The following is a 56,175-nucleotide window of genomic DNA, read 5'->3' on the forward strand; positions in this document are numbered from 1 at the left end:
GCGCCGGCGAGGATCGGGTAGGCCAGCGCCCGGTGCAGCTTCACCGGCATGCGAGAGGCGGCGAACAGCAGTGCGCCGCCGATGAGCGCGGCGAGGAACTGCTTGCGGAAGAAGTACGACCCGGGCAGCGAGAGCTGCAGCGCGGTGATCTGGGAGGCCGAGTAGACCATCACCAGGCCCAGCACGGTGATCAGCGCGCTGCCGCCGACGATCAGGTAGTAGGCGGTCAGCGGCCGGTCCCAGGCCTTTTTCGCGCGCGTGAAGAACCGTCGGGCGGCGTTCTCGCGCGACGGGCGGGACAGGGCCGGACGGCGGGACGCCCGCTGTGCGGGCGGTCGGCCGGTACGGCTACCGGACATCGGCGCCTCCACTGAACGTCGACCGTCCCACGCGTCCCTCCCAAGATCCGCCCGGCAGGCGGCCGGGGTCAGGCTCCGAGTTCGCGGACCGCCGCCGCGAACGCGTCACCGCGCTGGTTGTAGTTGGTGAACATGTCCATGGAGGCACAGGCCGGGGCCAGCAGCACCGTGTCGCCGGGCTGAGCCAGCCGCTTCGCCTCCGTCACCGCCTGGAGCATCGCCCCAGTGTCGGTCCGGTCGAGGTCGACCACGGGTACTTCCGGGGCGTGTCGCGCGAGGGCGTCGCGGATCAGCGCACGGTCGGCACCGATCAGGACGGCACCGCGAAGCCGCTTCGCCGACTTGGCGACCAGCTCGTCGAAGGTCGCGCCCTTCGCCAGACCGCCCGCAATCCATACGATCGGTTCATATGCCGCCAACGAGGCTTCCGCGGCGTGGGTGTTGGTCGCCTTGGAGTCGTCGATGTACGCGACCCCGTCGATGTCGGCGACGTGCGCGATGCGGTGCGCGTCGGGGCGGAAGGCCCTGAGGCCGTCGCGGACGGCCGTGGCGGGCACCCCGAAGGCGCGCGCGAGGGCCGCCGCGGCGAGGGCGTTGGCGATGTTGTGCGGGGCCGGCGGATTGACTTCGGCGACCTCGGCCAGCTCCTGCGCGTTCTTGTGCCGGTCCGCCACGAAGGCGCGGTCGACCAGGATGCCCTCGACGACGCCGAGTTGGGAGGGGGCGGGCGTGCCGAGGGTGAACCCGATGGCGCGGCAGCCCTCCTCCACATCGGCCTCGCGCACCAGCTCCTCGGTGAGCTTGTCCGCCACGTTGTAGACGCAGGCGACCTGGTTGCCCTCGTAGATACGGCCCTTGTCGGCGGCGTAGGCCTCCATGGAGCCGTGCCAGTCGAGGTGGTCCGGGGCGAGGTTCAGCACGGCCCCGGAGTGGGCGCGCAGGGAGGGCGCCCAGTGGAGCTGGTAGCTGGACAGCTCGACCGCGAGGACGTCGTACTCCTCCTCGCCGAGGACCGCGTCCAGCAGGGAGACGCCGATGTTGCCGACGGCGGCCGTGCGCAGGCCCGCCGCCTTCAGGATGGAGGCGAGCATCTGGACGGTCGTGGTCTTGCCGTTGGTGCCCGTCACGGCCAGCCAGGGGGCCGCGTCGGGCCCCCTGAGGCGCCAGGCCAGCTCGACGTCGCCCCAGACCGGCACGCCCGCCTTCCCGGCCGCGAGGAACAGCGGCTTGTCGGGCTTCCAGCCGGGCGCGGTGACGATCAGCTCGGTGCCCTCGGGCAGGGTCGCGCCGTCACCGAGGCGCACGGTGATGCCGAGCGCCTCCAGCTCCGCGGCCTGCTCACGCGCGCGTGCGTCGTCGCCGTCGTTGACGACCGTGACGATCGCGCCGCGCGCGTGCAGCACCTTGGCCGCCGGGACGCCGGAGACGCCGAGCCCGGCGACGGTGACGTGCTTGCCCTGGAATTCCGCTGGCACCGAGGAGGTCACTTGTCCGCTGCCCATCCTGCGTAGAAGAGGCCCAGTCCGACGATCACACAGATGCCCTGGATGATCCAGAAGCGGACCACCACCAGGACCTCGGACCAGCCCTTGAGTTCGAAGTGGTGCTGAAGTGGTGCCATCCGGAAGACGCGCTTGCCGGTGAGCCGGAAGGAGCCGACCTGGATGACGACCGACATGGTGATGAGGACGAACAGACCGCCCATGATGGCCACCAGCAGCTCCGTGCGGGAGAGGATGGCCAGGCCGGTCAGGACACCACCGAGGGCGAGCGAGCCGGTGTCGCCCATGAAGATCTTCGCCGGCGAGGTGTTCCACCACAGGAAGCCCAGGCAGGCACCCATCAGCGCGGAGGCGACCACGGCGAGGTCGAGCGGGTCGCGCACCTCGTAGCAGGCACCCGGGTTGGTGAGGGTCTGCGCGTTGGCGCAGGACTCCTGGAACTGCCAGACGCCGATGAACGTGTAGGCGCCGAAGACGAGGACCGAGGCGCCGGTGGCGAGGCCGTCCAGGCCGTCGGTCAGGTTCACGCCGTTCGACATCGCGAGGATCATGAACAGCGCCCAGACGACGAACAGCACCGGGCCGATCGACCAGCCGAAGTCCGTGATGAACGACAGCTTGGTGGAGGCCGGGGTGTTGCCGCGCGCGTCGGAGAACATCAGCGAGAGCACCGCGAAGCCGATGCCGACGATCAGCTGGCCGGCCATCTTCGCCTTGGCCCGCAGACCCAGCGAACGCCGCTTGACGATCTTGATGTAGTCGTCGAGGAAGCCGACCAGGCCCATGCCGAACATCAGGCCGAGGACCAGCAGACCCGAGTAGGTCGGCGCGTAGCCGGTGATGAGCTTGCTCAGGAAGTACGCGGCGATCGTCGCCAGGATGAAGGCGATACCACCCATGGTCGGCGTACCGCGCTTGCTGGCGTGCTCGCGCGGGCCGTCGTCACGGATGTACTGCCCGTAGCCCTTGCGGGCGAGAAGCTTGATCAGCAGCGGGGTACCGATCAGCGTCAGGAAGAGGCCGATGACGCCCGAGAACAGGACCTGCTTCATCATCGGGCATCAACCCCACGCCCGGCACCGGCCTCGACGAGCGCCTGGGCAACGCTCTCGAGCCCCACCGAACGGGACGCCTTCACGAGTACGACGTCCCCCGGGCGCAACTCGCTGCGCAACAGGTCGATCGCCGCCTGTGCGTCGGACACGTGCACCGACTCCTCACCCCACGAACCCTCGTTATATGCGCCCAGTTGCAGCCAGGAGGCCTCAATCCCCCCGACGGCGACGAGCTTGCTGACGTTGAGCCGGACGGCGAGCCGTCCGACGGCGTCGTGCTCGGCGAGCGCCTCGTCCCCCAGCTCGGCCATCTTGCCGAGCACCGCCCACGTGCGACGCCCCTTGCCCATGGCCGCGAGCGCCCTGAGGGCGGCCCGCACGGACTCGGGGTTGGCGTTGTAGGCGTCGTTGACGATGGTCACGCCGTCCGGGCGCTCGGTGACCTCCATCCGCCAGCGGGAGAGGGTGCCCGCCTCGGAGAGCGCGAGGGCGATCTCTTCCGCGGACATGCCCAGCTCATGGGCGACGGCGGCCGCGGCGAGCGCGTTCGACACGTGATGCTCACCGTACAGGCGCATGGTCACATCGCTTGCACCGGAGGGTGTGTGAAGCCTGAAGGCGGGCTGTCCGCTGTCCGTGAGTCGCACGTTCTCGGCGCGTACGTCCGCTTCGGCCGACTCTCCGAAAAGAACCACCTTCGCCTTGGTACGGGAGGCCATGGCCCGCACCAGCGGGTCGTCGGCGTTGAGGATCGCCGCGCCGTCCTCCGGAAGGGCCTCCACGAGTTCGCCCTTGGCCTGCGCGATCTGCTCACGCCCGCCGAACTCGCCGATGTGGGCCGTGCCGACGTTGAGCACCAGGCCGATCCGGGGCGGGGTGAGGCCGGCGAGGTAGCGGATGTGCCCGATGCCGCGGGCGCCCATCTCCAGCACGAGGAACTGCGTCTCCTCGGTGGCGGTCAGCGCGGTCAGCGGCAGCCCGATCTCGTTGTTGAGCGAGCCGGGCGTGAAGACCGTCGGCGCCTTGCGCCGGAGCACCTGGGCGATCAGGTCCTTGGTGCTGGTCTTGCCGGCCGAGCCGGTCAGGGCGACGAGGGTCGCGCCGAGCCGGCGTACGACGTGCCGGGCGAGGGCGCCGAGGGCCGTCTGGACGTCCTCGACGACGATCGCGGGCACGCCGACCGGCCGGGACGCCAGTACGGCGACGGCGCCGGCCTCGACGACCTGCGGTGCGTAGTCGTGTCCGTCCACGCGCTCGCCGACGAAGGCGGCGAACAGGCTGCCGGGAACCACCTCACGGGAGTCCCGGACGACCGGTCCCGTCACGTGGACGGACGGATCCGGTATGTCGTGCGTCTGCCCGCCGACGACTGCTGCGATCTCGGCGAGGGAGAGGGCGATCACAAGTTCATCCCTGGGTCTTCTGGATAGCTTCGCGAAGCACCTGGCGGTCGTCGAAGGGACGGACCACGCCGGCGATGTCCTGGCCCTGCTCGTGGCCCTTGCCCGCGACCAGCACGGTGTCGCCGGGCTGCGCGCGGCCGACGGCGGCGGCGATCGCGGCGGCCCGGTCCTCGAAGAGGAGCACCTCGCCGCGCTCGTGCGCGGGCACGGAGGCCGCGCCCTGGAGCATGGCAGCGAGGATCGCGAGGGGGTCCTCGGAGCGGGGGTTGTCGGAGGTCAGTACGGCCGTGTCGGCGAGCCGGGCCGCGGCGGCGCCCATCGGGGATCGCTTGGTCCGGTCGCGGTCGCCGCCGCAGCCGAGGACGACGTGCAGGCGTCCCTTGGTGACCTTGCGCAGCGCCTTGAGCACCGACTCGACCGCGTCCGTCTTGTGGGCGTAGTCGACGACCGCGAGGTAGGGCTGCCCGGCGTCGACGCGCTCGAGGCGGCCGGGGACGCCGGGCACGGCGGCGATGCCGTCGGCCGCGGCCTGCGGGTCGAGGCCGGCCACGGCGAGGGCGACGATGGCGGCGAGGGTGTTCGCCACGTTGAAGGGGCCGGCGATCGGCGACCTGGCGTGGACGCGCTCACCGTTCGGGCCGATGACGGTGAACGCCGAGTCCATGGGGCCGACCTGGACGTCCTGGGCGCGCCAGTCGGCGTCCGGGTGGCCCTCGGCGGAGAAGGTGACGACCGGCACGGTCGCCTCCCCCGCGAGCCGGCGGCCGTACTCGTCGTCGGCGTTGATCACGCCGAGTCTGCTGCGTTCCGGCGTGAACAGCTGCGCCTTGGCCCGGAAGTAGTCCTCCATGTCGGAGTGGAACTCCATGTGTTCCGGGCTGAGGTTGGTGAAGACGGCGATGTCGAAGACGCAGCCGTCGACCCGGCCGAGGACCAGGGCGTGGCTGGAGACCTCCATGGCGACCGCCTCGACGCCGCGCTCGCGCATGACGGCGAACAGGGCCTGCAGGTCGGTGGCCTCGGGGGTGGTGCGCTCGGACTTGATGCGCTCCTCACCGATGCGCATCTCCACGGTGCCGATGAGGCCGGTGCTGCGGGCGGTCTTCAGGCCGCCCTCGACCAGGTAGGCGGTGGTGGTCTTGCCGGAGGTGCCGGTGATGCCGATCTGGAGCAGGTCGCGGCCGGGCCGGCCGTAGATCGTCGCCGCCAGCTCGCCCATCCGCGCGCGCGGGTCGTCCACGACCAGGACGGGCAGTCCGGTCGCGGCGGCGCGCTCGGCGCCGGTCGGGTCGGTGAGCACGGCGACCGCGCCCAGGCCGGCGGCCTGGGTGACGAAGTCGGCGCCGTGCAGGCGGGCGCCCGGCAGGGCGGCGTACAGGTCGCCGGGGCGGACGGCGCGCGAGTCGTGGGTGATCCCCGTGACCTCGGCGGAGCCGGCCGGAGCGGCGGTACCCAGCTGATCGGCCAGTTCCGCAAGGGGTGTGGCGGAGACCTGGACCGGTCGCGGCGGTCCCGGATATGTCACGGAAGCGCCCTTCTGGGTGGTTTGGGACTGATCAGCGTGTGGCACGGCGGTGAGCGTACCGGGCGCACCCGCTCCGGGGCGAAGTGAGGGGCTGGGGGCGCCTTGGTTCCCGGGGTCCGGGGTGATCGTCGTCACGAGTTCGTCCTGGTGGTCGTTCCGCGGTGCGGGGCGGTGCTGATCAGGGCTTGTAGGTCACGGGCAGGTTGGCGGCCTTCGCCCCGGTCGGCGGGACCTGGAGGGTCTTCAGGGCGAACTCCATCACCTGCTTGTAGATGGGGCCGCAGATCTGGCCGCCGAAGTAACTGCCGGTGGTGGCGTTCTGGATGGCGCAGTAGACGGTGATCCGGGGGTTGTCGGCGGGGGCGAAGCCGGCGAACGACGAGGTGTAGCCGCGGTACCTGCCGGTGGCCGGATCCACACGGTTGGCGGTACCGGTCTTGCCCGCGACCCGGTACCCGGGAATGCGGGCCTTGACGCCGGTGCCCTGCTCGTCGTCCACGACGGACTCCAGCATCTGGGCGAGGGTCTTGGCGGTCTTCTCGCTGACGACCCGCGTCTCCTTGGGCTTCGGGGCCGGGGTGAAGCGCCCGTCGGCGCCCTTGGTGCCGCGCACCAGGGTCGGCTCGACCCGGACGCCGCCGTTGGCGATGGTCGAGTAGACCGAGGCGGCCTGCATGGCGTTGATGGAGAAGCCCTGGCCGAAAGGGATCGTGTACTGCTGCGAGGTGGACCACTTCTGCGGCGGCGCGAGGATGCCGCGGGTCTCACCGGGGAAGTCGAGCCCGGTGTAGTCGCCGATGCCGAACTTGCGCAGATACGAGTGGAGGGCCTTGTTGGCGTCGGGCTGCGTCTTGCCGAGTTCTCCGGTGGCCAGGATGGTGCCGATGTTGCTGGACTTGGCCAGGACGCCGTTGAGCGTCAGGTACCAGGTGGCGTGGTCGATGTCGTCCTGGAAGAGCCGGTCGCCGCGGTGCAGCCGGTTGGGCACGACGACATGGGTGCCGGGCGTGGCCACGTTCTGCTCGAGAACGGCCGCCATCGACATCACCTTCGCCGTGGAGCCGGGCTCGTAGGCGTCCTGGAGGGCCGCGTTGCCCATGGCGTCGCCGTCGGCCTTCGCCAGGTCGTTCGGGTCGAAGCCGGGTGAGTTGGCCATGGCCAGGACCTGGCCGGTCCGGGTGTCCTGCACGATGACGTAACCGCGGTCCGCCTTGGACTTCCTCACCTGCTCGGTGATCGCGTTCTGCGCGGCCCACTGGATGTCGCGATCGATGGTGAGTTCGACGTCGGCGCCGGGCACGGCGGGCGTCTCCGTGGACCCCGCCGTCGGCACCTGACGGCCGCCGGCCTGGGCGTAGCGGACCTTGCCGTCCTTGCCCGTGAGCTGCTTGTTCAGCTGCTGCTCGATGCCGCCGCCGCCCTGTCCGTCGGCGTTGACCCAGCCCAGTATCCCGGCGGCGAGGTCGTGGTTGGGGTACACGCGCTGGCTGCTGGGGTCGGCGAAGACACCGGCGAGGACATTGACGGTGGAGCGGTCCGTCCCGGCCTTCTTGGTGAGCGCGCTCCTGAGATCCCTGATCTGCTTCCAGACCTGTGGGGTCTGCCGGTTGGCGAGCCGGGCGTATCGGGAGTTCCGGTTCTCCGGCCGGAGCTTCCTGGCCAGGACGGCCTGGTCCTGGCCGAGGATCGGCGCGAGCAGTGCGGCGGCCCGCTCGGGGCCGTCGGCGATCTTCAGCTGCTTGGGGGTGAAGAGCGTCGGGTCGGCCGTGATGTCGTAGGCGTCCTCGCTGATCGCGAGGGCCACGCCGTTGCGGTCGGTGATCCCGCCGCGCTCGGCGGCCAGGGTGTGCACCACGTAGCGGTTCTGCTCCGCCCGGGCCGCGTAGGCGCTCGCCTCGACGGCCTGCACCTGGAGCAGCCGTACGACGAAGACGAGCATCACCAGGGTCAGGGCGAGGCCGACCAGGCGCAGCCGGGGGCGGGGGCTGCCGAGCCGCAGGGGCGGCGGGGGCATGGGCCGGGCACCGCTCGGCCGGCGGGCCGGGCGGGCACCGGGGCCGGGCTGCCGCCGGGCGGCACCCCTCGGACGGGGAGGCTTCGCGGGGCCGGGCACGCGGCGGCGCGGCGGTTCCCTGTCGGACACTTCCGTCACCTGCCGGGGGTCGGGGTAGGGGCGGGCTGGAGGGTGGAGGGCGGCGCCGCCGTCCCTGCCGGGGTGGCGGTCGTCCCGGCCGGGGCGGAGGGAGGGGGCGTGGCGCCGCCGGGCCGCGTCGGCGGGACCGAGGGGGCCGCGGAGGGACCGCCGGCCGACGGTCCCTGGGAGGCCGGGGAGGTGAGGGAAGCCGGCTCGGGGCTCGCGGGGGCCGGTACGCCCTTGACGGTGCCGTCGGGGCCGAGGAAGACCGGGTCGCCGCCGGGGACCATGCCCAGCTCGTGGGCGCGGCGCTGGAGGGCGTCGGGGGACGAGTAGGCGTCGATGTCCCGCTGGAGGGCCTGTTCCTGGTCGGTGAGGGCCTTCGTCTGCTTCTGCAGGTCGGCGAGTTCGAACGAGCCCTCGCTGAGCGCCGAGTTCAGCACCAGCAGCCCGATGAGGCCGCCCCCCAGGAGCAGGACGACGAGCAGGACGAACGGAGTACGGGCCGCTTTGGCGCGGCCGGCCGGGAAGAGCCGTGCGAGCCGGGCCGCCCTGCCCCTCAGCGCGGGTCTTCCGCCAGGCTTCCCGCCCGGGCCCCTGCCCGGTTTCCCGACCGGCTTGCTGCCCGGATTAGTGCCCGGTTTGCTGACCGGCTTGCTGCCCGGATTGCTGCCCGGTTCGGCTTTCCTGCTCAGTTCGGGTTTCCTACTCACCACTCCCCCAGTGGGTTGGGGAAACCAACCGACCCGTCCGGCTCACTCGGCGTCCTCCCTGATGCGCTCGGCACCTCGCAGCCGGGCCGGTGCGGCCCGGCGGTTCTCGGCGACCTCTTCCTCGGTGGGAAGTTCGGCACCGCGGGTGAGCAGCTTGAGCCGCGGCTGGTAGCGCTCGGGCACGACCGGCAGCCCGGGCGGCGCGGTGGACGCGGCGCCGGCCGCGAACACGTGCTTGACCAGGCGGTCCTCGAGCGAGTGGTACGACAGCACGGCGATGCGCCCGCCGACGTCGAGGGTCTTCACGGCGGCCGGGATCGCCCGCTCCAGGACGGACAGTTCGCCGTTGACCTCGATGCGCAGCGCCTGGAAGGTGCGCTTGGCCGGGTTGCCGCCGGTCCGCTTGGCCGCCTGCGGCAGGGAGTCCCGGATCAGCTCCACGAGCCGGGCGCTGTTGCTGAACGGCTCCTTCTCGCGCTCGCGGACGATCGCGGAGACGATCCGTTTGGCCTGCTTCTCCTCGCCGTACGCGCGCAGGATGCGCACGAGTTCGCCCGCGGGGTAGGTGTTGAGGACCTCGGCGGCGCTGATGCCGGTCGTCTGGTCCATGCGCATGTCCAGGGGCGCGTCCTGGGCGTAGGCGAAGCCCCGGTCGGCCTCGTCGAGCTGCATGGAGGACACACCGAGGTCGAACAGCACGCCCTGCACGCGCGCGATGCCGAGCTTGTGGAGCACCTCGGGCAGCTCGTCGTACACGGCGTGCACGAGGGTCGCGCGGTCCTGGTGCGGCGCCAGCCGCTCGCCGGACAGGCGCAGCGCCTCCTTGTCCCGGTCGAGGCCGATCAGCCGCGCCTCGGGGAACCGGCTCAGCAGCGCCTCGCTGTGGCCGCCGAGACCGAGAGTGCAGTCGACGACCACCGCTCCCGGGCGCTCCAGGGCGGGCGCCAGCAGGTCCAGGCACCGCTGGAGCATCACCGGGACGTGTCGACTCTGGCTCAAGGGGGCCTCTCAGGATCCGGCGCGGGCCGTACGCACCGCCGGGTCACCGCCCGCTCGCGAACGAAAGGCCTGCCGGCGCCGGAAGCGTCAGCCGGCCGGGAGCGGGAGGAGGCCGAGCCGTACGTACGCGCCGCGCACGTGGGGAGACGGTCCGGACGGGTGCCGGGATCTCCGGGGGTTTTCACCAGCAGGGAGAGCCGCGCCTCCCGCTTCGCGTCACTTTAGTCCACCCTGTCTCGCGGTCAATCAACCGGCCTGCGCGTCGCCCGACGGAGCGAGGCCGGGGGTTCGCCGAGTGTGTGGAGTCGCTCACAACAAGCCACGATGGCGTTCTTTGTCCACATCTCACAGCGGGCCCGGACCGTGGATGACCAGTACGGTCTTGAGTATGACGACTTCTGCAGCAGCTCCCACCGGGTCCGAAGGCGCCATAGCGGACGGCACCGTCACAGACCGTCTCGTCGAGGCCAACGAGCGTTACGCCGCCGCGTTCGGCGACCCGGGGATGGACGCCCGGCCCGTTCTGCGCGTCGCGATCGTGGCCTGCATGGACGCCCGTCTCGACCTGCACAAGGCCCTCGGCCTGCAGCTCGGCGACTGCCACACCATCCGCAACGCGGGCGGAGTCGTCACCGACGACGTGATCCGCTCGCTGACCATCAGCCAGCGGGCCCTCGGCACCCGCAGCGTCGTGCTCATCCACCACACCGGGTGCGGCATGGAGTCCATCACCGAGGACTTCCGGCACGAGCTGGAGCTGGAGGTCGGCCAGCGCCCGGCCTGGGCCGTGGAGGCCTTCCGGGACGTCGACCAGGACGTGCGGCAGTCCATGCAGCGCGTGCGCACCTCGCCGTTCCTGCTGCACACCGAGGACGTGCGCGGTTTCGTCTTCGACGTCAAGACCGGCCGGCTCCGCGAGATCGACCCCGCCTGACCGTCCTCGCCGGCCCGCCGCGAACACCCCCGCGCCGCACGGGCGATGCGCCGTACGCATCGAGGACGGCAGTCGAAATGACCGTAAGGCCGACATCGTGCGGGCAGTTGTCCACAGTCGAGTGACACGAATCGGTAACGGCAGCAAGAATGCGGGGTGTGGCATCACGCGGAACTGTTTCCGCGTGGTGTCCGTGTTTCGGGGTGGGCCGGTTTCGCAACACAGAGCGTCGGCCCGGAAAGAACGGGCCGAGGAGGGCCGGGTGACGACCTATGACGATCGAGCGAGCCTCACTGATCTGACCGCCACGGTGGAGCGGGTGCGCGGGTCGGTGGAGAGCGTGATCGAGGGAAAGCCCGAGGTCGTACGGCTCGCGCTCACCGTGCTGCTCGCCGAGGGCCACCTGTTGATCGAGGACGTCCCCGGGGTGGGCAAGACGATGCTCGCCAAGGCGCTGGCACGGTCCATCGACTGCTCGGTGCGGCGCATCCAGTTCACGCCCGACCTGCTGCCCTCGGACATCACGGGCGTGTCGATCTGGGACCAGCAGCGCCGGGACTTCGAGTTCAAGCCGGGCGCCATCTTCGCGCAGATCGTGATCGGCGACGAGATCAACCGCGCCTCGCCCAAGACCCAGTCCGCGCTGCTGGAGTCCATGGAGGAGCGGCAGGTCACCATCGACGGGCAGACCTACGAACTGCCCAGTCCCTTCATGGTGGTGGCCACGCAGAACCCGGTCGAGATGGAGGGCACCTACCCGCTGCCCGAGGCCCAGCGCGACCGCTTCATGGCCCGCGTCTCCGTCGGCTACCCGAGCGTCGAGGCCGAGCTGCAGATGCTCGACGTCCACGGCGGGGTCAGCCCGCTGGAGGACCTGCAGCCGGTGGCCCACGCGCACGAGATCGTGAAGCTGGTCGAGGCGGTGCGCGGCGTGCACGTCTCCGAGGCCGTCCGGCGGTACGCGGTCGAGCTGGTCGCGGCCACACGCACCCACCCGGACCTCAGACTGGGCGCCTCCCCGCGCGCGACGCTGCATCTGCTGCGCGCGGCCAAGGCGTCCGCGGCCCTCGCCGGCCGGGAGTACGCGCTGCCGGACGACGTCCAGGCGCTCGCCGTCGCCGTCCTCGCCCACCGCCTGCTGCCCACCGCCCAGGCCCAGCTCAACCGCCGTTCGGCCGAACAGGTGGTGCTGGAGATCCTGCAGCACACCCCGGTACCCGCGACGCCCGGGCAGCAGAGCGGCTTCGGCGGACTCGGCCGGGGCGTGCCGGCCTATCCCCAGCAGCCCCCGCGGAGTCTGTGATGAGCGCCGGGGGGACCGGGCAGGCGGAGGCCGACCGCGGGGAGGCGAGCGGCGTCCGTACGGCCCTGGCGGGGCTCACCACGCGCGGCCGCTCCTTCCTGGCGGCCGGTATCGCCGCCGCGATCTGCGCGTACGTGCTGGGCCAGAGCGATCTGCTGCGGGTCGGCCTGCTGCTTGCCGTGCTGCCGCTGATCTGCGCGAGCGTGCTGTACCGCACCCGCTACCGGGTGGCCGCGAACCGCCGGCTCGCCCCCGCGCGCGTGCCGGCAGGCGCCGAGGCCCGGGTGCATCTGCGCATGGACAACGTCTCCCGGCTGCCCACCGGCCTGCTGATGCTCCAGGACCGGGTGCCGTACGTCCTCGGGCCGCGGCCCCGGTTCGTGCTGGACCGGGTGGAGCCGGGCGGCCGCCGCGAGGTCTCCTACCGGGTCCGCTCCGACCTGCGCGGCCGCTATCCGCTGGGCCCGCTGCAACTGCGGCTCACGGACCCGTTCGGGATGTGCGAACTGACCCGGTCCTTCTCCACGTACGACACGCTGACCGTCATCCCGCGCGTGGAACCGCTGGCACCGGTCCGGTTCAGCGGCGAGGCCAAGGGGTACGGCGACGGGCGGCAGCGCTCGCTGGCCCTGGCGGGCGAGGACGACGTGATCCCGCGCGGGTACCGCTACGGCGACGACCTGCGCCGGGTGCACTGGCGGTCCACCGCGCGCTACGGCGAGCTGATGGTGCGCCGCGAGGAACAGCCCCGGCGCTCCCGCTGCACCGTGCTGCTGGACACCCGGGGCGGGGCCTACGAGGGCGCGGGCCCGGACTCGGCCTTCGAGTGGGCCGTCGCGGGCACCGCGTCGGTCCTGGTGCACATGCTCGAACGCGGCTTCTCCGTGCGCCTGCTGACGGACGGTGGCAGCTCGGTGCCCGGCGAGGGCGCCGACGGGTTCGCGGGCGCCGGGCAGGAGACCGCTGACGCGGCCGGCCTGATGATGGACACCCTCGCGGTGATCGACCACTCCGACGGCACGGGCCTGTCCCGGGCGTACGACGTGCTGCGCGGCGGCAACGAGGGACTGCTGGTGGCCTTCCTCGGCGACCTGGACGAGGAGCAGGCCACGACGGTCGCCAAGATGAGCCGGCGCAGCGGCGGTGCCGTCGCCTTCGTCCTGGACCCCGACACCTGGGTGCGGGAGGCGACCGACGTGCCACGGCCGGGCGACCGGCACGCGGAGCGGCTGCGCATGCTGCGCGAGGCGGGCTGGACGGCGCTGAGCGTGCCGCGCGGCGCCTCGCTGGACGAGTTGTGGCGGCAGGCCGACCGGGAACGTTCGGGCCTGACCGCGCTGAGCGGGGAGGCACGGGGATGAGCGGGCGGGCACGACTGGCCCTGTGCGCCGCCGCGGCCACGCTGATGGCCTCCTGCGCACTGCTGCCCCTGGTGGCCGAGCCGACCTGGCTGCTGCAACTGGTCCCGCTGGTGGCCGTGCAGACCGGGGTGGGCGCGGCGGCCCGGCGGGTGCCGCTGGGCCGGCCGCTGACGGTGGCGGCGCAGGCGATGGTCACCCTGATGCTGCTGACGCTGGTATTCGCCCGGGAACACGCGCTCCTCGGGCTGATTCCCGGCCCGGACGCCTTCCGGTACTTCGCCGACCTGCTCCAGCAGGGCTCGGACGACGTCAGTCAGTACGCGATACCGGCGCCGCTCACCGACGGCATCAAGCTGATGCTGATCGGCGGCGCGCTGCTGATCGGCCTGCTGGTGGACACGCTCGCGGTGACCTTCCGCAGCGCGGCCCCGGCCGGGCTGCCGCTGCTCGCGCTGTACTCGGTGGCCGCGGGGCTGTCCGACGGCGGCGCCGACTGGCTGTGGTTCCTGGTGGCGGCGGCCGGCTATCTGATGCTGCTGCTCGCGGAGGGCCGGGACCGGCTCGCCCAGTGGGGCCGGGTCTTCGGCGGCGCGCCCCGCTCGACGGGTGTCGCGGAGCCCGGTGTCGCGGCCCCCGTGCGCACCGGACGCCGGATCGGCGCGGTCGCGCTGGGTGTGGCCCTGGTGGTGCCGCTGGCGCTGCCCGCGATGCAGGGCGGGCTGCTGGACGCCGCCGGCACCGGTGTGGGGGCGGGCAACGGCAACGGGGGAACGATCTCGGCGGTCAACCCGCTGGTGTCCCTGCGCGACAGCCTGAACACGGACAACGACCGCCAGGTGCTGTCCCTGAGGACCAGCACCGCCGACATCACGGACCTGTATCTGCGCATCGTCTCCCTGGACGACTTCGACGGCACCACCTGGAAGCCGGCCCAACGGCACGTCGTCGGGGTGCCGGACGTGTTCCCGACCCCCACCGGCCTGGGTCCGGAGGTCAAGCGCGGCAAGGTCAGGACGACGGTCACGGCGGCGGACTGGTACGCCCAGGACTGGCTGCCGATGCCCTATCCGCCGAGCGCCGTGAAGATCAGCGGCCGCTGGCGGTACGAGCCCGTCGGCATGACGCTCGTCGGCGACCACGGCCAGAACACGCGCGGTGAGACCTACCAGGTGACCAGCCTGGCGGTGCAGCCGACCGCGGAGCAACTGGCCTCCGCGCCGGAGCCTCCGGCGGCCCTGAGGCGCGAGTACACCGAGGTGCCGTCCGCGCTGCCGAAGGTGGTGGCCCGCACCGCGAAGGAGATCACCTCGGGCGCGACGAGCCACTACGAGCAGGCCGTCAGGCTCCAGGACTACTTCGCCGTCAACGGCGGCTTCCAGTACGACACGCAGGTGGAGGTCGGCCGCGGTCCGAACGCCATCGCCAACTTCCTGGAGAAGAAGGAGGGCTTCTGCGTCCACTTCTCCTTCACGATGGCGGCGATGGCCCGCACCCTCGGCATCCCGGCCCGGGTCGCGGTGGGCTTCGCGCCCGGCACCCCGCAGGCCGACGGCTCGGTCGCGGTGAACCAGAAGGACGCGCACGCCTGGCCGGAGCTGTACTTCGAGGGCGTGGGCTGGACCCGCTTCGAGCCGACCCCCACCCGCGGCACCACGCCGTCGTACACCCGGTCGGACACGCCCGGCACCTCGGTGCCGGACCAGGCCCTGCCGTCGAAGAACGCGTCCTCGGCGCCCTCGGCGGCGGCCTCGCCGAGCGAGAGCTGCACGAGCGAGCTGCGCAAGCTGCAGGCCTGTGACAGCCCGTCGGCCGCGGTGGCCCCGCACAGCGGGGACGGTGGTACGGGGTCGTGGTGGTACGTGCTGATCGGGCTGGCCGTACTGGTGGTGGCGGCCGTTCCGCTGTCGCCGCTGCTGTGGCGGACGCGGGTGCGGTCGCTGCGGCTGGGCGCGCACCCGCGGACCGCGGAGGGCGCGGCGGCGCACACCCTGGCCGTGTGGCAGGAACTGACGGACAGTGCCTGGGACCACGGCATCCCGCCGGACGAGTCGCTGACCCCGCGCGGGGCGGCGGCTCGGATCGTCCGGCTCGGACACCTGGATCCGGCGGCCGGGGCCGCGGTGCACCGGGTGGCGGACGCGGTGGAGCAGGTGCTGTACGCGCCGCGGCCGCGGCCGGCGGCGGGTGCGGCGCAGGACGTGCGCCGGGTGATCGAGGCGCTGCACGGCACCGTCGGCAGCGGCACGCGGCTGCGGGCGCGGTTCCTGCCCCGCTCGGCCGTGCGGGTGCTGTGGGCGGCGTCGGCCCGCTGGTCGGCGCTCACCGCCCGGGCCGCGTCGGCCCGGCCGACGCTGCGGCGGCCGTCGGGGCAGCGGGGCTGAGACACAGGCCGGGCCGAGACACGAGTGAGGGGTGACCACCGCCTGGTGGTCACCCCTCACGGGCGTCTGCTGTTGTCGGCGAAAAGGGTGTCTGCCGCTGTCCGCGGAGAACCGCGGCCGGCTCAGTGACCCTGTTCGTCCCGGCGGCGCTGCCAGCGCTGCTCGATCCGGTCCATCATGGAGCGCTTCGGCCGTACTTGGCGGCGAGCGGCGCCCGCGGGCTGCTCACCCGGTTTCGGGGCCTTGCGCCAGCCGGTGACGGCGAGTACGGCACAGCCCAGCATGACGAGGAAACCCACCACGCTGACCCAGATCAGCTGTGCGACCATTCCGGCCATGAGGAGCGCGATACCCACGAGGAAGCCTGCGACCGCCTGGTAGACCCGCCGCCGGGTGTACGTACGCAGCCCGCTTCCCTCGAGCGCCGACGCGAACTTGGGATCTTCGGCGTACAGCGCTCGCTCCATCTGCTCGAGCATGCGCTGCTCGTGCTCCGAGAGCGGCACGGAGTCCTCCTCATCGTGCAGTCGCCGGGGCGACCCGGGGGGTCCCTTCAGGATAGGCAGGGAATCGCCCCCGTGAAACCCGCCCCTCTACGCCAATCGGCCAGCCGGAAACCGTCATGGTCGTCCCGGCTCGCTGAGGCTTCCATTCCCCGGCGGCCGACCCGTCATGCCGGGTGGTGCACCTCGATCATACGGCGCAAACCCCTCGTTCGGGGGGCTTGTGGCGTACTCCATCCGCCGCCCCGCCCCTGATCAGCGGCGGGTCCCGGCCGTACGCTCAGCGCTCGGCGGCACCCGGCGTCTCACCGAGCACATGCAGCTGGGTGGCCACGGAGTGGAACGCGGGCAACTCGGCCGCCGCGGCCTCCAGCTTGAGCAGCGCGTCGAGGGCGCCGGGCTCGGTGTCCACCAGGACGCCGGGCACGAGGTCGGCGAAGACCCGCACGCCGTGCACGGCGCCGACCCGCAGGCCCGCGCCCTCGACCAGCGCCGTGAGCTGCTCGGCGGTGAAGCGGCGCGGCATCGGGTCGCCGGTGCCCCAGCGGCCGTCGGGGTCCTTCAGGGCCTGGCCGGCCTCCTTGAAGTGGCCGGCGAGGGCGCGGGCGAGCACGGCGCCGCCGAGGCCGGCCGCGAGCAGGCTGAGGACGCCTTCGGAGCGCAGCGCGGCGACGGCGTTGCGGACGCCCTCGGCCGGGTCGTCCACGTACTCCAGGACGCCGTGGCACAGCACCGCGTCGTAGCCGCCGCGCTCGACCACGTCGAACAGGCCGTGGGCGTCGCCCTGAACGCCCTTGACCCGGTCGGCGACGCCGGCTTCGGCGGCGCGGCGCTCCAGCGCGAACAGCGCGTTCGGGCTGGGGTCGACCACGGTGACGCGGTGGCCGAGGCGGGCGAGGGGCACGGCGAAGTTGCCGCTGCCGCCTCCGGTGTCGAGGACGTCCAGCGACTCCCGTCCCGTGGCCTTGACCCGGCGGTCGAGGGCGTCCTGGAGGACCTCCCAGACCACGGCGGTACGGAGAGAGGCGCGGGGGCGCATCGGGTCCGACACGGCAGTTGACTCCTCGGCAGGGCTGGACGGCTTCAGGCCACTCCACCCTATTGCCTCCGGTGCCCTGCCAGGTCACCGCGCCGGGTCGGGGCGGTGACCGTCTCGCACGGCGGACGAACGGTGGTCAGCCCGCGTCCGGGAGGTCGCCGCGTGTTCCCGGACCGTCCGGCTCGCCGGCGCCCTGGCGGGGCTGGGGCAGGACCGGCTGGAGGACGAGCATCCGCTCCACGATGCGCAGGAACATCGCCACGTCCCGTATCAGGTCGTCGGCGTCCCGCTGGTTCGCCGCTCCCTGGATGCCGGCCTCGGCACGGGCCCGGCGGGCGGCGCCGGAGGCGAACAGCGCGCTCCACTCGGTCAGCTCGGGGGCGATCTCGGGCAGCACCTCCCAGGCGCTGCGGATCCGGGACCGGCGGCGTGGGGAGGTCTCGGGGCGGCCCCGGGCGGCGAGCACGGCGGCCGCGGTGCGCAGGGCGGCGAGGTGGGCGGTCGCGTAACGCTCGTTCGGCGTTTCCAGGACGGTGGTCTCCTCCAGGCCGGCACGGGCCTGGGCGAGCAGGTCGAGGGCGGCGGGCGGGGCCGTGGCCCGGCGGAGCACGGGGTGCACATCGCTCGCCGGGCCGGTCAGTGAGGGGGCAGGGCCGGTGGCGCGGCGCCGGTGGGCGGCGGCCGCGTTCGAGTGGGCCATGACGAACCTCCTGTCGTCTGGGTGACGGCACAGGTGCCGTATGTGCCCATCGTGAGGTATGGCACTGACAATCCGTTCTGACCTGCGCCTTTGCTTCGATCGGAGGTTCGGGCGTATTTTTGCACTGACCAGTCAGTTCAAATTTGCCAGGCAGGGGGGCTTGTGGACGGCGTGGACGTCACAGCCGAAGGCCTCGGGCTCAAGGGGCCACGGGGGTGGGCCTTCCGAGGCATCACCCTCGACGCGGAGCCCGGCTCGCTGATCGCGATCGAGGGACCGTCCGGCTCCGGCCGTACGTGTCTGCTGCTCGCGCTCACGGGACGGATGAAGCCCACCGAGGGAGTGGCCGCGGTGGGCGGGTTCAAACTTCCCCGGAACATGGCGGCGTTGCGCCGCGTCGGCGCGGTGGCCAACGTGACGGGCGTGACCGATCTGGAGCCGGCCCTGACCGTCGGGGAGCACCTGCGCGAACGGGCCCTGCTGCAGCGCCGGTTCGGCGACACCCTGCGCGAGGTGCTGCGGCCCCGCGTCCAGCGCGCGCACGAGGCACGGCTGCGGATCGACGCGGCCCTGGCCGCCGCCGGACTCGACCTGGAGACGCTGCCCAAGGGCTCCCGGACGGCCGTGCGCGACCTGGAGCGGCTCCAGGAACTGCGCCTGTCCGTGGCCCTGGCCCTCGTGGGCGGGCCCCGGCTGCTCGGTGTCGACGACATCGACATGAAGCTCTCGGACGCCGAACGCGACGAGGTCTGGGCCCTGTTGCGGTCCCTCACGCGCGCGGGGACGACGGTCGTGGCCGTGTGCCGCACCGCTCCCGAGGGCTGCGTGACCGTCTCGACGCGACGGCGGGACGCCGGCCGGGGGGACGCCCGGCAGACCGGCACCGAGCGGCCGGGCACCGAGGCCGACACCGACACCGACACCACGCCGACCGGCCGGAAGGGGGTCGCCGGTGATGCGCTCACCGAGGCTGGCCGCGCTTGAGCTGAGGCGCTTCGGGCGCGGGAAACTGCCACGCGCCGCCCTGGTCGCGCTGCTCGTGCTGCCGCTGCTCTACGGCGCCCTGTACCTGTGGTCGTTCTGGGACCCGTACGGCCGGCTGGACCGCATCCCGGTGGCCCTGGTGAACGACGACAAGGGCGCCACGGCGGCCGGCAAGAAGGTCACCGCCGGCGACGACATCGTCGACGGGCTGCGCGACAGCCGCACCTTCGAGTGGCACGAGGTGAGCGACGAGGAGGCCCGCAAGGGCGTCGAGGACGGCACCTACTACCTGTCACTGACCATGCCGGCCGACTTCAGCAGGCGGATCGCCTCCAGTTCGGGCGACTCCCCCGAGACCGGCGCCCTTCAGGTGCGCTCCAACGACGCGAACAACTACATCGTCGGCCAGATCTCCCGCACCGTCTTCAACGAGGTGCGCTCGGCCGCGTCCACGAAGGCCTCCCGGACCTTCCTCGACAAGATCTTCGTGTCGTTCTCCGGCATCCACGACAAGACCGTCACGGCCGCCAAGGGCGCCGACAAGCTGAACAGCGGCATCGGGAAGGCGGAGAAGGGCTCCAAGGACCTCGCCGACGGGCTGAAGGACGCCAAGGGCGGCAGCGGCAAGCTGGCCAAGGGCCTGAAGAAGCTCGACACGGGCGCCGGTGACCTCGAGGACGGTTCGCGGCAGGTCGCCGACGGCACCCAGGCGCTCGCCGACAAGGTCAACGGTGTCTACGCCGAGGCGGGCCCGTTCGTGAAGAGCAACGAGAAGACCATCGGGGACACCGCCAAGCTGGTCGCCGACTCGGCCAAGGCGGTCAAGGACAACCTCGACGAGCTGGTGAGGCTCGCACCCGGCGCGGCCAAGACCGCCCACGCCTCCTCCGCCGTCCTCGACGCGGTCTACGAGGCGCGCTGCGGGACCGCGGCCATCCCCGACCCGGTCTGCCCGGATCTGAAGCGGGCCAAGAAGGCCGCCGCCGAGGTGGCCACCGTCGCCGACGACCTCAACACGCTGATCGCGGACCAGGACGGCGACCTGAAGACGATGCGGGAGAACCTCGGCACGCTGCGCAAGCAGGCCGAGGCCCTTCAAGCGCGCGCACCGCACCTCGCCGAGGACGTCGACGACGCCGTCAAGAAGATCAACAAGCTGAACACGGGCGCTCACAAGGTCGCCGACGGAGCCGACAAGCTGCACACCGGCCTCGGCACCGCCCGCACCGGCGCGGTCAAGCTGGACAAGGGCATCGGCACCGCCGAGTCGGGCGCCCAGACCCTGAACGGCGGCCTGTACAAGCTGTCGGACGGCTCCGGGAAGCTGGCCGGCGGGCTGCACGACGGCGCGCGGAAGATCCCCGACTACGACAAGCAGGACCGCGACCAGCGCACCGGCGTGATGTCCGACCCGGTCCAGCTGGCCTCCCACGACCTGCACAAGGCGCCGAACTACGGCACCGGGTTCGCCCCGTACTTCATCCCGCTGTCCCTGTGGGTGGGCGCGATGGTGGCCTACATGCTGATCCCGCCGCTGAACCGGCGTGCCCTCGCGGCCGGCTCGTCCGCCTGGCGGATCGCGCTGGCCGGCTGGCTGCCGGTGGTGGCGGTGGGCGTGCTGCAGGTGACCGCCCTGATGGCCGTCCTGCACGGGGCGATCGGGCTGCAGATGCAGCGCGCGGCCGGCACGATCGGCTTCCTGTTCCTGGTCACGGCCTGTTTCACGGCGATCGTGCAGTGGCTGAACGCCCGCTTCGGCGCGGCCGGCCGGATCCTCGTCCTCGCCCTGCTGATGCTCCAGCTGACCTCGGCGGGCGGCACGTACCCCGTGCAGACCAGCCCCGGCTTCTTCAACGCGATCCACCCGTTCCTGCCGATGAGCTACATCGTGGAGGCACTGCGCCGGCTGATCACGGGCGGCGGGCTCGGCCCGGTCTGGCAGGCGTGCGGGGTGCTCACCGCGTTCACCGCCGGAGCCCTGGCGCTGACGGCTCTCGCGGCCCGGCGCCGCCAGGTGTGGACGCTGGACCGCCTGCACCCGGAACTGAGCCTGTGATCCCCGCGGGGCCTCGGCACACGCGCGCACCTGTGACAATCGGGGCCATGGAAAGCAGCAGCGCCAGGTCCGGCGGCAGCACGCGCCGCGAGGCCACCCGGCAGAAGCTCTACGAGGCGGCCGTCACGCTCATCGCCGAGCAGGGGTTCTCCGCGACCACGGTGGACGAGATCGCCGAGCGGGCCGGGGTCGCGAAGGGCACGGTCTACTACAACTTCGCGAGCAAGTCGGTCCTCTTCGAGGAGTTGCTGAGGCACGGCGTCGGCCTGCTCACCGCCTCCCTGCGGGAGGCCGCCGAGACAACGGCCCGTGCGGGCGGCGGCAAGGTGGACGCGCTGGACGCGATGATCCGCGCGGGCCTGGTCTTCATCGACCGCTACCCGGCCTTCACCCAGCTGTACGTCGCCGAGCTGTGGCGCACCAACCGGGCCTGGCAGTCCACCTTGATGGTGGTCCGGCAGGAGGCCGTCGCGGTGGTCGAGGGAGTGCTGCGCGAGGGCGTGGCGGCCGGCGAGTTCAGCGACGAGATCGACGTGCAGCTGACGGCGGCCGCGCTGGTCGGCATGGTCCTGGTGGCGGCGCTGGACTGGAAGTCGTTCCAGCCGGAACGCTCCCTGGACGACGTCCACGCGGCCCTGTCCCGGCTGCTCCAGGGCCGGGTCAGCGGCAAGGCCTGAGCCTTTGGGCCCGGTGCGGGCACTCGTCGCGCGCACTCCGGCGCACGCGGAAGGCGCCGGTCCGCTCCCGGACCGGCGCCTTCCCCTTCCCCCGTGACTCCCCCGTACTTCCGTCCCGTACTCCCCCGTACGGGCCCCCCGTGCGGACCCCCGTGGTGGTCTTCCCCCGGGACCCCCGTGTCTCGCTTCCGCCGACGGATCGGCGGAAGGAGCGGCCGGTGGGCGGGCGCCGTTCCGCCGCCCCGTGTCGGCGGTGCCGGGCCGCGCCCCCTGCCGTGCCTCCACTCTCCCGTCTGCGGGGCCGGCGCCCCATCCGCGCGCGTACTCATCTGGCCGCCTAGGTACGCGTACTCAGCCGTCCGCGCGCGTGCCCACGGTTCCGGCAGGCCGACTGGCTACGATCGCGTCCGTGTCCGTACTCCCTCTGGTCTTCACGAGCGGCTGGGCCAGCGGCGTCAACGCCTACGCGGTGGTGCTGCTGCTCGGCCTCTTCGGCCTGACGGGGGTGAGCGACGACGTCCCGCAGGCCCTGCAGCGCCCGGAAGTGCTGATCGTCGCGGGCGTGCTGTTCCTGTGCGAGGCGGTCGCCGACAAGATCCCGTACGTCGACTCGGCGTGGGACGCGGTGCACACGGTGATCCGGCCGCTCGCGGGCGCCTGGGTGGGGGCGCTGCTCGCCGGGCAGAGCGGCTCGCTCCCGGAGGTGGCGGCAGGCCTGCTGGGCGGTTCGACGGCGCTGGCCAGTCACACCGTCAAGGCCGGGACGCGGATGGCGGTCAACACCTCGCCGGAGCCGTTCAGCAACTTCGTGCTGAGCCTCGCCGAGGACCTCGGGGTCGGCGCCGTCGTGTCGTTCGCGATGTTCCACCCGGGGGCGGCGGCGGTCGTCGCGGGCGTCCTGCTGGTCGGCGGGCTGCTCACCCTGCTGTTCCTCGTCTCCCGGATCCGGCGTTTCCTGCGCCGCTGGGCCCAGCGGCGGGAGGAGCGGCGCCTGGCCTCGCGGGCGCCCTGACCTGCGCCGCGGCCGCCCGCCGACCGGAGTGTCGGTGGCGCTCGATAAAGTCGCGGTCATGGCACGGATTGCGGTGATCGGCGCCGGCATGGGCGCGATGGCGGCCGCTGCCCGGCTGGCCGTCGCGGGCCACCGGGTGGTGGTGTACGAGCGCACGGAGACGTACGGCGGTGCGGTGCGCCGGTTCGAGCGGGACGGGTTCGCCTTCGACACCGGCCCGGGGCTGCTGACGCTGCCCGCCGTGTACCGTGACCTGTTCCTCAAGACCGGCAAGGAGCCGCTGGAGGACCGCGTCGAGCTGGTCCAGGTGGACCCGGCCGCGCGGCACGTCTTCGCGGACGGCACGCGGGTGTCCCTGCCGAACACCTCGCGCGCGGGCGTGGTCGCGGCCCTGGACGAGGCACTGGGCGCGGGAGCAGGCGAGCGCTGGGGCGACTTCCTGGTGCGAGCCCGCGAGGCCTGGGACCGCACGCGCCGGCCGCTGCTGGAGGAGCCGCTGTGGCCGAACTGGCAGGTGCTGGCCGAGCGGGAACCGTATCCGGCGGTCCCGCACAAGCGGCTGCTGCGGACGCGGAAGGCGCGGACACCGGCCGAGATCGGCTCGTGGGAACTGCGCGACGAGCGCCTGGCGGACCTGCTGGACAGCCAGGTGCTGGCGCACGGCGTCGATCCGCGGTCCGCTCCGGCGAGCGCGGCGGTGCTGCCGTACATGGAGCACGCCTTCGGCACCTGGTATGTGCGCGGCGGCATCCGGGAGTTGGCGCGCGCGGTGTACGAGCGGTGTGTGCAGCGGCGGGTGGAGTTCGTCTTCGGCGCCGAGGTGACCCGGATCGTGGAGAAGGACGGCCGGGCCGCCGGGGTGGAGCTGAGCGACGGGACGGCGGCCGACGCGGACCACGTCGTGGCGGACGTCGACCCGGCCCGGCTGCGCTCCCTGACGGAGTGTCAGCTGGACGCCGACGGTGACGTGCGAGCCGACCCGGACGCCTCCCCGCCCGCGCGGTTCACCCTGCTGGCCGCCCTGCGCGGCGCGCCGGAGCCCGCAGCCGTGCACCGCACGGTCGTCCATCCGGCGGCCCCCGAGACGGAGTTGGACTATCTGGTCGCGCCGGGCGGCGACGTGCCCCCGCCACCCACGGTGACCGTGCTGCGCCCCGACGACCCCGCGCTCCGGCCCGACGACGGGCACGAATCCGTGGTGCTGTCCGCCGTGGTGTCGGCCGACGCCCCCTGGGAGGACGAGGGCACGGTCCGGCGGTACACGGATCTGCTCCTCGAAGCCGCCGAGCGCGCCATACCCGGCCTGCGCGAGCGCCTGCTGTGGCACGAGGTGCGCGCACCCGGACAGGTCGAGGGCGAGACGGGTGCCCTCTTCGGGGCCGTGCCCGCGCCCTCGCTCGCCGCCGGCCAGGGGCGTTTCCTGCATCCGGCCAACACCACGCGGCTGCCCGGTCTGTACCGGGTCGGCGGCTGGTCCCACCCGGGCGGCGGCCTCCCGCACGCCGGTATGTCGGGCGCGCTGGTGGCCGGGCTGATCGTGGAGGGCCCGGAGTTCCGCGGCTCGCAGTGACCTGAGGCGGGGCGCGCCGGAAGCGGTCCTCCTCGCGCCGGTCCGGGGCCGGGTGCGTCAGAAGCGGTACTGCTCGTCGTATCCGGCGCCGGGCCCCGGCTGCTGGCCGCCCGCCTGGTACGGGTACGGCTGCTCCTGCGGGAGTTCGCCGCCGTAGGCCTCGTCGGTGCGCTGCTGCGGCACCCACACCCCGCCGGCCGGGGTCTCGCCGTAACCGCCGGTGGCGTACGGGTCCTGGGCGTAGCCCTGCTGGCCGTACTGCTGCTGTCCGTAGCCGGTGTCGTACGAGGCACCGGCGTAGGACTGGGTGCCGATGTACGGGTCGGAGTAGTTGGCGTAGGCCTGCTGGCCGCCGTTGTCGTAGCCGTAGCCCTGCTGGCCGTAGCCCGAGTAGTCGTAGGCGTAGGCCTGGTCGGCGCCCTGGGCCTGGGCGGCGCCCGCGTACGTGCCGGTGTCGCCGTAGACGCCGTAGGAGCCGGTGTCCTCGGGGAGGGGCTCGGGCTCGTAGACGGCGGTGGTCTCGGCGGCGGCCGGTTCGGGAGAGCGGGCCGGGGTGAAGACGTCGTCGCGGTCGTAGTCGTCGCCGTAGCCGGGGCGTTCGCGGCCGTGGTCGGCGTCCTGGGCGTCGGCGGCGTCGAGGCCGGAGTCCTCCAGGGCCGGCTCCAGGCGCTCCGCCTTGCCACGGCGGCGCTTGATGCCGCCGCCGGTCTCGGCGTCGGGACGCTTGACGGCCCAGCCGGAGGCGAAGCCACGGCGGAACGACAGCGTGACGTAGGTCTGACCGATCGCGAAGGCGATCGCGCCCAGGCCGATCACGATGACGGAGGGCATCAGCACACCGAGCACGACGCCGAGGAAGCCGGCGAAGGCGAGCAGCCGCCAGCGCAGGCGCGCCTTGTACTGCAGCAGCACCTCGCCCAGCAACCACAGTGCGACGATGCCGAACGCGATGTAGAGGACCGTCCAGCCCATGTACGCCCCTCTCCCAGTGACCGCTACGCAGTGTGTCCTATCGCGGTGCGGCCGGTCTAGGCCTGCGGGGGGTGGTGCAGGCCCAGGTTCTCGTAGATTTCCAGGGTCGCCGTGGAGTTGTTGAGCGTGATGAAGTGCAGTCCGGGCACTCCCTCGGACAGCAGCCGCGCGCAGAACTCGGTGGCGAACTCGATACCGATGGAGCGTACCGCCGCCGGATCGTCCTTCGCTGTGAGGATCCGCTCTTTCAGGGCGTCCGGGAAGACGGCGTTGCTCAGCTTGGGCAACCGCTCCAGCATCTTCACGCTGGTCACCGGCAGCACCTCGGGAATGACCGGGGTGTCGCAGCCCGCGGCCGCCACCCGGTCACGCAGCCGCAGATACGACTCCGGCTGGAAGAACATCTGTGTGATGGCGTAGTCGGCGCCCGCGCGGCACTTGGCCACGAAGTGGGCGACGTCGGCGTCCCAGTCGAGGGAGCGCGGGTGCATCTCCGGGAACGCGGCCACGCCGACGCAGAAGTCGCCCGACTCCTTGATGAGCCGGACGAGGTCGGCCGCGTAGGTCAGTCCGCGGGGGTGCGGCACCCAGTCGCCCATGGGGTCGCCGGGCGGGTCGCCGCGCACGGCGAGCATGTTGCGGATGCCGGCGTCCGCGTACTGGCCGATGATGTTGCGCAGTTCCGCGATGGAGTGGTCGACCGCGGTGAGGTGGGCGACCGGGGTGAGCGTGGTGTCGGCGACGATCTGCTGGGTCTCCTTGACCGTGCCCGCGCGCGTCGAGCCACCGGCGCCGTAGGTCACGGAGACGAAGTCGGGGGCGACCGCCTCGACCCGCCGCAGCGCGCTCCACAGGTTCCGCTCGCCCTTGGGGGTCTTCGGCGCCGAGAACTCGAACGAGTACGTCGTCTTGCCGGTGGCGAGGATGTCGCGCACGGTGCGTGCGCGATCAGTCCTGGTGGATGCGGTTCCGAGGGCCATACCGGCAGGTTAGCCAGGGGTGGGCGGTCCCCCAACCGAACACCGGAGATTTGCCTGATTTGTCGACTTCCTGTCCAGCAGGTGGACACCAGGCCCCGCCTACGGGACGTCGCGCAGCCGCTCGGCGAACCGTGCCGCCGCCGCGCCCGGGTCCTCCGCCTCGGTGATCGCGCGGACCACGACCGCCCGGCGGGCGCCGGCGTCCAGCACCTCGTCCAGGTTCTCGAGGTCGATGCCGCCGATGGCGAACCAGGGGCGGTCGGTGCCGAGACCGGCCGTGTGCCGGACCAGGCCGAGGCCGGGGGCGTGCCGGCCGGGCTTGGTCGGGGTGGGCCAGCAGGGGCCGGTGCAGAAGTAGTCCACGCCCTCCTGGACGGCGGCCGCGGCGGCCTCCTCCTCGGCGTGCGTGGAGCGGCCGATCAGGACGTCCTCGCCGAGGATCGCGCGGGCCGCCGGGACCGGCAGGTCGCCCTGTCCGAGGTGCAGCACTCCGGCGCGGGCGGCGTGCGCGACGTCCGCGCGGTCGTTGACCGCGAGCAGCTTGCCGTGCCGGGCGCAGGCGTCGGCGAAGACCCGCAGGTGCTCCAGCTCCTCGGCGGCTTCCATGCCCTTGTCGCGCAGCTGCACGATGTCGACACCGCCGGCCAGGACCGCGTCCAGGAACTCGGCGAGGTCGCCCTGGCGCCTGCGGGCGTCCGTGCAGAGGTACAGACGGGCGTCGGCGAGCGCGGCGCGGGCGGTGTCGGACATGCGTGGGTCCCCCCGGGGTCGGTGTACCTGGTGGCGCTACGGATGGCGTGCGGGCGCGGGGCCCGCACGCCACCCCCTGATGCGGTTGGGCTCAGACGGCGAGCGCCTGGGCGCGGCGCTTCACCTCCGTGCCGCGATTCTCGCTCAGGGCCTGCGCGGGGGTGCCGGGCAGGGTCGGGTCGGGGGTGAAGAGCCACTCGATCATCTCTTCGTCCGTGAAGCCGTCGTCCCGCAGGAGCGTCAGGGTCCCGGACAGGCCCTTGACGACCTTGTCCCCGTCGATGAAGGCGGCGGGGACGTGCAGCGCCCGGTTCTCACCTCGGCGTACGGCGATGAGCTGGCCCTCCTTGACCAGCTGCCGCACACGCGTCACCTCGACGCCGAGCTGTTCGGCGATGTCGGGGAGGGTGAGCCAGGCGGGGACGAGAGCATCGATCTTTGCGTCAATCTCGGTCACGGAACCTAGCGTAGGCGCTCCGCCGGATCGGCCGCGATCGGCCGCTGTCCGGGTGCGGCGCCGTGGCGCCCGGTCGCCCCCACGCGGCGCAGCCGCATGGCGAGGACCCCGCGCCTCTTCAGGGCGCCGCGGTCGCGTCCTTCAGGGGGCGGGCCGGGTCCGCCAGGGCCCGCGCGTCCATGGTGCGGCCCGCCTCGATCAGGCGGCGGCCCTGGGCCAGGTCGCGGGGGCGGCCGACGGCGAGCAGGGCCACCAGCCGGTCCTCGCGCAGCCAGCACACCGACCAGGCAGGGCCCGCCGGGTCGCCGCGCCACACCAGGCGGTCGGCCGCGGCGTGGTGGCCGGCGTACTGGACGAAGCGGCCGAACTGCTCCGACCAGAAGTACGGCACCGGGTCGTAGGCCGCCGGGGTCTCGCCGAGGATGTTCGCGGCGACCGTGCGGGGGCCCTGGAGGGCGTTGTCCCAGTGGTGGACGAGCAGCCGTTCGCCGTAGCGGGCGGAGGGGAAGGAGGCGCAGTCGCCGACGGCATACACGTCCTCGGCGCTGGTGCGCAGGTGGGCGTCGGCGAGGACCTCGCCGTGCGGGCCCAGCTCGAGGCCGGAGCCGGTCAGCCAGCCGGTGGCGGGGCGGGCGCCGATGCCGACGACGACGGCGCCCGCGGGCAGCCGCGTGCCGTCGGCGAGCACCACCGCGCCGGGCTCGACGTGCTCCACGCGCGCGTCGGTGCGCAGTTCGGCGCCGCTGTCGGCGTACCAGGTGGTCATGGGCGCGGCAACCTCGGCGGGCAGGGCGCCCGCGAGCGGCCGGTCGGCGGCCTCGACGACGGTGACGGCGCAGCCCGCCTCCCGGGCCGCCGTGGCGAACTCGGCGCCGATCCAGCCGGCGCCGACGACCACGATGTCGTGCTGCCGGGCGAGCACGGGCCGCAGCCGTTCGGCGTCGTCCAGGGTGCGCAGCAGATGCACGCCGGGCACGCCCTCGGTGCCGGGCAGGGTGATCGGTTCGGCTCCGGTGGCGAGGACCAGGACGTCGTAGGGCACCGGGCCCGCCTCGGTGTCCAGCTCGTGGTCGGCGGCGCGCAGGCCCAGCACCTCGCAGCCGAGCCGCAGCTCGACGCCGAGCGACTCGAAGTCCACGTCGAAGGCGGAGTCCTCGGCCTTGCCGAGCAGCACGGCCTTCGACAGCGGCGGCCGGTCGTAAGGCTGGTGCGGCTCGGCGCCGATGACGGTCACGGTGCCCGTGAAACCCTGTTCCCGCAGGGCGACCGCGGTCTGCACCCCGGCCATGCCCGCGCCGACGACGACCACGCGCCGTCCCTGTGACGGGCTCTCTTCCGCTGTGTGCTCGCTCACCCGATCACCATAGACAACTGATCGATCGTCAGTCAGTGGGCGTGCTCGGTGACCTCTTCCACAATGCTCGTGCCGGAACCAGGCCGCGACTCCCACTCCCAGGTCTCCTCCAGCCGCACCCGCCCGTCCGGCAGCTCCACGACCGTGGAGACGCAGTGCCCGGAGGCGGTCGTCCCGTCGGTCTTGAGCTGCACGTACCGGAAGTCCAGCCGGTCGCCCTCGCGGGTCCCGACGAGATGGCCGCGCACGACGTCGCCGCCCGCGTACGCGGCCCAGATCTCGCCGTCCTTCTCGTGGTACGTGAAACGGGTGCGGGTGCCCACCTGACCTGGGGCCTGGTCCGCTGTGGGGGCGAGGACGAGTCCGTCGAGCGAGCGGGCCATGGACCGGGGCTCCCTTACGAGTGACGAGCGCTGCGGGCTAGGGTGGCCACCGTACAAGCACTCGCGGGAGCCCGGACGCACCGGGCTGAGAGGGAGGCTGGCGGCCTCCGACCGTACGAACCTGATCCGGGTCATGCCGGCGAAGGGAGGGGCTGGACGCCCATGTCGTCACGTACGTCCGACGTCCTCGTCATCGGGGGCGGGATCATCGGCCTGGTCACGGCCTGGCGCGCGGCGCAGCGCGGGCTCGCCACCGCCGTGGTGGACCCCGAGCCCGGCGGCGGTGCCGCGCGGGTCGCGGCCGGGATGCTGGCCGCGGTCACCGAACTGCACTACGGCGAGGAGACGCTGCTCGCCCTGAACCTGGAATCGGCCCGGCGCTATCCGGACTTCGCGGCCGAACTGACCGAACTGACCGGCCACGACCTCGGCTACCGCCGCTGCGGCACCCTCGCGGTCGCGCTCGACGCCGACGACCGCGCCCACCTGCGCGAACTGCACGCGCTCCAGCAGCGCTCGGGCCTGGAGTCCGAGTGGCTGCCGGGACGGGAGTGCCGGCGCCTGGAGCCGATGCTCGCGCCCGGCGTGCGCGGCGGGCTGCGGGTCGACGGCGACCACCAGATCGACCCGCGGCGGCTGGCCGCGGCCCTGGTGACCGCGTGCAAGCGCGCCGGGGTGGTGTTCCACCGCGCGTGGGCCGAGCGCCTGGACGTCGTACGGGACCGGGCCGCCGGCGTCACCACGGCGGACGGCACCGGCCTGCGCGCGGACCAGGTCGTGCTCGCCGCCGGAAGCCTGAGCGGGCGGCTCGCGGGCGTGCCGGAGGCGCTGCTGCCGCCGGTACGGCCGGTGAAGGGGCAGGTGCTGCGGCTGACCGTGCCCCGCCGGTTCGCGCCGTTCCTGAGCCGGACCGTGCGGGCCATGGTCCGCGGCAGCCACGTCTATCTGGTGCCCCGCGAGAACGGCGAGCTGGTCGTCGGCGCGACCAGCGAGGAGCTGGGCTGGGACACGACGGTCACGGCGGGCGGCGTGTACGAGCTGCTGCGCGACGCGCACGAGCTGGTGCCGGGGATCACCGAGCTGCCGCTCACCGAGACCCGGGCGGGACTGCGCCCCGGCTCCCCGGACAACGCGCCGCTGCTCGGCCCGTCCGGTCTGGACGGTCTGCTGCTGGCCACCGGGCACTACCGCAACGGGGTACTGCTCACCCCGGTCACCGGGGACGTCCTGGCGCACACGCTGGTCACCGGTGAACTCCCCGAGGAAGCCCGCCCGTTCACGCCGAAGCGCTTCGGTGCCGTACCGCCGGAGCAGCCCGCACGCCTTCTGGAGCAGCCCGCATGACCATGTCCGTCACCATCTCCGTCAACGGGGAGCACCGGGAGATCGCCCCGGGCACCGCTCTCGACTCCCTCGTCCGCACCCTCACCCCGGCACCCTCCGGGGTGGCGGCCGCCGTCAACGAGACCGTCGTCCCGCGCACGCAGTGGGCGGTCACCGCGCTCGCCGACGGCGACCGCGTCGAAGTCCTCACCGCCGTCCAAGGAGGCTGACCCATGGCCGACGATCCCTTCGTCCTCGGCGGTGTGCCGTTCGGCTCCCGGCTGATCATGGGCACGGGCGGTGCGCCGAGCCTGGATGTGCTGGAGCGGGCGCTGACCGCCTCCGGTACGGAGCTGACCACGGTCGCGATGCGACGGGTGGACCCCTCCGTGCACGGCTCGGTGCTGTCCGTGCTGGAGAAGCTGGGCATCCGGGTGCTGCCGAACACGGCGGGCTGTTTCACCGCCGGGGAGGCCGTGCTGACCGCCCGGCTGGCCCGGGAGGCGCTGGGCACGGACCTGATCAAGCTGGAGGTCATCGCCGACGAGCGGACGCTGCTGCCGGACCCGGTGGAGCTGCTGGAGGCGGCGGAGACGCTGGTCGACGACGGGTTCACGGTGCTGCCGTACACGAACGACGATCCCGTCCTCGCGCGGAAGCTGGAGGACGTCGGCTGTGCGGCGGTGATGCCGCTGGGCTCGCCGATCGGGTCCGGGCTCGGCATCCGCAACCCGCACAACTTCCAGCTGATCGTGGAGCACGCGCGGGTGCCGGTGATCCTGGACGCGGGGGCCGGTACGGCGTCCGACGTGGCGCTGGCGATGGAGCTGGGGTGTGCGGGGGTGATGCTGGCCTCCGCGGTGACCCGGGCGCAGGAGCCGGAGACGATGGCCGCGGCCATGAAGCTCGCCGTCGAGGCGGGCCGGCTGGCCCGGCTGGCGGGGCGGATCCCGCGCCGTCACTTCGCCGAGGCGTCCTCCCCCACCGAGGGGCGCGCGCACCTCGACCCCGAGCGCCCCGCCTTCCAGTAGCGCGACAGTCACAGCTCTGCTGCATTTCCGCCCCCGTGACGAGCAAGGGGGGCGGGAGTGTCGGTCGCCCCTCGTAGACTCCCTGGCGTGGATACGACCCTTCAGGACCCCCTCCTCGGGCAGCTGCTCGACGGCCGTTATCGCGTCGACGCGCGGATCGCGGCGGGCGGGATGGCCACGGTCTACCGGGCCCTGGACACCCGCCTGGACCGCGTCCTCGCGCTGAAGGTGATGCACCCGACGCTCGCGGTCGACGGGTCCTTCGTCGAGCGGTTCATCCGGGAGGCGAAGTCCGTCGCCCGGCTCGACCACCCCAATGTGGTGCAGGTCTTCGACCAGGGCACCGACGGGTCGTACGTGTACCTGGCGATGGAGTACGTCGCCGGGTGCACCCTGCGGGACGTGCTGCGCGAGCGGGGCGCGGTGCAGCCGCGGGCCGCGCTGGACGTCCTGGAGCCGGTGCTGGCCGCGCTCGGTGCCGCGCACCGGGCCGGGTTCGTGCACCGCGACATGAAGCCCGAGAACGTCCTGATAGGGGACGACGGCCGGGTCAAGGTCGCCGACTTCGGGCTGGTGCGGTCGGTGGACACCGTGACCAGCACGACGGGTTCCGTGCTCGGCACGGTGTCCTATCTCGCGCCCGAGCAGATAGAACAGGGCACCACCGACCCGCGCGTCGACGTGTACGCGTGCGGTGTCGTCCTCTACGAGATGCTGACGGGCGGGAAACCGCACGCCGGGGACTCCCCCGCCCAGGTGCTCTACAAGCACGTCCACGAGGACGTGCCGCCGCCCTCGGCGCTCGTGCCGGGACTGCCCCAGGAGCTGGACCTGCTGGTCGCGTCGGCCACGGCGCGCAACCCGGACGTCCGCCCGCACGACGCCGTGGCGCTGCTCGGCCAGGTGCGCTCGGCGCGCCGGGCGCTGACCGAGGAGCAGCTGGACGCGTTGCCGCCGCAGGCCCTGACCGCGGAGCACGACAACGCCGACGACCGGACGACCGTGATCCCCCGTTCGCTGACCGTGCCCCGGCCGCTGCCCGTGGGCGAGGCCGAGCCGGCCGAGGGCGCCGTCCAGCACACCAGCAGGCTCCAGGCACCGCCCGTGCCGCCCCTGCCGCCCCGGCGGTCGAGGCGCCTGGTGGTGACGGTCGTCGCCGCCGTGCTGGCGGTGTTCGGCGTGGGCGCCGGGATCTGGTACATCAACTCCGGCCAGTTCACGAAGGTCCCGCCGCTGCTGGCGAAGACGGAGACGCAGGCGAGGGACCGGCTGGAGGCGGCCGGGCTCGACGTCGGGAAGGTCGAGCGGGCGTACAACGACACTGTCAAGCGCGGCACGGTCATCAGCAGCGACCCGGCGCCCGGTGCCCGGATCCGGGACCACGACTCGGTGACGCTGACCGTCTCGCTCGGCCCGGAGACGGTGAACGTGCCGGATCTGTCGGGACAGCCGCTCGCCAAGGCGCAGGCGCGGCTGAAGGCGGACGGTCTCGAGCCGGGCATGGTCACCCGTGACTTCAGCGAGGACGTCGCCAAGGGGTCCGTGATCGCCACGACACCGCAGGCGGGCACCAGGCGGCACGCCGGTTCGGCGATCGCGCTGACCGTCAGCAAGGGCAGCCCGATCGACGTCCCGGACGTCACCGGCGACGACCTGGACAGCGCGAAGCAGGAACTGACGGACGCCGGCCTGAAGGTGCGGATCGCGCCCGAGCGGATCAACTCCGAGTACGACAAGGGCAAGGTCGCCGCGCAGAGCCCACGGGACGGCAAGCAGGCCGCCGAGGGCGACACGGTGACGCTGACGCTGTCCAAGGGCCCGGAGATGATCGAGGTCCCGGACGTCGTGGGCGACAGCGTCGACGACGCGGTGCAGGCGCTGGAGGACTCCGGCTTCGAGGTGGACAAGGACCGCGGGCTGCTCGGGCTGTTCGGTGACACCGTGAAGAAGCAGTCGGTGGAGGGCGGCGAGACGGCACCCAAGGGGTCGACGATCACGATCACCATCCGGTGACGGGGGTCACCGGGGACCGTGGTCCGGGTGCCGTGGCGGGCATGACACCCTGAACGGGTGAGTCCTGAGCAGTCCTCCCTCCCCCGCAACCCCGTAGGCGGTCATGTCCCCGTGGCCGGCGGCCTGCACTCCGTGGGGCTGTCGTACGCCCGCGACCTGAAGGCCGAGACCGTGCAGGTCTTCGTCGCCAACCCGCGCGGGTGGGCCACGCCGGCCGGGAACCCCCGGCAGGACGAGGCGTTCCGCGCGGCGTGCGCCGAGGAGTCGCTTCCGGCGTACGTCCACGCGCCCTATCTGATCAACTTCGGCTCGCACACCGAGGCGACCGTGGAGCGGTCCGTTCTGTCCCTGCGGCACTCGCTGCGGCGCGGGCGGGAGATCGGCGCGCTGGGCGTGGTCGTGCACACCGGCAGCGCGACCGGCGGGCGGGCGCGGGAGGTGGCGCTGAAGCAGGTGCGCGAGCATCTGCTGCCGCTGCTGGACGAGCTGACCCACGACGACGACCCGTTCCTGCTGCTGGAGTCGACCGCCGGGCAGGGCGCCTCGCTGTGCTCGCGCACCTGGGACTTCGGGCCGTACTTCGAGGCGCTGGACGCCCATCCGAAGCTGGGCGTGTGCCTCGACACCTGCCACATCTTCGCCGCCGGCCACGACCTGACCGGGCCGAGCGGCATGCACCAGACCCTGGACCTGCTGGTGGACACGGTCGGCGAGGGCCGGCTGAAGCTGATCCATGCCAACGACTCCAAGGACGTGGTCGGCGCGCACAAGGACCGGCACGAGAACATCGGCGCCGGTCACATCGGCGAGGACCCCTTCCGCGCTCTGATGACCCACCCGGCGACCGCGGGCGTGCCGCTGGTCATCGAGACGCCGGGCGGCAAGGAGGGCCACGCGGCCGATGTGGAGCGGCTGAAGAAACTCCGGGATTCCTGAACTCTTCAGGAATACCCCCAGGGGGTATACGGTTCCTGTCGATGCAGGAACCGTCACTCGGCATGGGGGAAACCATGGACCACTCGGCCCACACCGAACACGAACAGCACCAGCACCAGCACCAGCACCAGCACCAGCACCAGCACCAGCACCACGGTCACGCGCCGGACACCACCTGGTCCATGGCCGCCCAGGCCACCCTGCACTGCCTCACCGGCTGCGCCATCGGCGAGGTGCTCGGCATGATCATCGGCACGGCGCTCGGATGGGGCAACCTGCCGACCATGGTGCTGGCGATCATCCTGGCCTTCGTCTTCGGCTACTCGCTCACCCTGCGCGGGGTGCTGCGGGCCGGCGTCGGCTTCCGTACGGCGTTCCGGGTGGCGCTGGCCGCGGACACGCTCTCCATCGCGGTCATGGAGCTGATCGACAACGGCGTGATCCTCGTATGGCCGTCCGCGATGGACGCCACCCTGAGCGACGCACTGTTCTGGGTCTCGCTGGCGATCTCGCTCCTGATCGCCTTCGTGGTGACCACGCCGGTCAACAAGTGGACGATCGGGCGGGGCAAGGGGCACGCCGTGGTGCACCAGTACCACCACTGACGCATCCGGGACCGGGAGTCAGAGTTCGGGGCCGTCCCCGGGCTCCTCCTGGTAGGAGTAGCGCTGCTCCTTCCAGGGGTCGCCGAGGTTGTGGTAGCCGCGCTCCTCCCAGAAGCCGCGGCGGTCGGCGGTCATGTACTCCACGCCGCGGACCCACTTCGGACCCTTCCAGGCGTACAGGTGGGGCACGATCAGACGGACCGGGAAGCCGTGCTCGGCGGTGAGCAGCTCACCGTCCTTGTGGGTGGCGAAGATCGTACGGTCCGAGACGAAGTCCGCCAGGCGCAGGTTCGAGCTGAAGCCGTACTCCGCCCAGACCATCACATGGGTGACGTCCGGCGCCGGCGGGGCCAGGTCCAGGATCGCGCCGGCCGGGATGCCGCCCCACTCCGCGCCGACCATGCTGAACTTCGTCACGCAGTGCAGATCGGCCACCACGGTGGTGTACGGCAGGGCCGTGAACTCCTCGTGGTTCCAGGTGCGCTTGTCGCCGTCGGCGGTGGCGCCGAAGACCCGGAACTCCCAGCGCTCGGGCCGGAACTTCGGGACGGGCCCGTAGTGGGTGACCGGCCAGCCGCGCTGGAGCCGCTGACCCGGCGGAAGCTCGGACCCTGCCGCTGCTCCAGACTCTCGCTCCACCGGATGACCCATGTATCCATCCTGACAGACCTCGGGCAGTGCCCTTGACCACCCGGCCCTGAACCGGACAAGAGGTATCAACTCGGCACGTACTTACTAAGTACACACTTACTGGACGATCTTCTCCGCCGGTGCAATCATGCCGCCGCACGCCTCCCCCGTCCCTCCGTGTGGAAGGAGCCCGCTGCGATGCAGGGCGACCCCGAGGTCATCGAGTTCCTCAACGAGCAGCTCACCGGCGAGCTGACCGCGATCAACCAGTACTTCCTGCACGCGAAGATGCAGGAGAACTTCGGCTGGACGAAGCTCGCCAAGTACACGCGGCACGAGTCGTTCGACGAGATGAAGCACGCGGAGGTGCTCACCGACCGGATCCTGTTCCTGGACGGGCTGCCCAACTACCAGCGGCTGTTCCACGTGCGGGTGGGGCAGACGGTCCGGGAGATGTTCGAGGCGGACCGGCAGATCGAGGTGGAGGCGATCGACCGCCTGCGCCGGGGCATCAAGGTGATGCGCGAGAAGGGCGACATCACGTCGGCGAACATCTTCGAGGACATCCTCGCCGACGAGGAGCACCACATCGACTATCTCGACACCCAGCTGGAACTGCTGGAGAAGCTCGGCGAAGCGCTCTATCTGGCCCAGCTGATCGAGCAGCCGGAGAGCTAGGCGGCCTCGTCCAGCGGCGTCAGGACGGAACGGCCCTGCTCGGCGAGTTCACGGCGCGGACAGGCGCCACGGCCGAGGATGGCCTGGATGCGGCGTACGCACGATCCGCAGTCGGTGCCGGCCTTGCTGGCGGAGGCTATCTGGCGCGGCGTGCAGGCGCCGTTCTCCGCGTGCTGCTGGACCTGCTGCTCGGTGATGCCGAAGCAACTGCAGACGTACATCCGGCTCACCTCCCGACGGGGTCGCTGTCCTACTGCCGTCCCGTTTATCGGTGAGGCAAACCTAACCTTACCCATCCCATGGCGCCGGCAAAAGTGGGTGGGGCGCGGATCCGGTGTGATCCGCGCCCCAGGGAATCACTGGTCCCGGTACATCTCGGCCACGAGGAACGCCAGGTCCAGCGACTGGCTGCGGTTCAGCCGCGGGTCGCAGGCGGTCTCGTAGCGCTGGTGCAGGTCGTCGACGAAGATCTCGTCGCCGCCGCCCACGCACTCGGTGACGTCGTCGCCGGTCAGCTCCACGTGGATGCCGCCCGGGTGGGTGCCGAGCGCCTTGTGGACCTCGAAGAAGCCCTTGACCTCGTCGAGCACGCCGTCGAAGCGGCGGGTCTTGTGACCGGAGGCCGCCTCGAAGGTGTTGCCGTGCATCGGGTCGGTCACCCAGGCGACCGTCGCGCCGGACGCCGTGACCTTCTCCACCAGCTCGGGGAGCTTGTCGCGGATCTTGCCGGCACCCATGCGGACGATGAAGGTCAACCGGCCCGGCTCCCGCTCGGGGTCGAGGCGGTCGATGTACTGCAGCGCCTCCTCGGCCGTCGTGGTCGGGCCGAGCTTGATGCCGATCGGGTTGCGGATCTTCGAGGCGAACTCGATGTGCGCGCCGTCCAGCTGCCGGGTGCGCTCACCGATCCACACCATGTGCCCGGAGACGTCGTACAGCTTGCCGGTGCGGGAGTCGACGCGGGTCAGGGCCGACTCGTAGTCCATCAGCAGCGCCTCGTGCGAGGAGAAGAACTCGACGGTCTTGAACTCCTCCGGGTCGGTGCCGCAGGCCCGCATGAAGTTCAGCGCGTTGTCGATCTCGCGCGCCAGCTGCTCGTAACGCTGGCCCGACGGGGAGGTTCGCACGAAGTCCTGGTTCCAGGCGTGCACCTGGCGCAGGTCGGCGTAGCCGCCGGTGGTGAAGGCGCGCACCAGGTTCAGCGTGGACGCCGACGCGTGGTACATGCGCTTCAGCCGCTCCGGGTCCGGGATGCGGCTGGCCTCGGTGAAGTCGAAGCCGTTGACGGAGTCGCCCCGGTACACCGGGAGCGTCACGCCGTCGCGGGTCTCGGTGGGCTTGGAGCGCGGCTTGGAGTACTGGCCCGCGATCCGGCCGACCTTCACCACGGGCACGGAGGCCGCGTAGGTCAGGACGGCACCCATCTGCAGGAGCGTCTTGAGCTTGTTGCGGATGTGGTCGGCGGACACCGCGTCGAAGGCCTCGGCGCAGTCGCCGCCCTGGAGGAGGAACGCCTCTCCCTTGGCGACGGACGCCATCCGGGCGCGCAGCTGGTCGCACTCGCCCGCGAAGACGAGCGGCGGATACGACTCGAGGTCCGCGATCACTGCGCGCAGAGCCTCGGTGTCGGGGTACTCGGGCTGCTGCGCCGCGGGCAGGTTTCGCCAGGTGTTGCCAGCGCTGGTGCTGGTTGCGTTCACGGTCACGTCCTCAACACTACGGGGTCGACGCAGGCGTCCATGCCCTGGCCCACAGGATGAGACGGACAGGTCCGCCGCGCGATCTGCCCGCGGCGGACCTGTCCGGGCCGTTCGGCCGCGTCCGGTCAGTGCAGGTTCTGCACCACCGGGTCGGTGAAGCCGACGGCGAAGACGGCACGCAGGGAGAGGTTGTCCGCCCCCCTGTAGTCCTTGCACACGTCGTGGTCGCTGACCGGCGAGTCGGGCACGAACTCCTCGTGGGCCGCCTTCAGGTCGGTGCCCGCGCAGAAGCCCTCGGTCAGCCCCCACACCTCGTCGACCTGGGCGGCGTCGAGCTTCGGCCAGTAGCTGAGGGCCTGGGGCGGGCCCGCCGCCCAGTTGCCGCCGGCCGCGCAGCTCGTCGCGGCCCGGGTGTCGCCCACCCAGGTGTGGGAGTACACGCCGGGTACGGTGCCGCACCCCTTGTGGAAGCCGAAGTTCAGCACCCCCGCGCTGTCGGTCCAGGTCATGCCGCCCTGCAGGCCCCGGTAGCGGGAGGCGGCGTAGGCGTCCTGGATCACGGTCCTGCCGCCGGACATGTTGAGCAGGCCGGGGTAGGTGGAGGAGCCGGCCGGGTTCAGCTGGTAGCGCACCACGCGGCCGCCGTCGGTGTAGCCCTGCCACTCGCCGGCGACCAGCTTGAACGGGCCGCCGCCGGTCTTGTCCAGCGAGAGCCAGGAGAAGCACAGCTGCTGGGGGTCGATGGTGTGGCCCGAGCAGTCGGACGGCGTGCCCGCCTGCTTGTAGTAGTGGACCTCCGGCAGGACGTAGGGATAGCCGCAGGCGCTGGACCGGCCGGCGCCGTCGATGCCGTAGCTGCTCACGCCGGAGCCGTAGGTGTCGACCTTGGCGAGCCTGTTGACGTCGAAGACCCGGATGCCGTTCGCGGTGTCCGTGACGTAGATGTAGTTCCCGTACCAGACGATGCCGCCGCCGTGGCCGGTCACGTACCTGAAGTCGTTGCCCGAGTCGGTCGGCTCGGCGAGCAGGACGTGGCGGTACTTGCCGGTGTCGCGGTCGAGGAAGCTCAGCTTCAGCAGGTTGTTGGTCTTGCAGCCCGCGGAGGTCTCGTGGCTGAGCGTCCGGTAGTGCCAGGAGACCGCCGTGACGTGCCTGCCCTGGATGGCGCCGTCGCCACCGTCGGCGGTGCCCGTGGTGCTCAGGCCCTGCGGCCACCAGTGCGGGCTGGTGTCGTCGGTGTGGGCCTTCGACCAGCACCAGGCCTTCTTGGTGCCCGCCGGGGGCAGCGCCTTGGTCTCGGTGCCGGCGCAGGAGCGCATGGAGCGCAGGTTCAGCCAGCCGTCGGTCGCTCCGGAGGAGTTCTTCGTGTAGTCGGTGGTGACGACGTCGGTGAGGCCGGCGTGGCTGGTGAGGTGATTGTTGTAGAGGTTGTTCGTGGCCGAGACATAGCTCGTGTCGGTCAGTTCGAACTGGTCGGCGCCGAGCGAGAGCTTGGTCATCGTCGGCGAGTCCGCGGCCGAGGCGGGCTGGGCCGTGAGGCCGGTCATCAGCGCCGCTGTGGCAGCCATCCAGGCCAGCAGCCTGGATCCCCGTATGAGTCCCATGCACACCTTCCATGAAGTCGAGTGGGACATGTCAATTGCAGACGAAGATCGTATCCCCCATGGGGTAAGGTGCCGGACATGTTCGCGCATTCGACCCGCTCCTGGTGGTGGACCGCTCATCCGGCGGCCCGCTGACTGCGCGTACACACGACTTCGCGAAGGCCGCCCGAGGGGCGGCCTTCGGTGTTTGCGGACCCGGGCCGCTCCCTCCCAGTGAGAAGGAGACGGACCCGTGCATCTGCGCGCCCTGCTCGACGATCCCCGCCCGTTCGCCCTGCTGCGCCGCCGCACGCCCGGCCACGCCGCCGACGTGGTCGAGCTGCTGATCGGCCCGGTCACGGAACACGAGCACCTCGCCGACCTGCCCGACGAGTGCCTCGCCCTCGTCCCGTTCCGCCAGATCCGTGAGCGCGGCTTCGACGTCCGCGACGACGCCACGCCGCTGGCGGTGCTGGTCCCCGAGGAGTCGCACACGCTGCCCCTCGAGGACGCGCTCGCCGAGCTGCCCGCGCACGAGGTGCGGGTCGAGGGCGGCGGCTTCGACGTCGGCGACGAGGAGTACGGCGAGATCGTCGGCCGGGTGCTGCGCGAGGAGATCGGCCGGGGCGAGGGCGCGAACTTCGTCATCCGGCGGACGTACGAGGGCGGGATCCCCGGGTTCGGCAGGGCGGACGCGCTCGCCCTGTTCCGGCGGCTGCTGGAGGGCGAGCGGGGCGCGTACTGGACCTTCGTCGTGCACACCGGGGACCGGACGCTGGTCGGGGCCAGCCCCGAGGTGCATGTGCGGATGGCCGGCGGCACGGTCGTGATGAACCCGATCAGCGGGACGTACCGCTACCCCGCCGGGGGGCCGACGCCGGAGCACCTGCTGGACTTCCTCGCCGACGGCAAGGAGATCGAGGAGCTGTCGATGGTCGTCGACGAGGAACTGAAGATGATGTGCACCGTCGGCGACATGGGCGGGGTGGTCGTCGGCCCGCGCCTGAAGGAGATGGCGCACCTCGCGCACACCGAGTACGAGCTGCGCGGGAAGTCCTCCCTGGACGTGCGGGAGGTGCTGCGGGAGACGATGTTCGCGGCGACGGTGACCGGGTCCCCGGTGCAGAACGCCTGCCGGGTGATCGAGCGGCACGAGGTCGGCGGGCGCGGCTACTACGCGGGCGCGCTGGCCCTGCTCGGGCGGGACTCCGGCGGCGCCCAGACGCTGGACTCCCCCATCCTGATCCGTACCGCCGACATCTCCCGCGACGGCCGGCTGCGGGTCCCGGTCGGCGCGACGCTGGTGCGTGGCTCGGACCCGGCGGGCGAGGTGGCGGAGACCCACGCGAAGGCGGCGGGGGTGCTGGCCGCGCTCGGCGTCCGTCCGGGAAGGCCCCGCGAGGAGGCCGTACGCCCGCGGCTGGCCGACGACCCGCGGGTGCGGGCCGCGCTGGACGGGCGCCGCTCGTCGCTCGCGCCGTTCTGGCTGCGGATGCAGGAGCAGGCCCAGGAGCTGACCGGCCACGCCCTCGTCGTCGACGGTGAGGACACCTTCACCGCGATGCTGGGGCACGTGCTGCGCTCGGGCGGGCTCGAGGTGACGGTACGGAGGTACGACGAGCCGGGGCTGCGCGAGGCCGTGCTCGCGCACACGGGGCCGGTGGTGCTCGGCCCGGGCCCGGGCGACCCCTCGGATCTCGCCGACCCGAAGATGCGGTTGCTGCGTACGCTCGCCGCCACGGTGATCCGGGAGCACCGGTACGGCGTGCTCGGGGTCTGCCTCGGGCACGAGCTGATCGCGGCCGAGCTGGGCCTGGACATCGTCCGCAAGGAGGTCCCGTACCAGGGGGCGCAGACGACGATCGACCTGTTCGGGCGGCCGGAGACGGTCGGCTTCTACAACAGCTTCGTGGCCCGCTGCGACGGGGAGGCGGCCCGGGAACTGGCCGCGCACGGGGTGGAGGTGAGCCGGGCGGCGAACGGCGAGGTGCACGCCGTACGGGGACCGGGGTTCGCGGGCGTGCAGTTCCACCCGGAGTCGGTCCTCACCCTGAACGGGGCCGCGGTCGTACGGGAGCTGATCGGGCAGCTGCGCGGGGCGAGCAGGGCGAGGTGAGGGGGCGGACCCGGGGATCGAGGCGATCCCCGGGTCCCGGCCCCGTGGTCAGCCGAAGAAGACCCCGACCTCCTCGTACAGCGCCGGGTCCACCGTCTTCAGCCGGGCCGTGGCCTCGGCGATCGGGACGCGGACGATGTCGGTGCCGCGCAGGGCGACCATCGTGCCGAAGTCGCCGTCGCGGACGGCGTCGATGGCGTGCAGGCCGAAGCGGGTGGCGAGCCAGCGGTCGAAGGCGCTGGGGGTGCCGCCTCGCTGGATGTGCCCGAGGACCGTGGTGCGCGCCTCCTTGCCGGTGCGCTTCTCGATCTCCTTGGCCAGCCACTCGCCGACCCCGGAGAGGCGGACGTGCCCGAAGGAGTCCAGCGACTCGTCCTTGAGGACCATGTCGCCGTCCTTCGGCATGGCGCCCTCGGCGACGACGACGATCGGGGCGTACGACGCCTTGAAGCGGGAGGTGATCCAGGCGCACACCTGGTCGAGGTCGAAGCGCTGTTCGGGGATGAGGATGACGTTGGCGCCGCCGGCCAGGCCCGAGTGCAGGGCGATCCAGCCCGCGTGCCGGCCCATCACCTCGCAGACCAGGACCCGCATGTGGGACTCGGCGGTGGTGTGCAGACGGTCGATGGCCTCGGTGGCGATGTTGACGGCCGTGTCGAAGCCGAAGGTGTAGTCGGTGGCGGACAGGTCGTTGTCGATGGTCTTCGGTACGCCCACGCAGGGCACGCCGTACTCGTCGGACAGGCGCGCGGCGACACCCAGGGTGTCCTCGCCGCCGATCGCGATGAGGGCCTCGACCTCCAGCTTGGCCAGGTTCTCCTTGATCCGGCGGATACCACCCTCCACCTTGAGGGGGTTGGTCCGGGAGGAGCCGAGAACGGTGCCGCCGCGGGGCAGGATGCCGCGCACCGCGGGGATGTCGAGGCGGATGGTGTCGTTCTCGAGCGGACCCCGCCAGCCGTCCCGGAAGCCGACGAACTCATAGCCGTACTCCTGCACGCCTTTGCGCACGATGCCCCGGATGACGGCGTTGAGCCCGGGGCAGTCGCCGCCTCCGGTCAGTACTCCGACCCGCATGGAAATATCCCTTCGCCGCGGTTGCCTGACGCTCAGTCACGCTAATGGTGATTCGCGTCACATCGGGAGAGGCGGGAAGGGTGATTCCGGTGCGTTGCCGGAAATGCCTGCTCTATTCGTCGTCGAGTCCGCGCTCGATCGCGTACCGCACCAGCTCCACCCTGTTGTGCAACTGGAGCTTGCCGAGGGTGTTCTGGACATGGTTCTGCACGGTGCGGTGGGAGATGACGAGGCGTTCGGCGATCTGCTTGTAGCTCAGGCCCTTGGCGACCAGCCGCAGCACCTCCGTCTCCCGGTCGGTCAGCCGGGGCGCCCCGGGCTCGTCGGCATCGGGGGCGGGCGCGGGCTCGGAGGCCAGCCGGCGGTACTCGCCGAGCACCAGCCCGGCGAGGCCCGGCGTGAACACCGGGTCGCCGACGGCGGTACGGCGCACGGCGTCCAGCAGTTCCTCGGTGGAGGCCGACTTCAGCAGATAGCCGGTCGCACCCGACTTCACCGCCTCCAGGACGTCGGCGTGCTCGCCGCTGGCCGACAGGACGAGGACGCGCAACGCCGGGTTGTGGGCGACCAGTTCCTTGCAGACCTGGACGCCGGGCTTGGCCGGCAGGTTGAGGTCCAGCACGAGGACGTCGGGGGCGGCGGCCTTGGCACGGCGGACCGCCTGCTCGCCGTCGCCGGCGGTGGCGACCACCTCGAAGCCGGACTCGGACAGGTCGCGGGCGACCGCGTCGCGCCACATGGGGTGGTCGTCGACCACCATGACCCGGATCGGGTCCTGCTGCTGTGTCATCGCTGCTCCGCCCTCTTCCCCCGCGCCCGTTCGGCGCCCTTGGGTACCTTCAGTTCGACTTCCGTGCCCTGCCCGGGGACCGAGATCAGCTCGGCGCTGCCGCCCAGGTCCCGCAGCCGCCCGCGGATCGACTGGGCCACCCCGAGCCGGCCCTCGCCCTCGGCCTGGGCGAGCCGGCCCTCGGGGATGCCGGGGCCGTCGTCCCGGACGGTCACGACGACCTCGCCCGGCTCGTCCTCGACCAGGATCCAGGCTCGCGCGTCCTCGCCGGCATGCTTGCGGACGTTGTCCAGGGCGGCTCCCACCGCCGCGGCCACCTCCCGGGCCGCCGCGGGCGGCAGCGGCACCGGCGCGCCGGGCTCGACGAGGCTCACCCGGGCGCACGCGTAGGGGGCGAGCAGGGAGCGCAGGTCGACCGGGCCGGCCGGGCCGTCCTCGTACGGCTCCTCGACGGCACGTACGACGGCCCCCGCTGCCACGTCCTCCGACACCCGGGACACCGGCACCAGACCGCCGGAGACCAGGGTGCGCAGGGCCACCTCCTGCTCCCCGGCCAGCCGGCCCAGCTCGGCCGCCTCGCCGCCGAGGGTCGCGCCCCGGCGCTTCACCATGGCCAGGACCTGCAGCACGCCGTCGTGGATGTCCCGGGCCAGCCGCTCCCGCTCCCGGGTCGCGGCCTCGATCTCCAGGGCGCGGGCGAGGGTGCGCTCGGAGGCGCGGGCCACCTCCACGACGTAGCCGATGGCGATGGCGGCCACCCAGACGAGGATCACGTTGTGCACGGTGTCCCGGGCGGGACGGCCGCGCTCGACCAGGTTGACGGCGGCCACGGCCGTGGAGGCGACGGCCGCCCAGCGCCAGCCGCCCTTGACGGCGAAGGCCAGCACCGAACCGGCGGTCCATATCGACGGCAGGGTGGGGCCGCCGCCCGCGATCCGCTCGTGGTTGTCGGCGAGCGGGGTGAGCAGGATGCCGGTGAGGGCGATGGTCAGGTCGGCGGCCAGGAAGCGCTTGGTGCAGGCGGCCTCGCTCGCCACCTTCGGCAGGGTGGCGAGGGTCCACACGACCAGGACGGCGTAGTAGGCGACGGCCAGCCAGGGGCGTACGAAGTGGGAGTACGCGGTGGCGCACAGGCCGATGGCGTACAGCATGGTCAGCACGCGGTAGCCGGCCAGCGCACGCCACAGCGGCAGCTCGACCGACATCCGCATGACGCGCTCGCGCCTGGGCATCCCCCCGGCCCCCCGATCCCCCCCGGCCCGTCGTCTAGGACCCGGGCTGCTTCTTCTCGGCCTTCTCCGCTCCCTTGGCCGCCTTCGCCGCCTCCGCGATCTGCCGCTTGGCGGCGGTCGCGTACATGTCGACGTACTCCTGGCCGGAGAGCTTCATGATCTCGTACATGACCTCGTCGGTCAGGGCGCGCAGCACGAAGCGGTCGTGCTCCATGCCCTGATACCGGCTGAAGTCCATGGGCTTGCCGATGCGGATGCCGGGCCGCATCAGCTTCGGCATGACCTTGCCGGGCGGCTGGATCTTCTCCGTGTCGATCATGGCGACCGGGATGACCGGCGCGCCGGTGGCGAGCGCCACGCGCGCGAGGCCGCCGGGCTTGCCCCGGTACAGCCGGCCGTCGGGCGAGCGGGTGCCCTCCGGGTAGATGCCGAACAACTCGCCGCGCTGCAGCACCTCTATGCCGCTCTTGATGGCCGCCTCGCCGGCACCGCGCGCGCCGGAGCGGTCCACGGGGAGCTGGCCGACGCCCTTGAAGAAGGCCGCGGTCAGCCGTCCCTTCACGCCGGGGGTGGTGAAGTACTCGGCCTTCGCGATGAAGGTGACCTTGCGGTCCAGCATCGTCGGGAGGAAGAACGAGTCCGAGAAGGACAGGTGGTTGCTGGCCAGGATGGCGGCGCCTTCGGCCGGAATGTTCTCCAGTCCCTCCACCCAGGGCCTGAAGGCAACCTTCAGCGGCCCGCCGATGGCGACCTTCATCGTGCCGTACAACACCCGTGTGCCTCCTGTTTCCGTCGAACAGACCTTAACCCGGAGGACCGTCAAAGGGCCCGACGACCCTGGTCGGTGTCAGTGCGGTCGCGTACGGTGAAGCACATCCGCGCGTTTCTTCCCGCCTCTGCCGGTCTCCGGACGAGTTCTGCCGGTCACCGGAGGGGGCCCTGCCAGGAACAGGAGAGTCGAAAGGTGCCGGTTCTCCCCGGAGCCGAGCCGTACCGCCACGAGGGCGGGGAGGTGGGCGTCCTCCTCTGTCACGGCTTCACCGGCTCCCCTCAGTCGCTGCGCCCCTGGGCGGAGCACCACGCGGCCCATGGCCTGACCGTGTCGCTGCCGCTGCTGCCCGGCCACGGCACCCGCTGGGAGGACATGCAGGTCACGGGCTGGCAGGACTGGTACGCGGAGGTGGACCGCGAGCTGCGCCTGCTCTCCGAGCGCTGTTCCCGGGTGTTCGTCGCGGGCCTGTCGATGGGCGGGGCGCTGGCGCTGCGACTGGCCGCCCGGCACGGCGAGCGGGTCTCGGGCGTGGCGGTCGTCAACCCGGCGAACAAGGTGCACGGCCTGTCGGCGTACGCCCTGCCGGTCGCCCGGCATCTCGTACGGACGACGCGGGGCATAGCCAGCGACATCGCGAAGGAGGGCGCGGCGGAGCTGGGATACGACCGGGTGCCCCTGCACGCGGCGCACTCGCTGCGGGTGTTCCTGCGCCGGCTGGACGGCGAGCTGCCCCAGGTCACCCAGCCGTTGCTGCTGCTGCGCAGCGCCCAGGACCATGTCGTGCCGGCGGCGGACTCGGCCCGGGTGCTGAGCCGGGTGTCGTCCACGGACGTGACCGAGCTGGTGCTGGAACACAGCTACCACGTGGCGACGTTGGACGAGGATGCGGACCGGATCTTCGAGGAGAGCCTCGCCTTCATCGGCCGGCTCGCACCCAGTGTCGGCAAGGAAGGGACGGCCGCAGTTGGCTGAGCACGGCTCCGACCGCGAGAACCGCGAGGAGCGCGAACCGGACGAGCAGGGGGTGCCCTTCGACGAGGACGCCGCCTGGCGGGCCATCGTCGCCGGGTACGGCGAGGAACCGGCGGACCCGCCGGGCACCAAGCCCTTCAAGTCGGTGGAGGATCTCGCGCTGCTCGAGAAGGACGCGGAGAGCGACCGCGACGATTCGGCCGATCCGCAGCCGGCCCGGCCGCTGGGCAGCTCGGTCTCGTTCGCGCCCGGGGTCGGCCCGCGCGACTACGCCACGTCCGAGCCGGCCGAGGACGACTTCGACGAGGACGACGAGGGCCACTTCGTACCGCCCGAGCCGCCGCCGCTGCCGGACGCCGACACGACCGCCAAGTTCGCCTGGCTGGGCGTCGTGGGCGGCCCGATCCTGCTGCTGCTCGCGGTGCTGCTCGGCTGGGACATGACCTGGTGGCTGACGACCCTCGGCATCGGCGGCTTCCTCGGCGGCTTCGCGACGCTGGTGGTGCGGATGCGGACGGACGACGAGGACGACGACCCCGGGCGGGGCGCGGTGGTCTGAGGCGCCGGCGCGTCGAGCGCGCCGGCGTGCCGGGGAGCCCGCCCTCAGGCCGCCGGGAGGCGGAGCGCGGCCAGGACCGGGAGGTGGTCGGTGGCCGCGGTCAGATCGGCCGGGGTGAGGCCCGGCAGGTCCAGCGGGACGCCGCAGCCGAGCACGTCGATGCCCTTGGTGGCGAAGACGGCGTCGATGCGCTGGTGGGGGTCGGCCGGGGTGGAGGTGAACTCGCCGCCCCAGGGTGCCGTGGCCCGGCAGTCCTGGAGATTCGCGGCGAGGTGGCGGAAGGTGCGGCCGTCGGGGCGCTCGTTCAGGTCGCCGCCCGCGACGGCGTGCTCCACGCCCAGGCCGGCGAGGCGGTCCAGGAGCATGCCGCCCTGGTCGTGGCGCTCGTCCCGCTGGAGGCTGAGGTGGCAGCTGATGACGCCCAGGCGGATGCCTCCGAAGCGGACCACCGCGGTGGCGAACCCGCGCCGGTGGAGTCCGGGGGTGAGCGGAAGCAGGACGTCCGCGGTGCGCTCCGCCGTCGCCCGCAGACTGCACAGGATCGCCGGTCCCGCCGCGGTGGCTCCGCCGGTGAGGACGACCTGGCCGGAGGCGGCGGCCAGGCGGGCCAGCTTCTTGCGCCAGCGGAAGAAGCGGGGGGCTTCCTGGAGGAGGACCAGGTCGGGGGCGCAGGCGGTGATCACTCTGGCGAGGGCGTCGGTGTCGTCGCGCATCGAGCGGATGTTGTAGCTCAGGACCCTGATGACCGCGGAACCGTCGGGCTCCGTGCGGGAGTTGGGGAGCAGCGGGGTTGCCATGCCGTCAATCTACGCCGCTCGGGAGGTGAGGCGCCGTATGACTCGGGGCGCGGGGTCTCGTGCGCGACCGCCCGTGCGTCGTGGCTTGTCGCGCAGTCCCCCGCGCCCCTGAGGTCGGCCCCGTCACCGCGGCTCGAGCAGTGCAGACGTCACATGACCGGGTCGGGCTCCCGGGCCAGGTCGGCCGCGCCCACCATGCCCGCCTTGTTGCCGAGCTGGGCCGCGATCACGTCGGCGACCGGGCGCCAGTTGCCGCCGACCAGCCAGCGCTTGTAGGACTTGCGGATCGGGTCGAGGACCAGGTCGCCCTCGTCGGAGAGGCCGCCGCCGACGATGAACGCGGACGGGTCGAAGAGGGAGGCCAGGTCGGCGAGGCCCGCGCCGGCCCAGCGGGCCAGCTCCCGGTAGGAGTCCACGGCGACCGGGCAGCCCTGGCGGGCGGCCATGGAGATGTGCTTGCCCTCGATGCCGTCGGGGGTGCCGTCGCCGAGCGCCAGCAGGACCTCGGCACGCTCCGGGGTGGCGTTGGCGCGCTGCTTGGCGTAGCGGACCAGGGCGCGGCCGGAGGCGTACTGCTCCCAGCAGCCCTGCGAGCCGCAGCCGCACAGCAGTCCGTCCGGCACCATCCGGATGTGGCCGAACTCGGCGGCCACGCCGAAGTGGCCGCGGCGCAGCTTGTTGCCGATGATGATGCCGCCGCCGAGGCCGGTGCCGAGCGTGATGCAGATGACGTTGCGGTGGCCCTTGCCGGCGCCGAACTTGTACTCGCCCCAGGCGGCCGCGTTGGCGTCGTTCTCCACCACGACCGGGAGGCCGGTGCGCGCCTCGACCTTCTCCTTCAGCGGCTCGTTGCGCCAGTCGATGTTGGGCGCGAAGTACACCGTGGAGCGCTGCCGGTTGACGTAACCGGCCGCACCGATGCCCACGCCGACGATCTCGTGCCCGGCGCGCGCTCCCTCCACCGCCGAGGCGATGGCGTCCACGATGGCCTCGGGCGTGGTGGGGGTCGGCACCTTGAAGGTCGAGAGGATGTTGCCTTCCTCGTCGACCACGCCGGCCGCGATCTTCGTGCCGCCGATGTCGACGCCGATGGTGAGTCCCATGAATCCCTCAGTTCCGGTCGAGCCCCGCTACGGCCAACCGTACCCGAGGCCCTGCCGTGGGAGGGCTTCAGTCCAGGTCGATGCGTTCGCCCGGGCCGGTGCCCTCGCCCCGGTCGGGACGGTCGGGCCGGTCGTCCTTCAGGTCGGCCGAGCCGGTGGTCCAGCGGCGCTCCTGGTCCTGGACGGCGGAGCGGTAGGCGGCCAGCAGCTCGGTGCCGGCCGCGGCGAGGTGGTCGAACACCTCCGGGTTGCGCTCTATGACGGGCTCCACGGCGGCCTTCGCCTGCTGGACGACCTGCCGCACCACCTGCTGGGCGGCGGGTCCGGCGAGGGCTCCGAGGAGCGGTGACTGGAGGCCGGACAGCTTGTCGGCCACCGTGTCCACGAGCTTCTTCAGTTCCTCGGCGGCCGAGCCGGGCGGCGGGCCGTGCTCGGTGCGGCGGCGGGCCTTCTCGGCGGCGAGGTCCTCGGCACAGGCCGTGGCCCAGGCGTCGGCGTCGGTCGCCCGTGCCTGCGTTTCCTCGTGAGGTCCGGATGCGGGGCGCTCTTCGCTCATGGCGGACTCCTGACTGCGGTTCGCCTCTACGACGTTACCCGAACGCACGTGCCGGGTTCACCGCCCGCCGGCGGGCCACAGGTCGGGGTCGGGAGCGAACCGGATGCGCAGTTCGTCCTCGCGCAGCGCGGCCCCGGCCACGGTGCACCGGCGCAGGGCGGACGGCAGCGGAACGATCCGGCGGAAGGGGCCCGCGGTGATCAGGAGTTCGTCGCCGCGCCGGACCAGGTCCAGCTCGTCCCGTATCGCTCCGGGCAGCGGGATGTGCCAGACCAGCACGCCGTCCTCGGCGATCCGGTCGGCGACGGGCCACTCGACCGGGGCGGGCGCCGGGTTGACGGCCGGCACGTCGAGGGCGCCGAGGTCGTCGGTGCCGTGCGGGTCGCGGCCGAGATGGGGGACGGTGTGGAAGGCGTGCGGCTGCTGCTGCCACTCGGCGAGGGCCTTGGCCTGCTGGGCGAGGAGTCCGGCGAGCCAGGTGTCGCCGCCGGCCTCGGGCAGCACGCGGTTGGCGACCAGGGTCTCGGTGCGCAGACCGCGCAGGGCCAGGCCGAGGGTGGCGGCGCGGACGGCGGCGGCACCGGCCGGTCCGGGTTCGGCGACCAGCCGTACGGCGGTGTTCCGGTCGGTGAGGACGGCCTCGACGGCGGCCAGTTCGACGTCCCAGCGGGCTGCCGTCTCGTACAGCCACTCGGCGGGCATGGGGACGCCGGCGAGCCGGCCGAGGACCGGGCGCAGGGCGCGGGCCGCCTGCCGTTCGGGCGGGAGCAGGCGGCGCAGATAGCGGCGCAGCTCCTCGGGGAGGGCGAGCACGGCGAGCGCCGCCGGGAGGGGCGGAAGGTCGACGACCAGGAGGTCGTAGCGCTCGGAGAGGGCCGCGTCCCGCAGCGCGCGCAGGAACGACAGCTCCTCGGCGCCGGGCAGCGGGGTGACCTCCTCGGCGTCCAGGCGGGCGGCGCCGAGGAGGTCGAGGACGCCCGCGGCGCGGGTCTGGAAGGCGGTGAGGTCCTGGCGGAAGCGGTCGACCGCGTCGGGGCGCCAGGCGGTGAGGTTCTCGGTGACGTCGGTGGGGGTCGGTCCTGTCCCGGTGTCCAGCGCCGTGCCCGGCGTGTCCGTGCGGTCCGCGCTCAGCAGCAGCGTCCGGGTGCCGTCGGCGGCGGCACGCAGTGCGGTCGCGGCGGCGATCGTGGTACGACCGCTGCCGCCGGGGCCCGTGATCAGGATGGTGCGCATGAGGGTGAACGGTAACGGAGACCGGGGTGGTGACGAGCGGGGCCGGGCTGCGCCTGACCGGGGGCGCGGGGCCCTGCTCGACGTGCGGCTCCGCCGCGTGGCGCGACCGGCCACGACGTGCTCGCACCCGGGGCGCCGCGGGCATCCCCGCGGCGAGCCCGCTACCGGTCCGACTCCACCCGCTTCTTCAGGCCCGCCAGGGCGCGGTCGATGATGACCTTCTCGGCCTTGCGCTTGATCATGCCGAGCATGGGGATCTTGACGTCCACCGTGAGCTGGTAGGTGACCTCGGTGGCGCCCGCGCCGGCCGGCTTCAGCAGGTAGGAGCCGTCCAGGGCGCGGAGCATCTGGGACTTGACCAGGGTCCAGGAGACCTCGTGGTCTCCGGTCCAGGTGTAGGCCAGGGTCTGGTCGTCCTTGATGGCGCCGGCGTCCATGACGAGGCGGACCTGTTCGGCACGGCCCTGCTCGTCGGCCGCGAGGACCTCCGCCTCCTTCACCTCGCCGGTCCAGTCCGGGTAGCGGGCGAAGTCGGCGATCACCGCCATGACGTCGGCCGGAGCGGCCTCGATCGTGATGCTCGAACTGGTGTGTTCCGCCATCGCCGTGGCTCCTCCGGATGCGGGACGTATGGAGAGGTCTGTGTGCGCCTGGCTGCGCACGTGTGTGCAGCGTGAAGGCTACCGCGCCGCCGACCTGCCGCCTTCACCGCAGGTCCCGCGGGTCACCATTCGAGCGCCCAGGGTCTGCCGGACCCGGCGAAGTGGCCCACGTTGACGCACTCCGTCGCGCCGATCCGCATGCGGCGCACCAGCGGCTGGTGGACGTGCCCGAACAGGGAATAGCGGGGTCTCGTGCGGCGGATGGCGTCCAGCAGGGCACGGCTGCCCCGCTCGAAGCGGCGCGCGACCGTGTCGTAGACCAGCTCGGGCACCTCCGGCGGGATGTGCGTGCACAGCACGTCGACCTCGCCGACGGCCTCGATCTTCGCCGCGTACTCCTCGTCGCTGATCTCGTAGGGCGTGCGCATCGGGGTGCGCAGGCCGCCGCCGACGAAGCCGAAGGTGCGGCCGCCGATCTCGACGCGCTGGCCGTCGAGGACGGTGGTGCCGGGCCGGGCGTACTCCGGCCACAGCGGCGGCATGTCGACGTTGCCGTAGGTGGCGTACGTCGGGGTGGGGAACGCGGCGAACAGCTCGGCGTACTGCTTGCGCACCGCCTTCTCGACGGCCGCGGCCCGGTCGGTGCCGATGCCGGCCCACAGCCGGGCGCCGAACTCGCGGGCCTCGGTGAAGCGGCGGGCGGTGCGCAGCTCGACGATGCGGTCGGCGTTCTCCTTGCCGAACAGGTCCGGGAAGATCCCGCGCGAGTGGTCGGCGTAGTCGAGGAAGAGCACGAGGTCGCCCAGGCAGATCAGGGCGTCGGCACCCTCCCCTGCCCGGGCCAGGTCGCGGGCGTTGCCGTGCACGTCGCTGACCACATGGACGCGCGTCCTGCGGTCGCCGGAGGGTGTGGAGGCCATGGCGATCAAGCGTAGGCGGCGCGCGGCACCTGTGAACAGTGTGGGTCCGGCCTGCGGTTACTCGCCGGTCGGTCAGGCCGTGGACTACTGTGCGCGAAGGAACGCCAACCTGTGTGACGCAGCGAACATCTCGCCGGGAACCCCTGTCGTAGACGCCATACCGGCGGGTAACGTCCGGGCCGTCCAGTCGTGCTCAGGATTTCAACATGTGAATTCCCGAGCACTTGCCCGAGCCTTGGACCGCTCCGTCGCATCACACAGTGTCGTGGCGCCGGCGCCCTATGAGGAGCAGCAGTCTTGCGCGAGTTCAGCCTTCCGGCTTTGTACGAGGTCCCTGCGGACGGCAATCTGACCGACATCGTCCGCAGAAACGCCGCGCAGCATCCCGACGTCGCCGTCATCGCCCGCAAGGTGGCGGGTGCCTGGCAGGACGTGACGGCCCGGGAGTTCCTGGCCGAGGTGCGCACCGCCGCCAAGGGGCTCATCGCCGCCGGGGTGCAGCCGGGCGACCGGGTGGGCCTGATGTCCCGCACCCGCTACGAGTGGACGCTGCTGGACTTCGCGATCTGGAGCGCGGGCGCGATCACCGTGCCGGTGTACGAGACCAGCTCGCCGGAGCAGGTGCAGTGGATCCTGTCCGACTCGGGCGCGACCGCGTGCATCGTGGAGCTGGACAACCACGCGGCCGCCGTGGAGGCGGTACGCGACTCGCTGCCCGCCCTGAAGAACGTCTGGCAGATCGAGGCCGGCGGTGTGGCGGAGCTGGAGCGGCTCGGACAGGACGTGTCGGACGAGACGGTCGAGGAGCGCAGCTCGCTCGCCAAGGCCGACGACCCGGCGACCATCGTGTACACGAGCGGTACGACCGGACGCCCCAAGGGCTGTGTGCTCACCCACCGCAGCTTCTTCGCCGAGTGCGGCAACATCGTGGAGCGGCTGCGCCCGCTGTTCCGCACCGGTGAGTGCTCGGTCCTGCTCTTCCTCCCGCTCGCCCACGTCTTCGGGCGGCTGGTGCAGGTCGCGCCGATGATGGCGCCGATCAAGCTGGGCTGCGTCCCGGACATCAAGAACCTCACCGACGAGCTGGCCGCGTACCGGCCGACGCTGATCCTCGGTGTCCCGCGGGTCTTCGAGAAGGTCTACAACTCGGCGCGGGCCAAGGCGCAGGCGGACGGCAAGGGCGCGATCTTCGACAAGGCGGCGGACACCGCGATCGCCTACAGCAAGGCGCTGGACAGCCCCTCGGGCCCTTCGATCGGCCTGAAGATCAAGCACAAGGTCTTCGACAAGCTGGTCTACAGCAAGCTGCGCGCGGTCCTCGGCGGCCGGGGCGAGTACGCCATCTCCGGCGGTGCCCCGCTGGGCGAGCGGCTCGGCCACTTCTTCCGGGGCATCGGCTTCACCGTGCTGGAGGGCTACGGCCTGACCGAGTCCTGTGCGGCGACCGCGTTCAACCCGTGGGACCGGCAGAAGATCGGCACGGTCGGCCAGCCGCTGCCGGGCTCGGTGGTGCGGATCGCGGACGACGGCGAGGTGCTGCTGCACGGCGAGCACCTGTTCAAGGAGTACTGGAACAACCCGGGCGCGACCGCGGAGGCGCTGGCGGACGGCTGGTTCCACACCGGTGACATCGGCACCCTCGACGAGGACGGCTACCTCAGGATCACCGGCCGCAAGAAGGAGATCATCGTCACGGCGGGCGGCAAGAACGTGGCGCCGGCCGTGATAGAGGACCGGATCCGGGCGCACGCGCTGGTCGCGGAGTGCATGGTGGTGGGCGACGGACGGCCGTTCGTGGGCGCGCTGGTCACCATCGACGAGGAGTTCCTGGGCCGGTGGGCCTCGGAGCACGGGAAGCCCGCGGGCTCCACCGCGGCGTCGCTGCGTGAGGACCCGGACCTGATCGCTGCGATCCAGGCGGCGGTCGACGACGGCAACGCCGCGGTGTCGAAGGCGGAATCGGTGCGGAAGTTCCGCATTCTGTCCTCCCAGTTCTCGGAGGAGTCGGGCCACCTCACTCCGTCGCTGAAGCTCAAGCGGAACGTGGTGGCGAAGGACTACTCGGGCGAGATCGAGGCGATCTACGCGAAGTAGGAACCTTTCTGACGGTGCGTCATGGCGCGGTGTCCTCGGCGAGGACCCGCGCCATCGTGCGTTCGGCGAGCGCGGTGATGGTGACGAAGGGGTTCACGCCGATGTTGCCGGGCACCAGCGAGCCGTCGGTGACGTACAGCCCCGGGTAGCCCTTCACCCGGCCGTAGTCGTCGGTGGCCTTCCCGAGCACGCAGCCGCCCAGCGGGTGGTACGTGAAGTCGTCCGCGAAGACCTTGCTCGCCGAGCCGAACAGGTCGTACCGGTAGATCGTGAGGTTGGCCAGGTTGATGCGGTCGAACAGCTTCTTGGCCATGCGCACCGACACCGCGCTCTGGGCCGCCGTCCAGCCGAGCCGCACCGCGCCGGAGGCGGAGTCGTAGCGGAAGGACGCCCGCTCGGGGTTCTTGGTGATCGCCAGGTAGAGGCTGATCCAGTGCTCGAAGCCCATGGGCAGCGGGGCGATCTCGGCGAAGACCGGGTTGTCGGCGTTGGCCCAGTCGTCGATGCCCATCACGGGCATGGTGGCCTGGTCGGCGCCGACGGTGTCCCACACGTGGTTGGCGCGGCCGAGCATGGTGTTGCCGTTGGTGCCCCAGCCCGCGCCCACGGAGGAGTTCAGGTCGGGCAGGGTGCCGGTGTCCCGGGCGCGGACGAGGAGTTCGGTGGTGCCGAGACTGCCACCGCCGAGGAACAGGTGCGTGCAGCCGTACGTCCTGGTCTCGACGACCCTGCCGGTGAGGTCGATCCGGTCCGCGGTCAGCAGGTACGACCCGTCGCTCGCCCTGCTGACCGACGTCACCTTCTCCAGGGTCTGGACGGTGACGTTGCCGGTGCCGAGGGCGGCGGCGAGGTAGGTCTTGTCGAGGCTGCGTTTGCCCTGGTTGTTGCCGTAGATGACCTCGCCCGCGAGCGCGGACTTCGGCGCCGTGCCGGCGGCCTCGCGCTGCATGTGCCCGAAGTCGTAGACGTTCGGCACGAAGGTGGTCCGCAGCCCGGCACCGGCGGCGGCCTTGCGGGAGGTCCGGGTGAACCGGTACCAGTCGGTGGACTCGAACCACGCGGGGTCGATGCTGTTGACGCCGAGCATGGCGCGGGCGCGCGGGAAGTACGTGCCGTACATCTCGTCGGTGTCCACGGTCGGGAACTGCTCGGCGAAGTAGGACTTCAGCGGGGTGACCGCCATTCCGCCGTTCACGAGGGAGCCGCCGCCGACGCCTCGGCCGACGTAGACCGACATGGCGTCGTAGTGCACGCGGTCCAGGACCCCGGGGTAGGGGTGGATGGCCTTGTTGACCACGTCCAGCCACAGGAAGGTGGCGAGCGGGGCCTCGGTGCGGGTGCGGAACCACATGGACCGCTGGTCGGGGGCGCCGGTGGAGCAGAACACCTTGCCGTCGCCGCCCGCGGTGTTCCACAGGCGGCCCATCTCCAGGACGAGGGTGCGGATGCCCGCCTGGCCGAGGCGGAGGGCGGCGACCGCGCCGCCGTAGCCGGAGCCGACGACGATGGCGGGGGCGGATTCGACCGCGTCGGGCTCGGCCGCGCGGGCCGACTGCAGTCCGATGCGGGTGAAGCCGAGGGTGGCCGCGGTCTGGAGGGCGGCCATACCGAGAATGTGACGCCTGGTCAGCTGACGCTGCATCAGTTTTGCTGTCATGTTGCGCAGCATGTGCGGATTTTTCGGTTCCGGCTAGGGGCCGCGCATCGGGCGGGGGCGCCTGCCGGGCCCCCTAGAGCAGGTCTTCGA

At 72.2% G+C, this 56,175-nt stretch carries 54 protein-coding genes and 1 riboswitch (2 of these 55 running past the window's edge); of the genes, 21 read left to right on the top strand and 33 right to left on the bottom strand.

Features of this window, described 5'->3' with window-relative positions; genetic code table 11:
• From ftsW to rsmH, 8 genes are all read right to left on the bottom strand, one after another.
• On the bottom strand, positions 1–359 hold the beginning of the coding sequence (gene ftsW / locus ACZ5CW_RS20535) for a putative lipid II flippase FtsW (RefSeq protein ID WP_468603265.1). Its footprint begins 1,003 nt before the window's first position; 359 of the gene's 1,362 nt are visible here — the first part of the coding sequence; its start codon is at positions 357–359; its stop codon lies off the left edge, out of view.
• 68 nt (positions 360–427) lie between these two features.
• The gene (murD, locus tag ACZ5CW_RS20540) at positions 428–1,861 is read right to left on the bottom strand and encodes a UDP-N-acetylmuramoyl-L-alanine--D-glutamate ligase (protein ID WP_468603267.1); all 1,434 of its coding nucleotides are present in this window, start codon (positions 1,859–1,861) and stop codon (positions 428–430) included.
• On the bottom strand, positions 1,843–2,913 hold the full coding sequence (gene mraY, locus ACZ5CW_RS20545) for a phospho-N-acetylmuramoyl-pentapeptide-transferase (protein ID WP_468603407.1): 1,071 nt from the start codon (positions 2,911–2,913) through the stop codon (positions 1,843–1,845). Before mraY ends, murD begins: the two co-directional genes overlap by 19 nt.
• Complete coding sequence (locus tag ACZ5CW_RS20550) at positions 2,913–4,319, bottom strand: UDP-N-acetylmuramoyl-tripeptide--D-alanyl-D-alanine ligase (RefSeq protein ID WP_468603269.1); 1,407 nt, start codon at positions 4,317–4,319, stop codon at positions 2,913–2,915. Before ACZ5CW_RS20550 ends, mraY begins: the two co-directional genes overlap by 1 nt.
• A 4-nt stretch (positions 4,320–4,323) precedes the next feature.
• Positions 4,324–5,979, bottom strand: a complete 1,656-nt coding sequence (locus ACZ5CW_RS20555) for a UDP-N-acetylmuramoyl-L-alanyl-D-glutamate--2,6-diaminopimelate ligase (protein ID WP_468603271.1) — start codon at positions 5,977–5,979, stop codon at positions 4,324–4,326.
• Between the two features lie 43 nt (positions 5,980–6,022).
• Positions 6,023–7,987, bottom strand: a complete 1,965-nt coding sequence (locus tag ACZ5CW_RS20560; protein ID WP_468603273.1) for a peptidoglycan D,D-transpeptidase FtsI family protein — start codon at positions 7,985–7,987, stop codon at positions 6,023–6,025.
• Positions 7,988–7,992: 5 nt separating this feature from the next.
• Positions 7,993–8,541: a cell division protein FtsL gene (gene ftsL / locus ACZ5CW_RS20565; RefSeq protein WP_468603409.1), complete on the bottom strand. Its 549-nt coding sequence runs from the start codon at positions 8,539–8,541 to the stop codon at positions 7,993–7,995.
• Between the two features lie 192 nt (positions 8,542–8,733).
• Positions 8,734–9,690 carry a 16S rRNA (cytosine(1402)-N(4))-methyltransferase RsmH gene (gene rsmH, locus ACZ5CW_RS20570; protein WP_468603275.1) on the bottom strand — a complete coding sequence of 319 codons (957 nt, stop codon included), beginning with the start codon at positions 9,688–9,690 and terminating at the stop codon, positions 8,734–8,736.
• A gap of 388 nt (positions 9,691–10,078) precedes the next feature.
• Between rsmH and ACZ5CW_RS20575 the strand changes: the two genes are divergently transcribed.
• The 4 genes from ACZ5CW_RS20575 (at position 10,079) to ACZ5CW_RS20590 (ending at position 15,669) form a co-directional block, all read left to right on the top strand.
• Positions 10,079–10,624: a beta-class carbonic anhydrase gene (locus ACZ5CW_RS20575; RefSeq protein WP_468603277.1), complete on the top strand. Its 546-nt coding sequence runs from the start codon at positions 10,079–10,081 to the stop codon at positions 10,622–10,624.
• A gap of 262 nt (positions 10,625–10,886) precedes the next feature.
• Positions 10,887–11,927: an AAA family ATPase gene (locus ACZ5CW_RS20580; protein ID WP_468603279.1), complete on the top strand. Its 1,041-nt coding sequence runs from the start codon at positions 10,887–10,889 to the stop codon at positions 11,925–11,927.
• A complete protein-coding gene (locus tag ACZ5CW_RS20585) occupies positions 11,927–13,288 on the top strand; it encodes a DUF58 domain-containing protein (RefSeq protein ID WP_468603281.1) in 1,362 nt (453 codons plus the stop codon). Before ACZ5CW_RS20580 ends, ACZ5CW_RS20585 begins: the two co-directional genes overlap by 1 nt.
• On the top strand, positions 13,285–15,669 hold the full coding sequence (locus ACZ5CW_RS20590) for a transglutaminase TgpA family protein (RefSeq protein ID WP_468603283.1): 2,385 nt from the start codon (positions 13,285–13,287) through the stop codon (positions 15,667–15,669). The genes ACZ5CW_RS20585 and ACZ5CW_RS20590 overlap by 4 nt, the downstream gene beginning before the upstream one ends.
• Positions 15,670–15,791: 122 nt before the next feature.
• Here the strand turns inward: ACZ5CW_RS20590 and ACZ5CW_RS20595 are convergent, their stop codons facing one another.
• From ACZ5CW_RS20595 to ACZ5CW_RS20605, 3 genes are all read right to left on the bottom strand, one after another.
• Entirely contained in the window at positions 15,792–16,175 is a 384-nt protein-coding gene (locus ACZ5CW_RS20595; protein WP_356940609.1) for a DUF3040 domain-containing protein, read from the bottom strand.
• A gap of 277 nt (positions 16,176–16,452) precedes the next feature.
• Complete coding sequence (locus tag ACZ5CW_RS20600; RefSeq protein ID WP_468603285.1) at positions 16,453–17,223, bottom strand: class I SAM-dependent methyltransferase; 771 nt, start codon at positions 17,221–17,223, stop codon at positions 16,453–16,455.
• Between the two features lie 124 nt (positions 17,224–17,347).
• Positions 17,348–17,911: an SAV_6107 family HEPN domain-containing protein gene (locus tag ACZ5CW_RS20605; protein WP_468603287.1), complete on the bottom strand. Its 564-nt coding sequence runs from the start codon at positions 17,909–17,911 to the stop codon at positions 17,348–17,350.
• A 162-nt stretch (positions 17,912–18,073) separates the two neighbouring features.
• Here ACZ5CW_RS20605 and ACZ5CW_RS20610 point away from each other — a divergent pair, with 162 nt between their 5' ends.
• The 5 genes from ACZ5CW_RS20610 to ACZ5CW_RS20630 all read left to right on the top strand — a co-directional run bounded on the left by ACZ5CW_RS20610 (position 18,074) and on the right by ACZ5CW_RS20630 (position 24,210).
• A complete protein-coding gene (locus ACZ5CW_RS20610) occupies positions 18,074–18,895 on the top strand; it encodes an ATP-binding cassette domain-containing protein (protein WP_468603289.1) in 822 nt (273 codons plus the stop codon).
• Positions 18,867–20,951, top strand: a complete 2,085-nt coding sequence (locus ACZ5CW_RS20615; RefSeq protein WP_468603291.1) for a YhgE/Pip family protein — start codon at positions 18,867–18,869, stop codon at positions 20,949–20,951. Before ACZ5CW_RS20610 ends, ACZ5CW_RS20615 begins: the two co-directional genes overlap by 29 nt.
• Before the next feature lie 47 nt (positions 20,952–20,998).
• Positions 20,999–21,628, top strand: coding sequence for a TetR/AcrR family transcriptional regulator (locus ACZ5CW_RS20620; RefSeq protein ID WP_468603293.1), 630 nt, complete (start codon positions 20,999–21,001; stop codon positions 21,626–21,628).
• A 409-nt stretch (positions 21,629–22,037) separates the two neighbouring features.
• Positions 22,038–22,640 (top strand): DUF4126 domain-containing protein, encoded by a 603-nt coding sequence (locus ACZ5CW_RS20625; RefSeq protein ID WP_468603295.1) that lies wholly within the window; start codon positions 22,038–22,040, stop codon positions 22,638–22,640.
• 58 nt (positions 22,641–22,698) lie between these two features.
• The gene (locus tag ACZ5CW_RS20630; protein ID WP_468603297.1) at positions 22,699–24,210 is read left to right on the top strand and encodes a phytoene desaturase family protein; all 1,512 of its coding nucleotides are present in this window, start codon (positions 22,699–22,701) and stop codon (positions 24,208–24,210) included.
• Positions 24,211–24,267: 57 nt separating this feature from the next.
• Here the strand turns inward: ACZ5CW_RS20630 and ACZ5CW_RS20635 are convergent, their stop codons facing one another.
• The 6 genes from ACZ5CW_RS20635 to ACZ5CW_RS20660 all read right to left on the bottom strand — a co-directional run bounded on the left by ACZ5CW_RS20635 (position 24,268) and on the right by ACZ5CW_RS20660 (position 29,106).
• Entirely contained in the window at positions 24,268–25,182 is a 915-nt protein-coding gene (locus ACZ5CW_RS20635) for an SCO2102 family sporulation regulator (RefSeq protein ID WP_468603299.1), read from the bottom strand.
• A 56-nt stretch (positions 25,183–25,238) separates the two neighbouring features.
• A complete protein-coding gene (metF, locus tag ACZ5CW_RS20640) occupies positions 25,239–26,162 on the bottom strand; it encodes a methylenetetrahydrofolate reductase [NAD(P)H] (RefSeq protein WP_468603301.1) in 924 nt (307 codons plus the stop codon).
• Between the two features lie 99 nt (positions 26,163–26,261).
• Positions 26,262–26,912, bottom strand: coding sequence for a thiamine phosphate synthase (gene thiE / locus ACZ5CW_RS20645; RefSeq protein ID WP_468603303.1), 651 nt, complete (start codon positions 26,910–26,912; stop codon positions 26,262–26,264).
• Positions 26,913–27,003: 91 nt separating this feature from the next.
• A complete protein-coding gene (locus tag ACZ5CW_RS20650; RefSeq protein WP_030742629.1) occupies positions 27,004–27,369 on the bottom strand; it encodes an Rv2175c family DNA-binding protein in 366 nt (121 codons plus the stop codon).
• Positions 27,370–27,487: 118 nt separating this feature from the next.
• On the bottom strand, positions 27,488–28,723 hold the full coding sequence (locus ACZ5CW_RS20655; RefSeq protein WP_468603305.1) for an NAD(P)/FAD-dependent oxidoreductase: 1,236 nt from the start codon (positions 28,721–28,723) through the stop codon (positions 27,488–27,490).
• 32 nt (positions 28,724–28,755) lie between these two features.
• Complete coding sequence (locus ACZ5CW_RS20660; protein WP_468603307.1) at positions 28,756–29,106, bottom strand: avidin-fold protein; 351 nt, start codon at positions 29,104–29,106, stop codon at positions 28,756–28,758.
• 53 nt (positions 29,107–29,159) lie between these two features.
• A riboswitch (TPP riboswitch) is annotated at positions 29,160–29,271 on the top strand.
• On the opposite strand from ACZ5CW_RS20660, the gene thiO reads away from it, so the two are divergent.
• The 6 genes from thiO (at position 29,269) to ACZ5CW_RS20690 (ending at position 35,014) form a co-directional block, all read left to right on the top strand.
• Complete coding sequence (gene thiO, locus ACZ5CW_RS20665) at positions 29,269–30,450, top strand: glycine oxidase ThiO (protein ID WP_468603309.1); 1,182 nt, start codon at positions 29,269–29,271, stop codon at positions 30,448–30,450. Its footprint overlaps the riboswitch before it by 3 nt.
• A complete protein-coding gene (gene thiS, locus ACZ5CW_RS20670; protein ID WP_468603311.1) occupies positions 30,447–30,659 on the top strand; it encodes a sulfur carrier protein ThiS in 213 nt (70 codons plus the stop codon). The genes thiO and thiS overlap by 4 nt, the downstream gene beginning before the upstream one ends.
• Before the next feature lie 3 nt (positions 30,660–30,662).
• The gene (locus ACZ5CW_RS20675) at positions 30,663–31,460 is read left to right on the top strand and encodes a thiazole synthase (protein WP_468603313.1); all 798 of its coding nucleotides are present in this window, start codon (positions 30,663–30,665) and stop codon (positions 31,458–31,460) included.
• Positions 31,461–31,547: 87 nt separating this feature from the next.
• Positions 31,548–33,473, top strand: a complete 1,926-nt coding sequence (gene pknB / locus ACZ5CW_RS20680; RefSeq protein WP_468603315.1) for a Stk1 family PASTA domain-containing Ser/Thr kinase — start codon at positions 31,548–31,550, stop codon at positions 33,471–33,473.
• A gap of 57 nt (positions 33,474–33,530) precedes the next feature.
• Complete coding sequence (locus ACZ5CW_RS20685) at positions 33,531–34,409, top strand: deoxyribonuclease IV (RefSeq protein WP_468603317.1); 879 nt, start codon at positions 33,531–33,533, stop codon at positions 34,407–34,409.
• 182 nt (positions 34,410–34,591) lie between these two features.
• Positions 34,592–35,014 carry a DUF4396 domain-containing protein gene (locus ACZ5CW_RS20690; protein WP_468603319.1) on the top strand — a complete coding sequence of 141 codons (423 nt, stop codon included), beginning with the start codon at positions 34,592–34,594 and terminating at the stop codon, positions 35,012–35,014.
• An 18-nt stretch (positions 35,015–35,032) separates the two neighbouring features.
• Here the strand turns inward: ACZ5CW_RS20690 and ACZ5CW_RS20695 are convergent, their stop codons facing one another.
• Positions 35,033–35,665, bottom strand: a complete 633-nt coding sequence (locus tag ACZ5CW_RS20695; RefSeq protein ID WP_468603321.1) for a sulfite oxidase-like oxidoreductase — start codon at positions 35,663–35,665, stop codon at positions 35,033–35,035.
• A gap of 177 nt (positions 35,666–35,842) precedes the next feature.
• Here ACZ5CW_RS20695 and bfr point away from each other — a divergent pair, with 177 nt between their 5' ends.
• Complete coding sequence (gene bfr / locus ACZ5CW_RS20700; RefSeq protein WP_468603323.1) at positions 35,843–36,322, top strand: bacterioferritin; 480 nt, start codon at positions 35,843–35,845, stop codon at positions 36,320–36,322.
• Here the strand turns inward: bfr and ACZ5CW_RS20705 are convergent.
• The 3 genes from ACZ5CW_RS20705 to ACZ5CW_RS20715 form a co-directional block, all read right to left on the bottom strand.
• On the bottom strand, positions 36,319–36,543 hold the full coding sequence (locus tag ACZ5CW_RS20705) for a (2Fe-2S)-binding protein (protein ID WP_468603325.1): 225 nt from the start codon (positions 36,541–36,543) through the stop codon (positions 36,319–36,321). The two genes, bfr and ACZ5CW_RS20705, sit on opposite strands and share 4 nt — an antisense overlap.
• Positions 36,544–36,678: 135 nt before the next feature.
• Positions 36,679–38,028 carry a class II 3-deoxy-7-phosphoheptulonate synthase gene (locus ACZ5CW_RS20710; protein WP_468603327.1) on the bottom strand — a complete coding sequence of 450 codons (1,350 nt, stop codon included), beginning with the start codon at positions 38,026–38,028 and terminating at the stop codon, positions 36,679–36,681.
• A 119-nt stretch (positions 38,029–38,147) separates the two neighbouring features.
• Positions 38,148–39,626: a hypothetical protein gene (locus tag ACZ5CW_RS20715; protein ID WP_468603329.1), complete on the bottom strand. Its 1,479-nt coding sequence runs from the start codon at positions 39,624–39,626 to the stop codon at positions 38,148–38,150.
• Positions 39,627–39,704: 78 nt separating this feature from the next.
• On the opposite strand from ACZ5CW_RS20715, the gene ACZ5CW_RS20720 reads away from it, so the two are divergent.
• Positions 39,705–39,761, top strand: a complete 57-nt coding sequence (locus tag ACZ5CW_RS20720; RefSeq protein WP_359709449.1) for a trp operon leader peptide — start codon at positions 39,705–39,707, stop codon at positions 39,759–39,761.
• A gap of 97 nt (positions 39,762–39,858) precedes the next feature.
• The gene (locus ACZ5CW_RS20725; RefSeq protein ID WP_468603331.1) at positions 39,859–41,721 is read left to right on the top strand and encodes an anthranilate synthase family protein; all 1,863 of its coding nucleotides are present in this window, start codon (positions 39,859–39,861) and stop codon (positions 41,719–41,721) included.
• A gap of 48 nt (positions 41,722–41,769) precedes the next feature.
• Here ACZ5CW_RS20725 and ACZ5CW_RS20730 read toward each other — a convergent pair whose 3' ends face one another.
• The 4 genes from ACZ5CW_RS20730 to ACZ5CW_RS20745 form a co-directional block, all read right to left on the bottom strand.
• Positions 41,770–42,798 carry a 6-phosphofructokinase gene (locus tag ACZ5CW_RS20730; RefSeq protein WP_468603333.1) on the bottom strand — a complete coding sequence of 343 codons (1,029 nt, stop codon included), beginning with the start codon at positions 42,796–42,798 and terminating at the stop codon, positions 41,770–41,772.
• Between the two features lie 112 nt (positions 42,799–42,910).
• A complete protein-coding gene (locus ACZ5CW_RS20735; protein ID WP_468603335.1) occupies positions 42,911–43,588 on the bottom strand; it encodes a response regulator in 678 nt (225 codons plus the stop codon).
• Positions 43,585–44,820 (bottom strand): MacS family sensor histidine kinase, encoded by a 1,236-nt coding sequence (macS, locus tag ACZ5CW_RS20740; RefSeq protein WP_468603337.1) that lies wholly within the window; start codon positions 44,818–44,820, stop codon positions 43,585–43,587. The genes ACZ5CW_RS20735 and macS overlap by 4 nt, the downstream gene beginning before the upstream one ends.
• Before the next feature lie 34 nt (positions 44,821–44,854).
• Complete coding sequence (locus ACZ5CW_RS20745; RefSeq protein WP_468603339.1) at positions 44,855–45,592, bottom strand: lysophospholipid acyltransferase family protein; 738 nt, start codon at positions 45,590–45,592, stop codon at positions 44,855–44,857.
• 192 nt (positions 45,593–45,784) lie between these two features.
• Between ACZ5CW_RS20745 and ACZ5CW_RS20750 the strand changes: the two genes are divergently transcribed.
• Both ACZ5CW_RS20750 and ACZ5CW_RS20755 read left to right on the top strand, forming a co-directional pair.
• Positions 45,785–46,564 (top strand): alpha/beta hydrolase, encoded by a 780-nt coding sequence (locus ACZ5CW_RS20750; RefSeq protein ID WP_468603341.1) that lies wholly within the window; start codon positions 45,785–45,787, stop codon positions 46,562–46,564.
• Positions 46,557–47,123: a hypothetical protein gene (locus tag ACZ5CW_RS20755; RefSeq protein ID WP_468603343.1), complete on the top strand. Its 567-nt coding sequence runs from the start codon at positions 46,557–46,559 to the stop codon at positions 47,121–47,123. The genes ACZ5CW_RS20750 and ACZ5CW_RS20755 overlap by 8 nt, the downstream gene beginning before the upstream one ends.
• 44 nt (positions 47,124–47,167) lie before the next feature.
• Here ACZ5CW_RS20755 and ACZ5CW_RS20760 read toward each other — a convergent pair whose 3' ends face one another.
• From ACZ5CW_RS20760 to ACZ5CW_RS20785, 6 genes are all read right to left on the bottom strand, one after another.
• Positions 47,168–47,920: an endonuclease/exonuclease/phosphatase family protein gene (locus ACZ5CW_RS20760; RefSeq protein ID WP_468603345.1), complete on the bottom strand. Its 753-nt coding sequence runs from the start codon at positions 47,918–47,920 to the stop codon at positions 47,168–47,170.
• 149 nt (positions 47,921–48,069) lie between these two features.
• Complete coding sequence (locus tag ACZ5CW_RS20765) at positions 48,070–49,023, bottom strand: ROK family glucokinase (protein WP_468603347.1); 954 nt, start codon at positions 49,021–49,023, stop codon at positions 48,070–48,072.
• A gap of 67 nt (positions 49,024–49,090) precedes the next feature.
• Positions 49,091–49,579 (bottom strand): DUF5304 domain-containing protein, encoded by a 489-nt coding sequence (locus ACZ5CW_RS20770; RefSeq protein ID WP_468603349.1) that lies wholly within the window; start codon positions 49,577–49,579, stop codon positions 49,091–49,093.
• Between the two features lie 57 nt (positions 49,580–49,636).
• Positions 49,637–50,812 (bottom strand): ArsA family ATPase, encoded by a 1,176-nt coding sequence (locus ACZ5CW_RS20775; RefSeq protein ID WP_468603351.1) that lies wholly within the window; start codon positions 50,810–50,812, stop codon positions 49,637–49,639.
• Positions 50,813–50,973: 161 nt separating this feature from the next.
• Positions 50,974–51,414 carry an SRPBCC family protein gene (locus tag ACZ5CW_RS20780; protein WP_468603353.1) on the bottom strand — a complete coding sequence of 147 codons (441 nt, stop codon included), beginning with the start codon at positions 51,412–51,414 and terminating at the stop codon, positions 50,974–50,976.
• Positions 51,415–51,536: 122 nt separating this feature from the next.
• Complete coding sequence (locus ACZ5CW_RS20785) at positions 51,537–52,334, bottom strand: metallophosphoesterase family protein (protein ID WP_468603355.1); 798 nt, start codon at positions 52,332–52,334, stop codon at positions 51,537–51,539.
• Positions 52,335–52,631: 297 nt separating this feature from the next.
• Between ACZ5CW_RS20785 and ACZ5CW_RS20790 the strand changes: the two genes are divergently transcribed.
• The gene (locus tag ACZ5CW_RS20790; RefSeq protein ID WP_468603357.1) at positions 52,632–54,428 is read left to right on the top strand and encodes an AMP-dependent synthetase/ligase; all 1,797 of its coding nucleotides are present in this window, start codon (positions 52,632–52,634) and stop codon (positions 54,426–54,428) included.
• Positions 54,429–54,447: 19 nt separating this feature from the next.
• Here the strand turns inward: ACZ5CW_RS20790 and ACZ5CW_RS20795 are convergent, their stop codons facing one another.
• Together ACZ5CW_RS20795 and ACZ5CW_RS20800 are read right to left on the bottom strand one after the other, a co-directional pair.
• On the bottom strand, positions 54,448–56,085 hold the full coding sequence (locus ACZ5CW_RS20795) for a GMC oxidoreductase (RefSeq protein WP_468603359.1): 1,638 nt from the start codon (positions 56,083–56,085) through the stop codon (positions 54,448–54,450).
• A gap of 73 nt (positions 56,086–56,158) precedes the next feature.
• Positions 56,159–56,175, bottom strand: partial view of a glycosyltransferase family 4 protein gene (locus tag ACZ5CW_RS20800; protein ID WP_468603361.1) — the final stretch only. 1,126 nt of this gene lie beyond the right edge of the window; only the last 17 of its 1,143 coding nucleotides appear in the window; the start codon falls outside the window, past its right edge; the stop codon is at positions 56,159–56,161.

It is taken from the genome of Streptomyces sp. NPDC031379, from assembly GCF_055569615.1.

Bases quoted from the DNA above. Each gene is read 5' to 3' on its own strand.
- ACZ5CW_RS20765 (WP_468603347.1), bottom strand. From the start codon at position 49,023: ATGGGACTCACCATCGGCGTCGACATCGGCGGCACGAAGATCGCGGCC.
- ACZ5CW_RS20575 (WP_468603277.1), top strand. From the start codon at position 10,079: ATGACGACTTCTGCAGCAGCTCCCACCGGGTCCGAAGGCGCCATAGCG.
- ACZ5CW_RS20585 (WP_468603281.1), top strand. From the start codon at position 11,927: ATGAGCGCCGGGGGGACCGGGCAGGCGGAGGCCGACCGCGGGGAGGCG.
- mraY (WP_468603407.1), bottom strand. From the start codon at position 2,913: ATGAAGCAGGTCCTGTTCTCGGGCGTCATCGGCCTCTTCCTGACGCTG.
- ACZ5CW_RS20705 (WP_468603325.1), bottom strand. From the start codon at position 36,543: ATGTACGTCTGCAGTTGCTTCGGCATCACCGAGCAGCAGGTCCAGCAG.
- ACZ5CW_RS20780 (WP_468603353.1), bottom strand. From the start codon at position 51,414: ATGGCGGAACACACCAGTTCGAGCATCACGATCGAGGCCGCTCCGGCC.
- ACZ5CW_RS20605 (WP_468603287.1), bottom strand. From the start codon at position 17,911: ATGGCCCACTCGAACGCGGCCGCCGCCCACCGGCGCCGCGCCACCGGC.
- ACZ5CW_RS20735 (WP_468603335.1), bottom strand. From the start codon at position 43,588: ATGACACAGCAGCAGGACCCGATCCGGGTCATGGTGGTCGACGACCAC.
- ACZ5CW_RS20690 (WP_468603319.1), top strand. From the start codon at position 34,592: ATGGCCGCCCAGGCCACCCTGCACTGCCTCACCGGCTGCGCCATCGGC.
- ACZ5CW_RS20675 (WP_468603313.1), top strand. From the start codon at position 30,663: ATGGCCGACGATCCCTTCGTCCTCGGCGGTGTGCCGTTCGGCTCCCGG.
- ACZ5CW_RS20630 (WP_468603297.1), top strand. From the start codon at position 22,699: ATGGCACGGATTGCGGTGATCGGCGCCGGCATGGGCGCGATGGCGGCC.
- bfr (WP_468603323.1), top strand. From the start codon at position 35,843: ATGCAGGGCGACCCCGAGGTCATCGAGTTCCTCAACGAGCAGCTCACC.
- thiS (WP_468603311.1), top strand. From the start codon at position 30,447: ATGACCATGTCCGTCACCATCTCCGTCAACGGGGAGCACCGGGAGATC.
- murD (WP_468603267.1), bottom strand. From the start codon at position 1,861: ATGGGCAGCGGACAAGTGACCTCCTCGGTGCCAGCGGAATTCCAGGGC.
- ACZ5CW_RS20715 (WP_468603329.1), bottom strand. From the start codon at position 39,626: ATGGGACTCATACGGGGATCCAGGCTGCTGGCCTGGATGGCTGCCACA.
- ACZ5CW_RS20795 (WP_468603359.1), bottom strand. From the start codon at position 56,085: ATGACAGCAAAACTGATGCAGCGTCAGCTGACCAGGCGTCACATTCTC.
- macS (WP_468603337.1), bottom strand. From the start codon at position 44,820: ATGCCCAGGCGCGAGCGCGTCATGCGGATGTCGGTCGAGCTGCCGCTG.
- ACZ5CW_RS20620 (WP_468603293.1), top strand. From the start codon at position 20,999: ATGGAAAGCAGCAGCGCCAGGTCCGGCGGCAGCACGCGCCGCGAGGCC.
- ACZ5CW_RS20635 (WP_468603299.1), bottom strand. From the start codon at position 25,182: ATGGGCTGGACGGTCCTCTACATCGCGTTCGGCATCGTCGCACTGTGG.
- ACZ5CW_RS20695 (WP_468603321.1), bottom strand. From the start codon at position 35,665: ATGGGTCATCCGGTGGAGCGAGAGTCTGGAGCAGCGGCAGGGTCCGAG.
- ACZ5CW_RS20590 (WP_468603283.1), top strand. From the start codon at position 13,285: ATGAGCGGGCGGGCACGACTGGCCCTGTGCGCCGCCGCGGCCACGCTG.
- ACZ5CW_RS20730 (WP_468603333.1), bottom strand. From the start codon at position 42,798: ATGCGGGTCGGAGTACTGACCGGAGGCGGCGACTGCCCCGGGCTCAAC.
- thiO (WP_468603309.1), top strand. From the start codon at position 29,269: ATGTCGTCACGTACGTCCGACGTCCTCGTCATCGGGGGCGGGATCATC.
- ACZ5CW_RS20760 (WP_468603345.1), bottom strand. From the start codon at position 47,920: ATGGCAACCCCGCTGCTCCCCAACTCCCGCACGGAGCCCGACGGTTCC.
- ACZ5CW_RS20660 (WP_468603307.1), bottom strand. From the start codon at position 29,106: ATGGCCCGCTCGCTCGACGGACTCGTCCTCGCCCCCACAGCGGACCAG.
- metF (WP_468603301.1), bottom strand. From the start codon at position 26,162: ATGGCCCTCGGAACCGCATCCACCAGGACTGATCGCGCACGCACCGTG.
- ACZ5CW_RS20785 (WP_468603355.1), bottom strand. From the start codon at position 52,334: ATGGCCTCCACACCCTCCGGCGACCGCAGGACGCGCGTCCATGTGGTC.
- ACZ5CW_RS20770 (WP_468603349.1), bottom strand. From the start codon at position 49,579: ATGAGCGAAGAGCGCCCCGCATCCGGACCTCACGAGGAAACGCAGGCA.
- thiE (WP_468603303.1), bottom strand. From the start codon at position 26,912: ATGTCCGACACCGCCCGCGCCGCGCTCGCCGACGCCCGTCTGTACCTC.
- ACZ5CW_RS20615 (WP_468603291.1), top strand. From the start codon at position 18,867: ATGCGCTCACCGAGGCTGGCCGCGCTTGAGCTGAGGCGCTTCGGGCGC.
- ACZ5CW_RS20775 (WP_468603351.1), bottom strand. From the start codon at position 50,812: ATGCGCACCATCCTGATCACGGGCCCCGGCGGCAGCGGTCGTACCACG.